Raw genomic sequence first — 57,671 nt, 5'->3', positions numbered from 1 at the left:
GTTGGTATGGCGCCGGCATCGGCAATCATGTCGATACCGCACCCAACTGTCCGGTCGAGCTGCATTTCGGCGGCGAGGACGCCTCTATCCCTCACACTGAAATCCAGAAGATCCGCGACGCCCGTCCCGAGATCGAAGAATATGTCTATGACGACGCCGGCCACGGTTTCGGCTGCCCCGAGCGTCCAAGCTTCAACCGTGATGCCCGCGATCTCGCCTGGTCCCGCAGCGTCGATTTTCTGAAAACCAACCTCGCCTGACTCGCCCCCTGATCACGGTGACACAGACTGTCGCAAAACCGTGAAAGAGGTCTATAATGATGACAAACCCGGCGAATACCGCACCGGATCAGACAGGAGTTTCAAAATGAGCACCAATCCGCTCAAAGACGACCCCAAACACGACGCCGCGATCCGTCACGAAGCGCGCCTTCTGTGGGCAGCTGACGGCAAGCCGGCCTGCGGCCCCGAAGGCTATCTCGAAAAGGCTGCGGACCTGATTTCCATCAAGGGCGTACCACAAGGCACTCCGGTCAAGGATCTGCCGCCGGTGGAACTGGACGGCGTGGAAATTGATGATGCGCGTGCAGGCATCGATCTGAACGCAGACCCGAACCACAATCACGACTGATCGTGCTTTCAACCGCGCCTGCATGAAGCAGGCGCGGCACTCACAGAACTTTAGCCCTGCTTCAGAACACGTCCCGCTACGGCGTCAAGCTTGGCCACCAGCTTCGGATCGCGTGCAGCCGGAGCCGTGATGATCGCATGATCCAGCGCGCGCTCGGCACTTGCATCGACCGGACGCTTCTTGCCCAGCATTGGAATGACGGCCTTCACAAGACGACGCGCATTCTCCGCATTGCCCGTCATGACCTTCACAACAGCCTCAACCGTCACGCTGTCATGCTCGCTATGCCAGCAGTCGAAATCCGTGACCATCGCAACGGTCGCGTAGTTCATCTCGGCTTCGCGTGCGAGCTTGGCTTCCGGCATGTTCGTCATACCAACTACCGAACAGCCCCAGGAACGGTACAGTTCGCTCTCGGCACGTGTGGAGAACTGCGGACCTTCCATCACCAGATATGTCCCGCCCCGCGTGAACGGAATGCCAAGCGAGACCGCCTCACCCTGCACCACGTCCAGTATGCGCGCCGAAACCGGCTCCGCCATGCCAACATGCGCCACACAGCCCGTGTCGAAGAAGCTCTTCTCACGTGCAAAGCTGCGATCAATGAACTGGTCCACCAGCACGAAATGCCCCGGCGGCAGCTCTTCCTTGAGCGATCCCACTGCCGAAAGTGACAGAATATCCGTCACACCCGCACGCTTGAGCGCATCGATATTGGCGCGAAAGTTCAGACGCGACGGTGGAATGGGATGCCCCCGCCCATGACGGGGTAGAAACACACACTGCACGCCCTCGAACGTCCCGAACAGCAATTCGTCGGACGGCTCACCCCAAGGCGTTTCAACCTTGCGCCATTCCTTGTTTTCGAGTCCGTCGATGTCGTACAGCCCCGAACCACCGATCACACCGATGACGGGCTGGATTTCCTGTTCCGAAGACATGTCTGTTCCTGACTGTTGTTTGATCCGCTCGCCCGTTCTGGACCACGAGAACGCACAGCGCGCAAGCCTCGCACGCCGTACATGCCCCTTTCCCGCGTTCAGCAAAATATTTTCACAAAAACCCGGCGTTTTTACGAAATGAAAACGTCTTTGCGCCATCGTCCCGCCACGGATGCTCGCCACCAATGAGCGTCAGTCATGCATCAGCCAACTGTTCGACGACGGCACGATTTGCTAGGACACTGCGCGTAACGAAGTTTTGTCCTGTATAGACGGGGGAAGAAAAAATGGACCAGATCAGCCCCGGTTTCGCCGAAACCGTTCGTCCAGACGTGCCTCACGACGCCCTCAAGCAGGACGCCAAAGCCTGGTTCGAAACCCTCCGTGACCGCATCTGCGCGTCCTACGAAAAACTCGAAGACGAAGCCGCGGAGGGTGGTTCGCAGGTCCTGCGTGACCGTACCGCCCCCGGCCGTTTCGAACGCACGGCCTGGAGCCGCCCGGAAGGCGGTGCCGGTGTGATGTCCGTCATGCGCGGCCGCGTGTTCGAAAAAGTCGGCGTCAATGTCTCGACCGTCTGGGGCGAGTTCTCCCCTGAATTCCGCAAAAACATTCAGGGCGCCGAAGAAGACCCGCGTTTCTTCGCCACCGGCGTCTCTCTCGTCGCGCATCCGTGCAACCCGCATGTCAGCGCCGCGCATTTCAACACGCGCATGATCATCACGACAAAGGGCTGGTTCGGAGGCGGCGGCGACATTACGCCCATGTTCCCTGACAGCGCAGAAGCCCGGTCGGACGCGGACTATTTCCACAAATCGTTCGAAGATGCCTGCAACCGCCACGATCCTGAGCATTATCCCCGCTTCAAGGAATGGTGCGACCGCTACTTCCATCTCTCCCACCGCAACGAGCCACGCGGCCTGGGCGGCATTTTCTACGACCAGTTCTCTACAGGAAACGCAGATCTGGACTTCGCCTTTACGAAGGATGTCGGCATGGCCTTCCATGACGCCTACCCCGCCGTTGTGCGTCGCCGGATGTTCACCCCCTGGACCGAAGCCGATCGTGACGCCCAACTCATCCGTCGCGGCCGTTATGTGGAGTTCAATCTTCTTCACGACCGCGGCACGTTGTTCGGTCTCAAGACAGGCGGCAACACCGAAGCCATCCTCATGAGCATGCCGCCGGAAGTCCGCTGGCCGTGAGACTGACCCGACGTGCAGCCCTGAAGGGGCTAGCGGCCCTTGGCGGAACCGCTCCCTTCCTGAACACCCCGGCCCGTGCCGGGAGCCTGACGGATGTTCAACTCCTTCTGGGCGGTACGCTCGCCTCCATTCCAGGCCAGTTCGCGGAACTGGCAAGTGGTGCCATTTCCCATGCGCTGGATCTGGCGACACCTCTCGCACTGACACCCGATATCGGACAGGACGGTGTTCGCGCCGCAAACCTGTTCGATGCCAACAGCGCCCCCGACGGCAACACAGCGCTGGCCTTTCCGGGCGCCACACTTCTGGCGTCCCTGACAGGCGATTCCCGCGTCCATTACGATTTCGGACGCTGGACTCCCGTCCTGGTGGCTTCCACCACAACTGTCGTCATTGCCCGGACCGAATTACATAAAACCCTGCGCAGTCGTCTGACGGGTTTTTTCCACGATCATCCCGTCCGCCTTGCCGTCTCCCGCATTGGCGGCCCCGAACTGAATGCCCTGATGGGCCTCTCACTTCTCGGCCTGCGCCCCATTCCCGTTCCCGGTTATGTGGATTCATCCAATGCCCTGACCGCCCTGCACGAAGGCACCGTCGATGCAGTGCAGATTTCTCCCTATACGCTCGACCGACCGCTTGATGATGTCCTCGCCAACCTACCGGAAGACACGAGTGCAATTTACTACACCGGCGATCTGACGGACACGCATTCGACGACCATCCCCATTTTCATGGAAGCCTATCAGCAGGCGCGGCACCGCGCTCCTGAAGGCCCGTTCTATCATGCCTGGCAGGCTGTTTCCGCTGCGGCAGACACCGCCATGGCCATCGCACTCCCCATGCTGACGCCGCCTGAAATCGTCACACAGTGGAACCGCGCCTGCACGGCTGCCACTGCGGATGCCGGTGTCAGGCGCTGGGCCGAAACACATCATTTCAAACTGGTCACGGGTGAGAACGCTGCTCCGTTCCTCTCACGAGCCGTTCCCGATCTGGGGGCCACACTGGCACTGCGTCGCTGGCTCGCCGTCAATACGCCGCGCTGGCGCGAAGGGCAGGAAACCCGCCACATCTGACAAATTCAGCGCCGACGTGTTTTCAGCAGAATACGGACTGATCCGTGATTGGCCGCATGAGGATGCACGACAGCCAGAACCATTGAGCGCAGATCCCCCCGCTGGAGCCACATCGGAAGCTCGCGACGAATGAGCCCGCTGGTCTGCCCGCTTCCAAGCCCCGTCACAACCTCCACACAGCGCCAGTTCCGCACCCGCGCGCGCTGCATGAAATCATACAGCCGCTCAAACGCCTCCTGCACGACATAACCATGCAGATCGAGCCGCGCATCCACCTTCATCTGCCCGCGTGACAGACGTTTCCAGCTAGTATCATCCAGCCCCGGCGCCCGGACACCCACTGAAAGCTCCGCAGGACGCGGTTTCGGCTGCTCAGACTGCACAGGCAGGAAAGAGCGTCCCGTCACGACGGGTATGGAGCGCGCTACCTCTGGTATGGGGGCAGAAGGTTTGACCTTGGGCACAGGCACCATACGACGCGGGGAGCGCGGAGACCGTAACGGCTTGATATCGCGGACAACCATCCGCCACAGCGTCGCTTCCTCCTCCCTCAGATCCCGCTTCGCCACACTGCCCTCACTTCCTGTCCGGCCGCCCTTGTCCATCCGGAAATTCAGGCCCCGAGCATGTAACGGCTTCCGGTACCATTGAACAATGTTCTTTCGGGACTTTCCGCCTACGGATGCGTTTACATCTCAGGTTACATTTTCCGAAAGAACAGGACCATGAGCCATCTGACACAGGAAGAGCGCGATAACCTTCCCGACAGCGCCTTCGCCCTGCCTGAAAAGCGCGCCTACCCGATCGACACCCGCGCCCGTGCCAGCAACGCCAAGGCCCGCGCCACACAGGAATACGAACGCGGTCTGCTCACGACGGAAGAGCACGCCCGGATCGATAAGGCCGCCGACCGTCGGCTGGCGCAGGACGATTGATCGTCAAAGCCATTTTAAATTCACTTGACGTTGAGGGCCATGCCGTCAGTCTCGCTTGCATCGCCAGACCGGCCCAAGACCGACCTAGGATCTTCTATGCCCCTGCCTTTCCTGCGCAAATTCGCCCCTCTACTCGCAAGCACCGCCCTTTGTTTCAGCGGGCTCGCCAGCGCGGCCCATGCCGCCCCCTCCTCCGGCGTCCAGAAACCCGGAACCATCACAGCCTTGGCACCCTTGGCCGCAGCACTCAGCCTTCCGGACGCCGGGCGCGCTTTGCGCATCACCTATCTTTCAACGAACGGTCTTACCGGGAAGGGTCTCGTTCCCGTCACGGCGGAAATCATCCTTCCCCCCGACCCCGCACCAAAAGGCGGCTGGCCGATCGTCGCCTGGGCGCATGGTACTGTTGGCGTTGACGATAGCTGCGCGCCCTCCCTCAACCCCTATAACGATCGCAACAGCACCTATCTTTCGACATGGATGAAGCGCGGTTTCGCCGTGGTCGCAACGGACTATCAGGGCCTCGGCGGACCCGGCACGCACGCCTATCTGGACACCCGCGTCGAAGCCTATAGCGTCCTCGACAGCATCCGTGCCGCACTGGCCAACGTGCCGGACCTGCAAAACAAAATCATGATCGTCGGCCAGTCTCAGGGCGGAGGTGCTGCCGTCGCCACGGCAGCTTATGCCCCCACCTACGCCCCCGAACTGGACATCCGCGGCACCGTGGCCACCGGTGCCCCTTACGTCACGCCCGAACTTCTCGGGGAGCTGCTCAAGAATGCCGCTCAGCCCGACGCAGGCTACAGCCCGCTCGTCGATTACGTTCTCTACCTTGCCACCGGACTGGCAGGACACGGCCCGCATTTCCGCCCCGAAGAAGCCTTCACCCCCAAAGCGCTGCCTCTCTACCGCAAAGCCGCGCATGAATGCCTGACATCTCTGTCTCAGCAGACACAAGCTGCTGGCCTGACATTGCACAACATGCTCCAGCCGACCTTCCTCAAGGCCATCAGCCCGGCACTAAAGGGTATGGAATTCCCAACCCTCAAGCTGGCGCAGCCCCTTTTCACCGGGACGGGCACAGAAGACCGTGACGTCCCGCCTGCGCTTCAGCTCGGGCTGGTTAAAGCCGCCTGCGCCGCCGGATCGCTTGTTCAGGCGCATCTCTACAAGGGTCTGAATCACAGTGAGACGGTCAACGACTCTCTGGCGGACTCCGCAATCTTCACCAACGAAGTCATGACCGGTCAGCCCGTTCCGCCGCAGTGCAACCCCGTTCCGCAATAAGCCCTTACAGACACAGCCCACAAAAAAACGGCCCCGGATGATCCGGGGCCGTTGTTCATTCCTGCATTTTCCGCAGACTTCAGTTCGAAGCGGGGGCAGCTGCCGGAGCCTGTAAAGGCTGATCGGCTGGCACATCCTTCAACGGAATACCTTCGTACTTGCCCGTCAGCGTCTTGAGGAACGCCACGATATCCGTGACATCCTGATCGGCAATATCCCGATCCGGCGTCTCGTAACGCGCCATTTCCCGCACGACCTGCTCCAGCGTGGTGGCCGAACCATCATGCAGCCACGGCCCCGTCAGCTCGACATTACGCAGGTTTGGAACCTTGAACCGCGCCCGATCGCCTTCCGTATGCGTCACAGACAGACGCCCCTCATCCGCAGCCGTCAGCTTCGTGTGGCGGTTCTCGAAATACGGACCTTCCAGTCCCAGAATCTCGTAAGCGTCGCCACCAACAGCAATACCGCTATGGCAACCCGAACAACCGATTTCCTTGAAGCGCTCATAGCCGCGCTTTTCCTGCGCCGTAATCGCCTTCGCATCGCCCTTCAGATACAGATCGAAACGGCTATCCGGCGTGATCAACGTCTTTTCATATTCCGCAATCGCGCCCGTGATCGTGTCCTTGTCGATCTGATCGGAACCGAAAGCTGCCTCAAACTGCCCGGCATAGCCCGGTGTGCTCCGAACATGCTCGGCCACCGTCGCCCAGTCATGCGATCCCATTTCGATCGGGTTCATGACCGGCCCTGCTGCCTGCTCCGCCAGATCCTTCGCACGCCCGTTCCAGAACTGGGACATGCTGAACACGGAATTATAGACGCTGGGCACATTGATCGGCCCCTTCTGGCCCCCAATACCCGTCGCGGTCGTCAGGTTGTCCACGCCGCCCTTGTCCAGACCATGACAGCTTGCGCAGTTGAGCGTTCCGTCACCCGACAGGCCCTTGTCGAAGAACAGCGCCCGACCAAGCTCAGCCTTCTTCCAGTCCACGCCCACATTCTCGGGAATTGGCTGGATCGGCTCGCCACGGAACTGCGCTGCCACGCCCCGCGTCGCATAATAACGCTCGCGCTGTTCACGCACCCAGTTCAGGATGTCCACGCGCTGCTTCTCGTTCAGATGGGCATGCGGATGCATCAGCAGATAAGCCGCAGGCGGCATACGGTTCTGGGTGATGACTTCCTCGATGCGCGAAAGCTGCTCGACCGAAGGCGGCTTGCCCTGCTGCAACGCGGCCAGAACAGGCGCATATTCGAAATGACGCTGTCCCTGCACCAGATCGCGCTTCATGATCTGGTTGGCCAGCGGCAAGCTGAAATAGAACGGCAGGTTCGCATTCTGCGTATGGCAGTAATCGCAGCGCACTTCGCGCAGGGCCGCAAATGCCGCCATGGCCGTCGGGTCCTGACGCGTCGGGCTGCTGGCAGGAAGCTGCGGTGCTCCAGCATGATCGAAATGCTCGAGATATGTGACAGTCCCGCCCCAGGCGACAACGCCCAGCGCTACCAGACCGGCAATTCCCTTTGTAATCGTGCTGGAACGCACCACTTTTCTCCTCATGATCACGGTGCCGTGATAATGTCGAAAAGTGACACGCAAAGTCAAAGTGATTGAACCTGTCAGAAAAACAGGTGTCGTCGATTAATCTTCGTCCTCATGATCGATCGCAGCCCGCACCCTCTTGCGCGCCACGTTCACATAGGACGTGTCGGTATCAATTCCGATCCCCACGCACCCCATCCGCTCCGCCGCAACCAGCGTCGTCCCGGACCCCATGAACGGATCGAGCAGCACGCCGCCCGGTCGCAGTCCGTGCAGCCGGATACACGCTTCGGGAAGCGCCACCGGGAATGTCCCCGGATGACTGAACTTCTCCTTGCGGCTGCGCACCGTCTCGTAGGGAATAAACCACGTATCACCCCGGCACCGCCGGTCCGTGATGTGCTGACGGCGCACGATATTGCTCTTGTCCGTAAACGGCACACCCGCATCAAGTCTCTGAACCGGCACGGTCCCCGTCTTGGTCAGATGGAACACATGCTCATGGTTGCGGTTAACGAAGCGCGCAGAATTCAGCGGCTTAAAATGCCCGTACGTAATCTCGCCGACCGAAATCGACTTGATCCAGGTGATGTGATTCTGAAGCACGAACAGCTTGCGCAACCGTGTCATCAACTCGAACGGCAACCAGGGCTGGGACGACGACCCCGCAATATTCAGGAAAAACGATCCGTCATCTTTCATCACACGACACAGACTGGTGCAGACTTCTTCCAGCCAGTCCAGATACGCGTTTTCGGGCAGGCGGTCCTGATATGTCCGGTAGGACACACCCAGATTATAGGGCGGCGATGTCACCACCACATCCACGCTCTGCGCTGGCATCCGCTTGAGAACCGTCGTGCAGTCTCCCCGGATCAGCGTATGAACACCGAGTTTTTCCCGGCGACTGCGGATCATTGCGCGGCAGGTTCTGCAGGCGGTCGCGGCAGGAACAGCACCATCCAGCCATGCGCATGAAGGTTACCGGCGATGGACTGCGCACTCGCGCCCCAACCGGTGAACAGATCAGCCCGGCCAGCGCCCTTGATATCGGTCCCGATATCCTGCGCGAACACCAGATGATCCCATGTGACGAGCTGCCCCGCACCATAGGGCAGCTTCGTCTCAACCCAGAGCGGCATCGCAAACGGTACCAGAGACCGGTCAACCGCTACGGAACGCCCGGCCGTCAGCGGCATCCCGAACGCCCCCCTTGGTCCCTGCGCCAGATTGCCGTCGTCACGACGGAAAAAGACATAGTTCGGATTACGCTCCAGCACAGACATCATCTGGTCCGGATGCGTCTCCAGCCAGTTCCGGATGCTGTCCATGCTGACACCATCCGCAGGCAGTTCGCCCTGCTGCACAAGCACACGCCCCAGCGGCACATAGGCCTGCCCGTTGCGCCCGTCATAGCTCACACGCACCTGGCCGCCATCGGGAAGGATCAGTCGCCCCGAGCCTTGGATCTGTAAAAATGACAGATCGATCGGGTTTTTCAGCCAGGCAATTTCGAGCCCCTGCCCTTCCAGCGCACCGCCATCAATCGCGGCCCGATCGTAATAAGGCGCGAACTGTCCGTTCACCCATCGACCGCTCACCATCTGGCCATTGGTCGCCTTCGCCCGGACAAGATCATGCGGACGGCCATAGACCGGCGTCTGATACTCACCGCCGCGTGTCAGGGACGCAGGAATCTGTGGCTCGAAGTAACCGGTATAGAACGCCTCAGTGCCAGTCTCGTAAGGCTGGAACCATGTTTCCAGATATGTTCTTGCGTCCGTTGCCGTCGCCAGCGCCGTGCAGGCATTGCTCCAATCGGCAGCATGGCGCCCGTAACTGATGGCGTCGCTTCCGCCGAGAAGCGTTTCAGGCGGCAACTGCGTCAACCGATGGCACTCCTCCCGAAGCAGCGGCATCAGCGATGCAAAATCCTCCTGCCCCCATCCGGCCAGCGAATCATATCCTACGGGAGAAAGCGAAAGCGACGACGGCGCCTCCTGCGGCGTACAGCCGCACAGCACGCCGAGCGTCATCAGAGTCAGCAGTTTTTTCATCGGACAGACAGAAAACTCGAACAAAAAAATCTCGAAAAACGATCAGGCCGGGCAGGACGCCGCAAGGCGCCATTGTACATCGGATTGTCCAGCCACACGCTCGAACAGCCACAGATCATGGAATTCGGTAACGGCTTCGGTCCCGAGCACTGGCTCACCCTGACAATCGGTCAGGATATTCACCTGTCGCGACACGATCCGCACCTCGATTCGGCCTGTGCGCTGCCCGTCGTCCGCAGACACCAGCATCGCGTCCAGAATGGAGAGGCTCTCAACGCCGCGAAGATCGCTCCGCTGCGTTTCACCAGCCTGCGTCCGCACGTCGATCGCAGCCGAAAAGCTCTCCAGAGCAGCAGGCGTCAGCAGTTTTTCCAGCGCAGCACGATCTCCGACAGCGAAAGCCGGAACAACCTGCCGGAATGTGTCCTCGGCATCTTTCAGGAAGCCTGAAGGCGAAAACCCGGGGAAAGTCGTTCCAATTTCAGCCAGAACGCCACCGACACGGGTCACGGGTGCGGGAATTTCATACTCCACATCCGGCACGGTAACAGCGAACGCACCATTATCGCCCTTGCCCGAAGCCTGTCCCGGCAGCGGCGGTGGCGTACCGGGGCGTGCGGCATCAGGAGCAGAGCCCTTCTGCGGTCCGAAGCCGAACCGGCCACCGCCCGGACGTTCCTGGCGCACACCCTGCATCCCGACGCGACGGCCGAGCACACGGTACAACCTCACACCCAGCACTACGGCGAGCACGAACAGGACCACGAGGTCCCAGGGGAAAGAATGGCCCGCATGTGCCATGAGGCCCGCGGGAAGGTGAATGTCGTCAGAAGACATGAAGCTCTGTTTCTCACTGTCCGGACTTTGCAGCGCCCGGTTAAAGATCTGTTGCCCTACAGATAGGGTGCAATCTCTCTGATCTCAACCATCTGTCGGCCAGAACCGTGTCTTGGCGCGCAGCAGACATCATGCTACCGCCGAGGGATCGCAATCGTTTCAATCGATGTCCGCCATGGGGTTCGCCCCTGCGGAACCGGAGACCGCATGTCAGAGAACACTGCCGACAACACCGTGATGGGTCAGGAAAACGTGCCGGCAATGCCGCTCGCCATCAACCTGCAATACACGAAGGACCTCTCCTTCGAAGTTCCGGCTGGCGCGTCCATTTTCGCAACGCTGCGCTCTGCCCCGCAGATTTCCGTCAACATCGACGTTCAGGCCAACCGTCTGGAAGAAGACCAGGCCGTCTATGAAGTCGCTCTGGCCGTCCGCGCCGAAGCCGCTGAACCGCCCGCACAGGAAGGCGGACAGGCCGGTCGTACGGTGTTCATCGCCGAACTGACCTATGCTGCCGTCGTGACGCTGACCAACCCGCCGCAGGAACTGGTCGAGCCGATCCTGCTGGTTGAAGTGCCGCGCCTGATCTTCCCGTATGTCCGCGCCATCGTCAGCGATGTCACGCGTGACGGTGGTTTCCCGCCCGTCGTGCTTCAGCCGATCGACTTCGTGGCCCTGTGGCAGGCCAAGCGCGCCCAGCAGTTCCCGGAACCCGCCGGCGAAGCCTGATCAGATTACTGGTCCGAGCTGCTTTAGCGGATCGGGCCACGTCACCGCGCGCCATTCCTTAGGGTTCAGGCGCGCGGCTATGGCCTCTGACAAACAGAGCGCCCGTACGGCAGACAGCGCCGTTACGTCTTCGGCTCCAAGCGCTTCCTGAAACGCTTCCGCCGTTTTCCCGGAATACAGCAGAACAGCTTCGACTCGCTGCTCCCGCAGGGCCGCAGCCGCTTCATTCGGCAAGGTCACACGCTTGCAGGCCGAATAAACCTCCGCCCGCTGCACATCCAGATCCCTTGCCAGATCCAAACCGTAGCCTTCGCCGCTGGCCAGAAGCACATGCGCGCCCGTAATGCCCCGCGTCCGGCAGAATAGGGCCAAAGCCCGGGCATCTCCGTCTGCCGCTTCAACGTGGCTGAATCCGGCCTGACGCGCCCGCGTCGCCGTCTGGGCACCCACGGCAACGAGCAGCCGATCCCTCGGCCAGTCCCGCAGCGCAGGCAGCGCATTCGCGCTTGTCACCAGAGCGGCTCGGAAGTTTTCAGGAGCTACCGGCGCCAGTGGCGTGATGTCCAGCATCGGGCATGCCATCGCCTGCCAGCCCAGCGCCCTGACTTCCGCCATGGTAGCGGACAGTCCGGGCTCCGGCCGGGTCACCAGAACCACGCGGTCCGATAGAAGCGTCAGGGACGCCTCATGTCTTCAAAAATGTTGGACGGTGTATCGCGGCGCAGTTCGTCCGCGAGCTCCGTCCCCATCCGGGCGGCTTCAAGCGGTGCGCCTTCGATGTGACGCTGCAACAGGAACGTCCCGTCCTCGCTTGCAATCATGCCCGTCAGCTTCAGCACGCCCTTCTCGATCCGGGCATAGCCTCCGATCGGCGTCCGGCAGGAGCCATCAAGCTCCGCCAGAAGTGCGCGTTCGGCTGTCGAAACCGCCCGGGCCTCCGGGTCTTCGATTGCAGATAGTAGTTCACGCAGTTCCAGATCGCTCTCACGAACCGTCACGCCAACGATCCCCTGACCCGAGGCCGGCAGCATCTGATGCGGCTCGAACACCACATCTACACGGTCTTCCATGCCCAGACGACGCAGACCTGCCAGTGCCAGAAGCGTCGCATCGCACGCTCCGGCCCGCAACTTGTCCAGTCGCGTCTGCACGTTGCCGCGCAACAGGCCAAACCGCAGATCCGGACGGACATGCAGCATCTGTGCCTGACGCCGCACGGACGCACATCCGATCAACGCGCCTTCGGGCAGACAGTCATACGGACGTTCCGGATCGATCTTTACGGTCCGGTCCCGCAGGATCAGCGCATCGCGCGCGTCCTCACGCTTGAGTGTGCAGGCCAGCACGAGGCCCGGCGGCAGATTGGTTTCCAGATCCTTGAGGCTGTGCACGGCGAAATCAATCCGTCCGGCTGCCAGTGCTTCGTGGATTTCCTTGGCAAACAGACCTTTACCGCCAATTTCAGCCAGCCGCTGGACCTGATTGCGGTCGCCTTCTGTGCTGATCTGGTATTCCTGAAACGCACCCATATCGCGCAGGACCGGGCAGAACCGTGTCAGGCGCGTCAGGAAATTGCGCGTCTGGACCAGCGCCAGCGGCGACGCCCGCGACCCGACACGAAGAGGGAGCTTGCGGCCAGTCGGCGGCTCAGCGGCATGGGAACGGCGGACGGCTTCCGCTGCAACTCGCTGGAGCGCATCGGAAGGCAGGACGGGAGCATTCATGAACGGCAGCTTTAGCCCATTCACACAGGACTGTCATGATATGACAGACTCGGCCATAATAAGGGCATGTCAGCCCCCTCCATCCATTCTTCCACATCCGTAGGCCGCCTTCTCGCAATCGAGACGTCCTGCGATGATACGGCCTGCGCCATCCTCGCTTATGACGGCACCATTCTGGCCGAATGCGTGCTGTCCCAGACCGATCACGCCATTCTCGGCGGTGTGGTCCCGGAAATTGCAGCCCGCGCGCATCTGGACGCCCTGCCCGCTCTGGTGGCGGAAGTCCTGAAAAAAGCGTCTCTGACGCTCGCCGACATCGATATTTTCGCCGGCACGACCGGTCCGGGTCTGATTGGTGGCCTGATTGTTGGCAGTTCCTACGCCAAGGGACTGGCCATGGCGTTGAAGCGGCCTTTCATGGCCGTGAACCATATCGAAGCCCATATCCTCACGCCCCGGCTCCCCAGCCTTGGAGCGGCGCTTCACTTTCCCTACCTGACGATGCTTGTCTCGGGCGGCCACTGCCAGTGCGTGTCGGTCGAACAGACGGGCCACTATGTCCGCCTAGGCGGTACGATCGACGATGCCGCCGGTGAAGCCTTCGACAAGGTTGCCAAAATGCTTGGTCTTGGCTGGCCCGGCGGTCCTGCACTGGAAAAACTTGCCACCGAAGGCCGGGACGATGCCTATGCACTTCCCCGTCCGCTCAAGGGCCGCGAAGGCTGCGATTTCTCCTTTTCGGGCCTGAAAACCGCTGTCAATCGCCTGATCGACACGCAGGACCCGACCGGAACGCGCGATGCCCTGCCGCGCCAGTTCGCCGCAGACGTCGCCGCCTCCTTCCAGCGCGCGGTGGCGGATGTGATGGCCGACCGTGCCGAGCATGCCCTCGCCCTCAGCCCGAATGCCACGGCCCTCGTCGTAGCGGGTGGCGTCGCGGCCAACAAAACCCTGCGTCATGCGCTCGAACAGGTCGCCTCCAGTCACGGCATCCCTTTCTTCGCCCCGCCCCTGCGGCTGTGTACGGACAATGCAGTGATGGTCGCATGGGCTGCGCTTGAGCGTCTTCATGCAGGCGAGACGCCTAACGATATCGACACCGCCGCCCGCCCCCGCTGGCCGCTCTCTGAACGCACTCCCGCCATCCCGGAACAATTCTCTTGAACTACCGTCACATCTACCACGCCGGAAACTTCGCCGACTGCATGAAGCATGCTCTGCTTTTGGCGCTCATCAGGGCGCTCAAGCGCAAACCCGCGGGCTTCCTTGTCCTCGATACCCATGCAGGATGCGGCCGGTATGATCTCACGTCCGAAGAAGCTGAAAAAACCGGCGAATGGCGTGCAGGCATCGGCCAGCTTCTGAACAGTCCGGCCGCAGCACCACTTGCGGAATATCTCGACGCCGTCCGCCCCAATGTGCAGGACCGACACCGCTACCCCGGCTCCCCCGCTTTCGCCCGCGCCGAACTGCGCCCGCAAGATCAGCTTATCGCCTGCGAACTGCACCCTGAAGACGTGCGACCCCTTCGACGCCTTTTTCATGCCGACCCGCAGGCCGCCGTTCATCATCGTGACGGTTACGAGGCCCTGCGTGCGCTCCTGCCACCCAAGGACTTCAAGCGCGGTCTCGTTCTTATTGACCCGCCGTTTGAAAAACCAGACGATTTCGCGCGCTGTGCAGAGGCAGTTGCCCTGATCCGCAATCGTTTCCGCGCCGGGATCGTCGCCGTCTGGTACCCGATCAAGCACCGCACACCCGTGCGGGCCTTCTATACGGCGCTTCAGGATGCAGGCATCCGGGATATGCTCGCCTGCGAGTTTCTGCTGCGTCCGCCGGTCGATCCGTCACGTCTGAACGGTTGTGGTCTGCTGGTCGTTAACGCGCCGTTCGGCTTCGAGGACGAAGCGCGCAATATTCTCGAATCTCTTGCTGTCGGCCTGCGTTCTCCTGACGCGGAAGATATCCAGATCACTATCGAACGGCTTGCAGAGGAATAATCATGAGCAGACGTCTGCATATCGCCGTTATTGGCGCCGGAGCCTGGGGAACCGCGCTGGCCTGCGCCATGGCGGCCACTGGCGCGGACGTCACGCTCTGGATGCGAAACCCGGTCCCGCCGGGAACCCGCACCCTGCCGCGTCTGCCTGAAATCCCCCTGCCCGACACCGTCACCATCACAGGCGATTTCCCACACACAGCCGATGTCGTGTTGCTCGTGACCCCGGTGCAGACCGCCCGCGATGTCTCAACGCGGCTTCAGAGTGTGCTCGACCCGGCCGTTCCGGTCGTGACCTGCTGCAAGGGGCTGGAACAGGCCACCGCCCTCCTGCCGCTCGATGTGCTGGCCCAGACCATGCCGAACCGCCCGACAGGCGTTCTTTCCGGTCCGAACTTTGCCATCGAAATCGCCAAGGGACTCCCCGCCGCCGCAACGCTGGCCTGCGCTGACCTTGCTCTTGCACAGACCCTCACGGCGCTTCTCAACACATCCAGTTTTCGTCTTTACGCCAGCGATGACGCCACCGGTGTTCAGCTTGCAGGAGCCGCCAAGAACGTCATTGCCATCGGCGCAGGCATCACGATCGGCGCTGGATTGGGCGAAAACGCCCGCGCGGCTCTGATCACCCGTGCCGTCGCCGAAATCGGCCGCCTTGCCGAAGCCATTGGAGGCCGCGCCAGCACGCTTGCGGGGCTTGCGGGCATGGGGGATCTTATTCTGACCTGCACCGGTCGCGGTTCACGCAATTACAGTGTTGGGCTCGAACTCGGTGAAGGTCGCCCGCTCGCGGATATTCTCGCTTCGCGCACGACAGTTGCGGAAGGCGTTCTGACCGCCCCCGCCATGCTCGCCCTCGCCCGCAAACATAACGTGCGGGTACCGATCATTGAAACCGTCACCCGCCTCCTTAACGAAGGCGTTTCGATCGAGGAAGCGCGCCATCTTCTGCTGGACCGCCCCCCGACCCGGGAATAACGCCGCGCCTCAGTGAAGAACGGCGCAGGCCACTCGATCGCCCGAACCGCCAATCGGCTGGGTCTGGTAATCATCCGGCTTGGCATGCACCACCACAGATGCACCGTCGGCATCCATCAGCGCAGGCAGGGATTTGCCGCCCTTCAGCGAAACCAGCGTGGAATAAAGCTCCACCGTCGCGGTCCCGTCCGGTGCGACATACAGATTCGGCAGATCTCCGGCGTCATTCGCATCCGCTTTCAGCAGACCATGCACCACCGGCGTTGTCGCATGAACATGCGCGCCCGCGCTGGTGAATTTCGGGGCCGCGCAATTGCCCTTTTCATGAAAATGAATGCCGTGCCAGCCCGGCGTCAGCCCCTGCACCTGAAGGCGCAGCAGAACGCCCTTTGGCGCATCCGTCACGGTCACGATCCCATGAGACGCGCCATCCGTTCCTTTCAGTTCTCCCGAAACGCTGTCTGCCGCACAGGCCAGAGAAGGGATGGCTATGGCGGAGGCCAGAAGAAGGGTCAGTAATCCGGAACGACGCATGGGAACTCACAGTCTTTGTAAAGTCAGATGATAACTATTCTCATCTTAGCTTAGGTCAGGCAAATCTTCCGATCAGAGATTCGTGATCCGCCGAAAATCAGACAAAGAGCCCCGCAATAACCGCGCTCATCGCATTGGACAGCGTTCCCGCCACAACAGCCCGCACCGCAAGCGACGCCACATCCGTGCGACGCCGTGGCTCCGCACTTCCGAACGCGCCAATCAGAATGCCGATCGTCGAAATATTCGCAAATCCACAGAGGGCAAAGGACAGGATCGTGATTGTCCGCTGAGACAGCGCATGGGCATGGATCAGCGGAGACAGGTTCACATAGGCCACGAACTCATTGAATGCGATCTTCTGCCCCAACAGCCCCCCCGCCACGACACACTCGCTCCACGGCACGCCAAGCAGCCAGGCAAAAGGCGCAAATACCATGCCCAGAATCCACGACAGCGACAGCCCGACCGCACCGAGAAGCCCATTTGCCAGCGCAATCAGCCCTACGAAGGCAATCAGGACAGACCCCACCGCCACCGCGATCTTTGCACCATTCATCGCGCCATCGGCGATGGCCTCGAACATGCTGTGGTGCCCATGATCCGCGCCTGCAATCTGCGCGTCAGACCGGCGCGGCCCCGGAAACAGAATGCGTGAAAACAGCAACCCGCCCGGAATGGCCATGAAAGACGCCGCCAGCAGGTTCTCCATCGGCACACCCAGGGACGCATATCCCGCCAGCACAGACCCCGCGATGGACGATGTTCCGCTGCACAGAACCGTCGCCAGTTCCCCCTCCGACATTTCTGCAAGACAGGTCTGAAGCGCGATCGGAATTTCGCTCTGTCCCAGAAAGATCGTCAGCACCGCTGCAAACGATTCCAGTCCTGTTGTTCCCAAGATCCGCGAGAGCGCTCCGCCAATCAGCTTCGAGAGGAACTGCAGCACGCCCCAGTGCTGCAAAAGTCCCAGAAGTGCGGCGACATAGACGATCTCCGGCAGCACCTTCAGCGCAAAGACGAAGCCGCCATTGCCGAACAATCCATCCATTTTCGGCCCCACGAGACCACCAAACAGAAACGCACTGCCCACATCCCCGAAAGACAGAATCTTCGTCACAGCATCGGACACGACATGCAGTCCATGCGCGCCTGCCGGAACCCACAGCACCACTGCCGCAATCAGCACCTGCAACAGCAACGCCCGCCCCACCAGCGCCCAGTCGATGGCCCGGCGGTTGGTGGACAGGAGCGCCCCCAGAAACAGAAGCCCGGCCATGCCGAAAAGGACGCGCAGGATCACTCAGGCAAACTCCTTATGAAAAACAGGTAGAACTGAACCTGAAACGACCCGAACCTGTCCATCATGTCACGTTCTGTCCACCCCTCCTCTCTCGCCTGCGAGCGTCCGAGCCGCTAGAATGCCGCCCGACTGATAGGGAAACGCCCCATGACCTGTGCCTATGATTTCAGCCTCCCCGGCCTGTCCGGCGATACGATCGACCTTTCGGCCTATCGCGGACGACCATTGCTGATTGTCAACACAGCCTCCAAATGCGGCTTTACCCCGCAATATGAAGACCTCCAGCATGTCTGGTCCCGCTATGGCCGCGACACGTCCGACGGCCTGATGGTCATCGGCGTTCCGTCCAACGATTTCGGCGAGCAGGAACCCGGCTCTGGGGAAGACATCAAGACCTTCTGTTACCGCAATTACGGCGTCTCTTTTCCCATGACCGCCAAGCAGCATGTCCGTGGCCCAGAAATCACGCCTGTTTTTCAGTGGCTTGATAAGCAGGGCGGTTTCCTCGCCCGACCGCGCTGGAATTTCTACAAATACCTGATCGATCGCGACGGCAATCTCGCCAACTGGTTCACACCACTGGTCAAACCCGCCTCCAACCGGGTCGAAGAAGCCATCCGCAAGGTCATCCTGAGCAACTGACGGCCCGTCCTCACACAGGAAAGATACGGGCTGCCGTCTTTTTTCCTTGAATATCCGTATCGAAATCCGTCACAGTTCAAGTCAGAAATGTGACAGGAGATTCGTTATGAAGGATTCAGTACTCCGTCCAATCCTGCCCCTTCTGGTGGTTGCAGCCCTCGGCGCCCTGACCCCGGCCGTGGCGCATCACGTCACGTCATTTCTCGGCCTGTCCGGCATTTTCTGGGCCAGCGCCATGCTGATGCTGGAAGTCACGCTGCTCTGCATCGGTCTTGCCGCCGTCCGCCCCAGCATGGGCCAGTCGCAGCGCACCACGACGACCCCGTACAACCGCGAAACGATCCTGCGCTGAGGCCAATCCGCCACGGCGTGTTTTTCCTGTCACGGAGCATATGTCGCGGCGCTGAATGATAGGCTAGGATCAGGAAATGCTTCGCAATTTCCTGACAGTCGGCAGCTGGACCATGCTTTCGCGTGTGCTCGGCCTCGTTCGTGACCAGCTTCTCGCCGCGTTCCTTGGTGCCGGCCCCGTTCAGGACGCCTACCTGATCGCACTAAGGCTGCCCAACATGTTCCGGCGTCTTTTCGGCGAGGGCGCGTTCAACGCCGCGTTCGTGCCGATGTTCACCGAGCGTTACGAAACAAAAGGCCCACAGCCCGCGCTGCGCTTCGCTGGTCAGGCGCTCTCCGGCCTGATGCTGTGGCTTGCGCTGCTGACCGTTCTTGCCGAAATCTTCATGCCGCTGGTCGTGAGTTTCATCGGTTCGGGCCTCACCGGCACCCGTTTTGAAATCGCGGTGCATCTGTCGCGAATCACTTTCCCCTACATGCTGCTGATCTGCGGCGCTGCCCTTGTTTCGGGCATTCTCAATGGTCTGGGGAAATTCACCGCCGCCGCCGCTGCGTATGTCACCTTTAACATCATCGGCATTGCGGCAATTCTTCTTGGCGCTCTGGTCTGGCACAATACCGCCGTCGTGAGCGCCTGGGGCGTGACGCTCTCCGGCATCGTGCAGTTTGGCGCCCTCTACTGGGCCGCCCACCGCGCAGGCATGGGACCACATCTGACATGGCCCAGCCTGTCAGCAGACATGCGGGCGCTCCTGCGCCGCATGGGGCCGGGCCTTGTCGGCTCCGGCGTCACGCAGATCAACCTGACCGTGGACATGATCATCGCAACCCATCTGCCTGTGGGAACGCCTTCGATCCTGTATTTCGCGGACCGCATCAACCAGCTTCCCCTCGGCGTTCTGGGCTCGGCGGCCGGGACGGCCCTCCTGCCGCTCCTGACCCGCCATATCGCCAATAACGACCGCGCTGCCGTCCATTCCAGCGTCAACCGCGCCATCGACTACACACTGCTCCTGACGCTGCCCGCCATGATCGGCATGATCGTCCTCGCCTTCCCCATCATGGCCGCTCTTTTCAGCTACGGCCATTTTACCGTCGCGGACGCTCTCCTTTCCGGTCAGTGCCTTCAGGCCTACGCGCTCGGTCTGCCCGCCTTCGTTCTCATCAAGGTTCTCTCTCCAGCCTTTTTCGCGGAAGGCGACACCGTCACACCTGTTCGTATCGGGTTCTTCACCCTGGGCCTGAACCTCGTCCTCAACCTGCTGCTGTATCGCCCGCTGGGCCATATCGGGCCGCCACTAGCCAGCACGGTTGCCGCTTTCGTCAACTGCACCCTCCTCGCCATCATTCTGCACCGGCGTGGCCTATTCATCGCAGACCCGCTCCTCAAAGGGCGCGCGCTCCGCATTACGGGGGCCGCCGTCATGATGGCGCTCTGGGTCGCGGCTTCAGAAAAACTCGCAGCACCCGACCTGCCTTCCTGGCACGGCGTGTGGCGATTCAGCATGCTCATGGCCCTGATCGTCTTTGGTATGCTGGTCTATGTCATGACGCTCGATGCCTTGAAGGTGGTGCGCCTGCGCGACGTCGCCGTGGCTTTCCAGTCACGCCTGAACCGCAGACGCACCCGCTGACCCTGCCCTGCCGGTTCACACACCGGCAGGAAGGCGGTATGGCCAAAGCACTGTTTTCCCCTTCCCCGACCTGACAACCCGGAGACCGGACCCATCGGCACCTTCATGCCCCTGCCTACCGCCGAAAACGCCAGCCCTGCGATGGCCCAGTGGTTCGATCTCAAACACTGCGAACCCGATGCCCTGCTGTTTTTCCGCATGGGCGATTTTTACGAGCTGTTCTTCGCCGATGCACAAGCCGCGGCCATGGCGCTCGACATCGCACTGACAGCCCGCGGCACGCATCAGGGCGAGCCGATCCCCATGTGTGGCGTTCCGGTCGCGGCAGCTCCGGCCTATCTCTCGCGGCTGATCCGTCGCGGCTTTCGCGTCGCCGTCGCTGAACAGACGCAGTCCCCGCCGAAAAAAGGCGAGAAGCCCCAGAAAGGTCCTCTCTCACGCGCCATTGTCCGCGTCGTCACCCCCGGGACCCTGACCGAAGACGAACTGCTCGAAGCCGGGCGCGCCAACCTCCTGCTCGCCCTCGCCCGTAGTCCTGAAAAACGTGCAAAAACGATCGGCGGGGCCTGGATCGATATTTCCACTGGCGCTTTCGAAACTGCCTCCGTTACTGATGCCGCTTTGCCGGAACTTCTGGCGCGGCTGGACCCCGCCGAAATCCTGGCTGAACCCGACCTAATTCCGCCCGACTATGCGAACCGACTGGCCCCCGTCGCTGTTCCGCCCACGCTCGACAGCGCCCGCACCCTCGTCGCCCGCGCCTATGGCGTGGCGCAGATCGACGCCCTCGGAGACTTCCCGCCCGAACAAGCCGTCGCCTGCGCCATTGCCCTGAACTACGTCCAGCGCAGTCAGGCCGGAGCGCTCCCACGCCTCTCCCGCCCCATTCCGCAGGGCACGGACGGCGTTCTCGGTATCGACCCCGCCACCCGCGCCAGCCTCGACATTCTCCGCACCCGTGACGGCGAGACGAAACACAGCCTTCTCGGTGCCGTCACCCGCACCGCTACAGCCGCAGGCTCGCGCCTTCTGGCCCAATGGCTTGCTTCTCCGCTGACGGATGCTACCTCCATCACGGATCGCCAGAACGGCTGGCTTTGGCTTCAGTCCATTCCCGGCCTTTCCAGTGCGCTGGGCGACATTCTGCGCCGCACACCTGACCCTGCCCGCGCGCTCGGTCGCATCTCCGCTGGGCGGGGGCAGCCACGCGATCTCGCCGCCATCCGTGACACGTTGGTCGCTGCCAACGACATAACAGCCCTGTTCCAGCCCGTTTGCGACGCTTCCACACCCACGCTGATCCGCACGCTCACCGCTGGTCTGTATGGCCGCGCCGATACCTTGCTGGAGCAGCTTCAGGCTGCTGTCGCCGAAACACTTCCCGCCCGCATCGAAGACGGCGGCTTCATCGCACCCGGCTACAATGCGGAACTGGACCGTTATCGTGGCCTGCGTGACGAAAGCCGACGCATCATTGCCGCCATGCAGGGCGAATTGTCTGAAAAATTCGGCGTCACGACGCTGAAAATCAAACATCACGCCCAGCTCGGCTACGTCATCGAAGTCCCGTCCGCGGCTGGCACGAAACTGCGCGACAACCCAGAGCTCTCGTTCCGCCAAGGGACTGCCAGCCTCGCCCGCTTTTCTACCGAAGAACTCGCCGGTCTGGATCGTGCGATTCTCGAAGCCGCCGACAGAGCCTCTGCGCTGGAACGCCGCATCTTCGCCGAACTGTGTGCTCGCATTCTGCAAACTCCGGCCCTTGATGAAATAGCGGAATTCCTGGCCCTCGCCGACGTGTTGCGCTCCTGTGGTCTGCTCGCGGAAGGGGGATCATGGTGTCGCCCCGTGGTCACGGATGGCACGGAGTTCAGTCTCGTTGCCTGCCGACACCCAGTTGTCGAAGCTGCACTGGCCGAGTCGGGAAGTGCGGATGCCCGCTTCATCCCTAATGACTGCGCCCTGCCGTCCGAACACCGCGCCATGCTGCTGACGGGCCCGAACATGGCAGGTAAGTCCACCTTCCTGCGACAGACAGCGCTGGCCGTGATCCTTGCGCAGGCTGGTCTTCCCGTTCCTGCAAAATCTGCACAGATCGGCGTTGTGGACCGACTGTTCTCCCGCGTCGGCGGTGCGGACGATCTCGCTCGGGGCCGCTCCACCTTTATGGTCGAAATGACCGAGACGGCTGCGATTCTCAATCAGGCCGGTCCAAAATCCCTCGTCGTCGTGGACGAAATCGGCCGGGGCACCGCAACCCTTGATGGTCTGTCCATCGCATGGGCCACACTCGAAGCCCTGCACACACAGCTTGGCTCGCGGACAATCTTTGCCACACATTTCCATGAACTCGGGGCACTGACCGACTTCCTGCCCCGCCTCGCGCCCTACACGATGGCCGTGAAGGAGTGGCGCGGTGAGGTGATTTTCCAGCACGAGGTCCGCCCCGGTGCCGCCCGCAAAAGCTGGGGTCTGCATGTCGCAAAACTGGCGGGAATCCCCACTTCTGTCATCAACCGTGCCAGCCGCCTGCTGACCCAGTTCGAGCGCGAACAGGCCGATTCCCGTTCCTCTCTGCCGCTGTTTGAAGCCGTTGCGGAGCCAGAGTCGGCACCGCCCGCCGCAGTTCCCGCACCCACCCCGCTTGAGGACGCAATCCGCGCTCTGAACCCCGATGATCTCTCTCCACGGGACGCGCTGGATGCGTTATACTCTTTGAAACGCCTCGCCTCAGGAAACGGCACTTGAAAGAAAACTCTTTCTGGGGCGAAACTCTCCCTCATTCCTTCGCTGACGATACGGATAAGCCCCTGTCTGACCGAACCGCACCCCTCCCGTATAGCCCGGCCTCCTCCCTGCAGAGCGCTCTCGATACGGCTGCGGAACAGGGCCAGACAAGCCGCGAGGCCGTGCTGTCCATCCTGCGGCGACATCTCGGTAACGGGAACGCTTCCGTCCGCTACCAGTTTGAAAAACGCCGGATCTCGGGAATCGATGCCGCCCGTGCGCTCGCCCATCAGGCCGATGACATGGTCTGCGCACTGGCCGACCTCGCAGCCAGAAAGCATGAGGCTCCCGAAGGCTCCCCACACGAGACCCTGTGTCTCTGTGCCACCGGCGGCTATGGCGCCGGCCTGCTTGCCCCCTTCAGCGACATCGACATCCTGTTCCTGATCCCTGGCGATCCTTCAGCAGCCATGACGGCGCGGATCGAGTTCATTCTTTATGCCCTATGGGATCTCGGCCTGCGCGTTGGCCACGCCACGCGCTCCATCGCCGAATGCGTCCGCGACGCCGACACCGACCTGACGATCCGCACGGCCCTGCTGGACCTGCGCTTCCTGCATGGCGACCGCGTACTGGCCCGCAATCTGCGCTGCGCTCTGGGCGCCGACCTTCAGAACGACCGTCTGTGCGACTTCGTCATGGGCAAGATCGGCGAGCGCGAGCAGCGTCACCGCCGCTTCGGCGACAACCCCTATATGGTCGAACCCAACATCAAAGAAGGCCGCGGAGGCCTGCGGGACCTGCAAACCCTGAACTGGATGGGCCGCGCAGCTCTCGGCTGTGCCGTCTCGACCCCCGAACATAATGGCCGCCCTGCCGAAGCCCCCCAGACGCCGTCTTTCGCGTCTTTCGGCCTGCTGACAGAGCGTGAAGCCCATCGCGCCCGGCGCTCATGGGACTTCCTGTGGACGGTCCGTCTGCATCTGCACTACATCACCGGCCGCGCGGAAGAACGCCTGACCTTCGATGTCCAGCCCGTCATCGGCGGACGCATGGGATATGCAACCCATGGCCGACAACGCGGCGTCGAACGCTTCATGCGGCATTATTTCCTGACCGCCCGCGACGTCATGCGTCTGACCAGCGTACTGCAACCCGTTGTTCTGATGCATCTTCAGGACCAGACGACCGGCGAGCCGCCCAAAACCGTTCCCGGTCCTGAAGAATTCCAGACGATCGCAGGGCGCATCTGTCCCATCGAGCCCGTCCCCTTCGCATCCCAACCCCGCGAAATGTTCCGCCTGCTCGATTGCGGCCGCCGCCATGACTTGCCGCTGCATCCCATCGCGATGCAGCAGATCATCCGCAACGAACGTCATGCCGTGACCCTGCGTGACGATCCCCAGACTGCAAAAATCTTTCTGGACCTACTCTGCGAACCCAGTGCGGACGACACCAAGGCCGTGCCGTTCTGGCTCCCGATCCTGAATGAAACCGGCCTTCTCGGCCGTCTCCTGCCGGACTGGTCCCGCGTTGTCGGGCAGATGCAGTTCGACAGCTATCATATCTATACAGTCGATGAGCACATCGTCGAAGCTGTGCGGATGATGGGCCAGATTGAAGCCGGTCGCATGGCGGACGAGATCCCGCTGGCCTATACACTGGCCAGCGACATCCGCTCCCGCCGTGCACTCTACGTCGCGGTTCTGCTGCACGATATTGGCAAGGGACGCGGCGGCGATCATTCTGAGATCGGTGCCGACCTTGCCCTCACCATCTGTCCGCAGCTTGGGCTGGACCCCGAAGAAACCGACACCGTTTCCTGGTTGGTCCTGCACCATCTTCTGCTCTCCCAGACCGCATTCACCCGAGACATCGACGACCCCCGCACGATCCTCGATCTCGCCGACACCATCCAGTCCCCCGAACGTCTGCGCCTGCTGCTTCTGCTGACCATTGCCGACATGCGCGCTGTCAGCCCGAAGGTTTGGAACGCCTGGAAAGCCACCCTCCTGCGCGAGCTTTTCTCCCGCGTCGCCGAGGTGCTGGAAGGCGGACTGGCCGCCACCGAGCGCGACAGCCGCGTCAACCATGCCCGGGACCTCGCCCGGGATGGCCTTACCGGCACACTGCCCGAAAGCAGCATCGAGCGCTTTCTGGAACTCGGTTATCCGAGCTACTGGCTCGGTTTCGATACCGATACCCAGATGCGCCATGCCCGTATGGTCCACGATTCGGACCGATATCGCTCTCCCGTAACGGTTGAAGCCTTCCCCATCCCCGAACGCGGGGTTACCGAACTCACGGTCCTCTGCGCCGACCATCCGGGCCTGTTCTCACAGATTGCAGGCGCCCTTGCCGTCGCCGGAGCCTCCATCGTGGATGCCCGTATTCACACTCTCAGCGACGGCATGGCACTCGACACATTCTGGGTGCAGGATGGCGAAGGCTGTTCTTTCGAGGAGCCTCATCAACTCGGGCGCCTCAACCATCTCGTGGAACAGGCATTGTCGGGTCGCCTCGACATCCGCAAGGGCATCGAAGACGCCAGCCATCACAGCACCTCGCGCCGGATGCGCGCGATTCACGTCCCTCCCCGGGTCGTCATCGACAACACGGCTTCGGACCGTCACACCGTCATCGAAGTCAACGGTCGCGACCGTCCCGGACTTCTGCACGACGTTACTTCAACTCTCAGTAGCCAGTCTCTCCAGATCTCTTCAGCCCATATCACGACCTACGGTATGCGGGCCGTGGACGTCTTCTATGTGCGGGACCTGCTGGGCCTGAAAATCACCGATCCGACCCGTCTCGCTCGCCTGCGCGAAACCCTGTTGGCATCCCTTACGAGCCCTCCAGTCACCGCCCCTGCAAACTGAACGCCTCTACCACTTCCTGCAGTACAACCGACCATCCTTCAGTAATGCCTGCTCCCGCAGGCGGTCGGAACTGACGGACATCGCGGTACCAGTTCACGTCTTTCCAGCGCCAGTCCCCGCCTTCACGGTTCAGCAGCCAAAGCGGACGCCCCAGTGCTCCTGCCATATGCGCCACCAGCGTATCCACACTGATCACCAGCGCACATCGCCCCACTTCCTGCGCCAGATCTTCTGTAGTCTCGAGCGGCACGCGCTCCATCCATTCCGGCGCATCCCCGGGCTGAAGCGCTACAAACCGCATCCCCGAAATCTGTCGCAAAGCCTCCAGACATACGACCGGAACGGAGCGTCTACGGTCAAACCGGTAAGACGGATTCCCCGACCAGCAGAGTCCGATACGCCCCGCTTCAGGCTTCTCCCCAACCACAAGATAGGGCTCAACCGCAGGCGGCATCTCAAGCCCCAGAACAGCGGGCAGACTTAAAAGGCTGATCTCCGCTGCCACAGGCCCTTCCGCTGGCAGAATCCGCTCCTGATCCAATTCATGCATCAGTCCCGCCAGCACCGCCGTTCGAAACCGCAAGCGCAACGGTCGCAGCCGAGCCGCCTGCGTCAGAAACCGCATAAACTGAACCTCATCGCCCAGTCCCTGCTCCCCCACGACGGCAACAGGCGCTTCTCCAGACGAGCCATCCCATTGCGGATTGTCCGAAACCGGCCCCAGAAGCGAGCGGCGGCTTTCAAAGTCCCGCCAGCCTTCCGCAAACCGTCCCTGTCCCAATAAAACGGTCGATCGGTTGAAGCGCGCCCGTTCGGCTTCTTCGCCCGATTCACGCACCGCAATCATTTGGAACAGAGATTCCGCGTCCTCAACCCTCCCGATTTCCATCAGGATCGTGCCGAGATTATTGGCAATCCGCGCATCCGAAGGCCGCAATTCCAAGGCCCGCCACAATGTATCGGACGCAGCCGCAAGCTCGCCCCGGGCCATTTCAACAAGGCCCAGACTGTTGAGCGTCTCCGCAGTTTCAGCTCCAAGTTCGCAGGCCCTCAACAGGACGTCCCGCGCCTCATCAAACGCATTCCCGGCAAAAAGCGCCGCTCCCAGATTGGCCAGTGCTGCGCCGTCATCCGGCCTGTCGCGCACGACACGCCCGAACTCCTCGACCGCTTGCATCACCAAACCATCATCCAGGAAAAGTTCCCCGAGTCGGGTTCTCACATTACTTTCATCTGCCAGAAGGTCCGTCGCTTTTTGCAGAGCCTCCCGCGCATCCCCCCGACGCCCCAAAGCCACCAACGCCTCTGCCTGACCGATATGGGCGTTTGGATCAAAAGGCTGCAACAATACAGCCACCTGAAATGCAGCCCTTGCGGCCTCGGGATGGCCCTGATCGAGCAGAGCAAGCCCTAGAGTTGTATGCATCCGTGCTCTGCGATCGGGGGAAACAGCCGCTTTCTGCAACGCCCGCCCCAATAGTGCGATTGCCGTGGCACTCTGCCCGCGCGCGCGGGCCAGACACGCCATGCCATGCAAGGCATCCGGCTGCCCCGGTTGAGCAGCGAGAATGGCTCGAAAACCTGATTCCGCGTCCGAAAAGTTTCCTTTATTGAAACAAAGAAAAGCATCTTCGGCCGGATCGGGAGAAAACAGATTCGTCATCAACTCTTCGTGCTCTGAAATATACACAAAATCCAGAAAGATGGTGTTAACGAAGTTTTCACACTTCTTTGGCCAATACTACAAATCCGAGACAGAGGCAGGGGTTTTTTAGGCAATGCATCTTGAGCAACGAACCGGCCCTGTGCCGGGCTTGGTGTACGCGACTGTCCGGCAAGGAATGACCACACGTACGTTTCCCATTGAAGTTCGCCGCACGGCTTCCGGACATTATATTTCCCGCATGCCCGACAATCGTTGGTCAATCGAGTGTCTGACTATCGAAGCCGCTCTGCTTATGCACGCTGCAGTTCTCTTCCCGATTGAGCAGGAGCTGTCCCCCTGGCTCTCCAATCCGAAGCCTGCTCCGTCTGCAATCCGCCACGCTGCCGGACCAATCAGGAGTCCTATCGCCGACGGGCAAGGCTCGTATCAGAGACCCCTGAAAAACCCTAAGCCAAAAACCGAAGTCAGCTCCTGATCTTACTTCATCCTTGCCAAACAGCGCTGGCAAGGCAATGTCAGTCTTATGAAAACCCGTCTCCTGCACGTCGCCGCCGCAACAGGTCTGGCAGCACTGGCTTTTGTCACTTCTCCTGCCAGAGCGGATCATCCTTGGCAGGACGCTCCCGCTCAAGCCTCCATCACAGCCGACGCGGCCCTCTCCGGGCTTCAGTCCACCGCGCTGCTTGCAGGTCAGAATGGAACCTGTTTCGCCATTGATGCCAGCGGGCATCCCGTCCGGATTGATGCCACCAACATATCGTTTCCCCTGACAGGACCTGACGTCCCTACCGAACGTCTGATTGCCATCACGATTTCTGGCGACGATTTGTGGGGCCTTTCGGCAGGCGACCAACCCACCCTCATCCGTATGTCTCTGGATGGATCGGTCCGGTCTCGCCTCCCGCTGACAGGCGCCGCCATTGCGGGCAGCAATCTTGTCGCGCTTCAGGTTCATGGCACACAGGCCTATCTGGCCGACGAAGGCAAACCTGCCCTCATCGCCGCCGACCTCAAGACAGGCAAGGCAAAACGCTTCCTGTCCTATGACCTCTCTCTCACTGGACGCCATCCGCTTCTGCGTGCGGGTCAACCCCGAATGGGAGCAGACGGTCATCCCATGGCCGGTGGCAATGTGCGCTTCCTGCTTCTGGACGGAAAAGGCCAATGGCTGTTCTATCAGCCACCCACCGGCCCCATGTCCCGCATTGACACAGCCCTGTTGACTGACACGGATTTTACCCCCGTCGAGCAGCTTGACGGCATCACCGAATGGCGGACGACCCCCAGCATCGGTGGGGAAACCCTGACGCCGGACAATACGTTTTATCTGTCTGACATCACAGGCGGCAGTATCCTGAAATTCGGTACTGACCGGATCCCCCTGCGGATTCTCAAAGACCCGCGCCTGTATGACGCAGGTGCACCTGCCGTCTCTGACAACCACCAGATGGCCGTTCTGGTCACGGAAGATGGTATAACGCACATTCTTCGCATCGCCTTGCCCTGACAGGACGTGATATAAAATCCCCCATGCGCTACCGATCGACCCGCGGCGAGCTGACCGCTGACGCCCCGAATTTCTCTGACATCCTTCTCGCCGGCCTTGCGGGAGATGGTGGTCTTTATATGCCGGAGAGCTGGCCGAAGATCAGCCCACAGACCCTGCGTGAGTGGCGCGCGCTCTCCTATCCGGACCTTGCCGCAGAAGTCATCGCCCTCTTCACGGAAGGCGCAATCGACGTCGATACCCTGCGTGAGATGACTCGGGACGCCTATGCCGGTTTCGACCATGCCGCTGTCGTTCCAATGGTCGAAGTTGAGCAGGATCTCTACTCCCTCGAACTGTTCCACGGCCCAACGCTCGCCTTCAAAGACATGGCGATGCAGATGCTCGGCCGCCTGTTCGATCATGTCCTGACCCAGCGCAATCGCCATGTCACGATTGTTGGCGCGACATCTGGCGACACTGGTTCAGCCGCCATTGAAGCCTGCCGTGGCCGCGAACGCCTCTCCGTCGTCATCCTCCACCCCAAGGGCCGCACTTCTGACGTCCAGCGCCGCCAGATGACGACCGTTCAAGACGACAACATTCTCAACATTGCCGTCGAAGGCGATTTCGATACCTGTCAGGATCTGGTCAAGGCGATGTTCGCCGACCATACTTTCCGCGACGAGGTCTCGCTCTCAGCCGTCAATTCCATCAACTGGGCTCGTATTGCCGCCCAGATCCCTTATTACGTCCGCGCAGCCCTCGCCCTCGGTGCGCCAGACCGCGAAGTCTCGTTCTCGGTTCCGACCGGCAATTTCGGCAATGTCCTTGCTGCATGGGCTGCAAAGCAGATGGGCCTTCCCATCAAAAAGCTCTGCATCGGCTCGAACCGCAACGACATCCTGACACGCTTCGTTATCGACAACGACATGAGCGTCCGTACGGTCGAGCCAAGCCTGTCGCCGTCAATGGACATTCAGGTCTCATCCAATTTCGAGCGCCTGCTGTTCGAACTGCTGGATCGCAATTCCACGCGTTGCGCCGCCATCATGCGCGAGTTCCGCGAGACCGGTCGCATGGCCGTCCCGCACGACGCCTGGACACGCATGAAGGACGTCTTCGAGGGCATGACCCTCACCGATGAACAGACCAGCGAGGCCATGCGCCTGTTCTATAACGAGAGCCTCTATCTTGCGGACCCGCACACCGCGATCGGCCTCGCCGTGGGCAAGCGCTTTCAGGAACCCGGCATCCCCATGGTCGCAGCAGCCACGGCTCATCCTGCCAAGTTCCCGGATGCCGTCATCGCCGCCACCGGCATCCATCCCAAGCTGCCGCCGCATCTGTCGGACCTGTTCGAGCGCACCGAGCGTTACGACTGCATGGACAGCCAGATCGCTGGTCTTCAGAACGCCGTCCGCGCTCATATCAAACGCGCCTGATCTTCAGAAAAACACAGGCTTCCCAGCCGGGGGGCCTGCCTTCCTTCGACATTACGGAACCTCATGCCCGATACGATTGAAGTCACCAGACTCGATAACGGCCTGACCATCATCACCGAACGGATGGACCGCGTTGAAACCGTGTCTTTCGGAGCCTATGTCTCCATCGGCACACGCGACGAGACCGCCGCCAATAACGGCGTCTCCCACTTCCTCGAACACATGGCCTTCAAAGGCACTGAGCGTCGTTCCGCCGCGCAGATCGCGGAAGACATCGAGAATGTCGGCGGCTACATCAACGCCTATACGGCCCGCGAAACCACCGCGTATTACGTCAAGCTGCTCAAGGATGATCTGGCGCTGGGCGTGGATATCATCGGTGATATCCTGACCCACAGCACATTCCTCGATGCCGAAATCGAGCGCGAACGCGGCGTGATCCTTCAGGAAATCGGTCAGGCCAACGATACCCCTGACGACATTATTTTCGACCAGTTTCAGGAACGCGCTTTCCCAGAACAGCCCATGGGTCGTCCCACATTGGGTTCGGAAGAACTCGTCTCGACCATGACGCGTGAAACGCTCATGTCCTACATGCGTGAACATTACACGACCCACAACATAACCATCGCCGCGGCCGGAAATCTGCACCACCAGCAGGTCGTCGATCTGGTGCAGGAGCATTTCCGCGACCTGCCGTCTCATCAGACACCCCGTCCCCGCGGGGCGGCCTATGAGGGCGGCGAACTCCGCACAACGCGCGAACTGGATCAGGCCCATCTCGTCATGGGGTTTCCCTCGGTCAGCTATATGCACCCCGATCATTACGCGGTCATGATCCTCTCGACGCTACTCGGCGGCGGCATGTCCTCACGCCTGTTTCAGGAAATCCGGGAGCGGCGTGGACTGGTTTACAGCGTCTATTCTTTCGCCTCTCCCTTCAGTGACAGCGGCCTGTTCGGCCTTTATGCCGGTACGGGTGAGGATCAGGCTGCCGAACTTGTCCCCGTCATGATTGACGAGCTCAAGCGGCTTCAGGACGGGCTGAGCGAAGCGGAAGTATCCCGCGCACGCGCCCAGCTCAAATCCTCGCTCCTGATGTCGCTGGAAAGCACGGGCAGCCGCTGCGAACAGCTCGCCCGCCAGATTCAGGTTCATAACCGCCCGATCCCGACCTCCGAGACCGTCGCGAAAATCGACGCCGTAACAGAAGCTGACATCCTGCGCGTCGCACAGACCATTTTCTCAGGCACGCCAACCTTCACCGTGATCGGTCCTGTCAGCACCATGCCCTCTCTGGAGGACATCACAGCAAGGCTCGCCGCATGACTTCAACGCCCGTCGAAGCCCTTCTCGCCGCCGCCCGTCGCCATGGCGCGGACCACGCGGACGCCATTTTCATCCGTGACGAGTCTGAATCCGCCCTGATCCGCAAAGGCGTTCCCGAAGGCATCGAGCGCTCCGAAAGTGTCGCCCTTGGTTTGCGCGTCTTTCGCGGCAAACGGGCCGCTACGGTTTCGACGAGCGTTCTGAACGAGGCCGAATTTGACCGTCTGGCCGAACAGGCCTGCGCCATGGCCCTCGTCATCCCCGAAGACCAGTATGCCGGACTTGCCGAATCCGCCCTTCAGGGCCGTTTTGACGCCGCCGGACTGGACCTCGAATGCAGTGCCTCGCCGAGCATGGACGACCTCCTCGCCCGTGCCCGCGAGGCCGAGGACACCGCGCTGTCCTTTAAGGGGATCACCAACACCAACGGCGCCTCCGCAGGTCACGGTCGCACCTCGGTCGCACTCGGCACCTCGGCAGGGTTCTTCGGCGCTTACAGCCGCACTGCACATTCCACCAGTGCCAGCGTTCTCGCCGGTGAAGGTGGCACGATGCAGCGCGACTACGCGTATCGCAGCGCTGTTCATCTCGAAGATCTCGAAAGCCCAGCCATCATCGGTCGCGAAGCCGCCGAACGCGTGTTGGCTCGCATCAATCCCGGTCGCCCCCGCACAGGCACCTACAGCGTCATCTACGATCCGCGCGTCTCGGCATCGCTGCTCGGCCATCTAGTCGGTGCCATCAACGGCGCGGCCATTGCACGCGGGACGTCATTCCTCAAGGAAAGTCTCGGCAAGCAGATCCTCTCCGCTGGTCTGACCGTCCATGACGATCCGCGCCGCATCCGGGGGGCAGCGTCCCGACCCTTCGATGCCGAAGGCTGTGCTGCTCTGCCGCTGGATCTGATTGCAGATGGCGTCCTCCAGACATGGCTGCTTGATTCCCGCAGCGGTCGCCAGCTCGGTCTGTCCACAAACGGCCGTGCCAGCCGTGGCGTCGCATCTCCGCCTTCTCCGAGTGTGACAAATCTTCATCTCGCAGCCGGAACCCTTTCTTCCGAAGCCCTGCGTTCCGATATCAGTGAAGGGATCCTGATCACCGAGCTCATGGGTTCGTCGGTCAACATGCTGACCGGCGATTACAGCCGTGGCGCTTCGGGTTTCATGATCCGCAACGGCGAAATTGCCGAACCCGTCGCCGAACTCACGGTTGCGGGCAATCTGAAAGACATGTTTGCCCGCATGATTCCGGGCAGTGACCTGATGTTCCGGCAAAGCGTGAATGCGCCCAGCATCCGGATCGACGGCATGAACATTGCAGGACTTTGATGCGTAATTTTCGACTTCTCCCTCTCGCTTTCGCAGTCTTCTGCCTCTTTGGAACGGCAGATGCCCGTCCGGGCGGCGGCAGCTCCATTGGAAGCCGTGGCTCCCACACCTGGAGCGCCCCGCCGCGTACCTCCATCACGCCCGGCTGGGCGCGCCCGATGGATCAGTCCGCAACCCCGCGCCCCTCGCCCAATTACGGCGGCGCACCCGGCTATGCTGCTCCGGCCCGTCCAATGCCGGGCTACGGCGCTCCAGCCTACAGACCATCCTATCCCGTGCGTCATCCGTTTCTGAGCGGCTTTGCAGGCGGCTTTCTGGGCGCAGGTCTGTTTGGCCTGCTGAGTGGACACGGCATGATGGGCGGTATGACCGGCGGAACATCGTTCTTCGGCTTCCTGTTTCAGGTCCTCATTATCGGTGGCCTGATCGCCTTCGTCCTGCGTATGTTTGGAAACCGGCGTCAAAGCCAGATGGGTGGCAGTTCTGCAGGAATGCCCACGGGCGCCCCGGCTTTCGGCAATAGCGGCGGCAGCACACCCGTGACGCTCACCAATGACGACTATACGAGCTTCCAACGGCTCCTGCTCGACATTCAGGCGGCCTGGAGCGCACAGAACATGCGCGCGCTTGCCAGCATGGCTACCCCGGAAATGACGGGCTATTTCAACGCCCAGCTTTCCGAACTCGCCAGCCGTGGCGCACGGAATATCGTCTCCAACGTTCGCTTCCAGCGTGGAGACCTTTCCGAGGCCTGGCGTGAAGGTAATATGACCTACGCCACCGTCGCCATGCGCTACACCATGACGGACGTCACGACGGACTCCATGGGCAATGTCATCGACGGCAGCTCCACTGAAGCCGTAACCGTGACTGAACTCTGGACCTTTGTCCGCGCCGATGGCCGCGGCAACTGGATCCTCTCTGCCATCCAACAGGCAGGCTAAAAAGCAGCTAAACGAAAAAAGGCCCGGGGTTTTCCCCGGGCCTTTTTTATTGTCTGAACGATTCTTAAAGCCGCGTCAGCGTAATCACATAAAAAATTACGGCCAGCAGCACCACACCGCTGACAATTCCCGTAATCCGGCTCAACCGTCTCTTGCGGGCAAGATCAACATCCGTCGTCATGGTCATCCGATTAGAACCCGGTCAACAAGAAGTCCGCAGAACAGCAAAAACAAATAGGCCAGCGAGTAACGGAATGCGATGCGCGCTGGCTTGTCTTTTGTCAGGCTCACACCCTCTGCATCCTGCTTGTCCATCAGCACCCGGAACGCGCAAAGAATGAAGCCCAGATCCAGCAGACTGGTCACGATTGTATAGGTCAGCCCGACTTCATGAACGAACGTCGGCACCAGTGATACCGCCGTAAGAATGAACGTATAGATCAGGATCTGCCATCGTGTATGACGCGCACCCTTCACGACCGGCAGCATCGGAATGCCAGCCTTGTCGTAATCCTTGCAGGCATACAGCGACAGCGACCAGAAGTGTGGTGGCGTCCACAGGAACACGATCGCAAACATCGCCACAGGCAGAACTGCCATCGAATTCATGCTCGCAGCCCAGCCGATCATTGGCGGAAAGGCGCCCGCAGCACCGCCGATTACGATGTTCTGCGGCGTGCTACGCTTGAGCCACATCGTGTAGATGACGCTGTAGAAGAAAATCGAGAACGCCAGAATTCCGGCTGCCAGTGCATTCGTCGCCAGCCAGAGCACAACCACAGACAATACCGACAGGACGACGCCATAAACCAGCGCCGCCTGTTCCGGCATACGCCCGTCAGGAATAGGCCGTACCACCGTCCGCTTCATGATCGCGTCGATGTCGCGGTCATACCACATGTTGATGGCCCCTGCGGCCCCTGCCCCGATGCAGATGCACAGGATGGTAATCAATCCGATGGGAATGGACGGCCAGTGCGGCGCCACGGCCATGCCCGCAGCACCGGTAAACACCACCAGCGAAATCACCCGCGGCTTGAGCAGCGCCAGCCATTCACGCAGGGACGGATCATTATCCTTCCCCGGAACGGAAAAAACCCCCGAAGGGGCCAGAGGTGTTGTCGTATCACTCATGCCGAGACCCGGGCACGCCCGGTCTCCCTCAACAGGAACAGTCCCACCAGCCCAAAGACCAGCAGACTGACACCCATCAGAATCTCACCATAGATCATCACGACCGGCACGATCGAACAGAACGCTCCCACCAGCATGAGACCCGCATGGACCCGACTCAGCAAAGAAGGAATACGACCGGGGAGAAGCCTCTCAACCCAGGCATAGAACCCGCCACACAGCGCCATGATCCCACCAAATGCCACGGCCGTATGGTCGCCTGAATGGCCCGGCAGAGCATCAGACAGCCATCCCGCCGCAAACAGAAGAATGCTGCCAATCGCCCACAGCGCAGTTCCATCCAGATCGCGCTTCTGCTGCCACACATCCCGGCACAGTGCCCCGATCAGCACCACCGACGGCACAATCTGCGTCACCAACATAAGACTGGCCCCTACCTCGGATGCCAAAGAGCCATACAGTCCGTCCATCCAGAACAGCGGGCCACCAATCCCCATCACGCCAAACACATAAGGCGCAACCGTCCAGGATGCCCCGCCACGGGCAGAACGTGACAGAAGGGCCGACGCGACCAGCCCGAGTGCTGGGGTCAGCATCAGTGCCATTTCAGGCAGATGGAGCGTTGCGATGAGGGCGTCGGTGGTCAGTCCGTCCATCATGCCGCGCGTCACGACAGCCGCCAGAACCGGCGCCACCAGAACGACACTGCATGCCGTTGCGAGCAGCGACCATGCCAAAGGTGCCATGTCCCTGAAACGGCAGGTCCGTCCTTCAAGACAGGTGGTAATCACGTCAGTCGCTACGGCCAGAATACCAGCAGACCAGAGGAGCATCGCGACGAACGGCAGGATGGGCAGAAGGACAACACCTGCCGAAAGAAAACCGAACCCCGCCAGCGTCAGTCCGCGAAGTACCGTCCGGTCAGTCCCGAGCGCTGCCGGCAATAGCCACTGCCCGAACCCGCCCAGCGCGGCAGGACACATGACGAAGAACGTCATGAGAATACCGTGGCAGAAGGCCTGTCCACTTGTGGGATGTGTCTGGAGAATTGGCAGGGCCAGCGACCCACCCAGCAGGCCCGCAAACAGGGCCAGCAGAATGAAGGATGTCCCGACTCGGCAGCTGGAACGGGCCGAGGCAGTATCCGGAGCAGTATCGACGGCCTGATAAGTCATGATCGCGTAGTCGGTCCCTGAACTTAGGAATACCGCAGCGAGCGTCGGAATACTCGGCGCCGACACACGTGCGGAACCAAACGCCGATCAGGCGACCAGGGCTGCTGCGTCGCTTTTACTCTCGCATTGCGGCAATGTCACGAGTGTAAACAGTCCCGCAGGCGGAACCGGCATCAGCGTCGCACGACGCAGGTCTTCCGGCGGCAAAAGCGACTCAATTGCGAAATCCGGATGCCAGCCCAGGGAGCGGGACGCCCGGGCCATGCCACGCTCTACCGACAGACGCACGCCGCCAGTCGCCAGAAAATGATTCACGAACAGGATATGCCCGCCCGGCTTCACGACGCGCTTGAGTTCAGCCAGCAGCCGGTCGGGGTGCGGGACGACCGATGCCACAAACATCGCTACCGCAATATCGAAGCTGTCATCTTCAAACGTCGTGGCTTCCGCGTCCATTTCCAGCAGATCGTCCACATTCGTCAGATGCTCCTGAAGCACCCGCATCCGCGCACGCTCCAGCATGTCTTCGGAGAGATCGATTCCCGTAATGCGTTTGCTCTGGGAATAGGCAGGCAGGGCCAGCCCTGTTCCAACACCGACTTCCAGAACCCTCTCTCCTGGCAGAGCATTGACCGCAGCCACTGCTCTTTTACGCCCGTAACCCGAAATACCGCCGAAAACAGTATCATAAACACGGGCCCAACGACGATAAGCCGTTTTGACGGCTTCCGCGTCCAGTGCCGAACGCGGGGAAAGGGTTGAGGACATTGTGATATACGACCTTCTTTGTCCGCCCGACCTTCGCAGGCCAGAGCTATCCAGAACATGTTCAATTCGCACCTTCTTGCCCTCCCCGATAGGCATCTGGCAAGACACGCAGTGTGCATGACGTTTCAAGCCCATGTTTCCGACGGGGCCAAGGAGGACAAACATGCTGGTCTATTGTATTGTGGCGCTCACTTTCGTGATTTGGGGCACCATCTATTTCCTGTATTTCCGCGTGCAGCTTAGGGACTGGTTCGGTAATCGTTTCGGTCGGGACAGCGACGCCAAAATAGAGGAAACCCTGCCCGATGAACCCCGAATGTCCCTCACCTACACGTCGAATTCAGAAGATAGTCGGCAGCGTTAGCCTTTTCTTTTCCTGATCGCAGATCACTCTGACGCCAGAACGCGCCCTTCGATTGCATCCCAGATCAGCCCCGCGCTGTTGATGCCGTCAAAACGGTCCAGCTCCTGCAGGCCCGTTGGTGACGTGACGTTGATTTCCGTCAGCCAGTTCCCGATCACGTCGATCCCGGTAAAAATCAGCCCGTGTTCGCGCAGATATGGTCCGATCGACTCACAGATTTCCCGGTCGCGGGCCGTCAGCTCAACACTCATGGCCCGACCGCCGACATGCATGTTCGAACGTGCTTCTCCCGTTGCGGGAACCCGGTTGATCGCACCGATTGGCTCGCCATCCACCAGAATGATACGCTTGTCCCCCTGACGCACGGCCGGCTCATAACGCTGGATCATGAGCGGTTCACGCGAACGTGCGAAATGCATCTCCAGCAGCGCACCCAGATTCTCATCATCCGGCTTAATCCGGAATATTCCGGCTCCACCATTGCCGAAGAGTGGCTTGACGATCAGGTCGTGATATTTTTCCCGGAACGCCAGAATTTCGCGCGTATCCCACGTTACAAGCGTCGGAGGCATCAGGTGCGGGAAATGCGTCACCAGCAGCTTTTCCGGCGCGTTCCGCACCGCCACCGGATCGTTCACCACGAGCGAGCGTCCCTCACCCACACCGTGCACATGCTCCAGCATATGCGTGGCCGTGATGTAACCCATGTCGAACGGCGGGTCCTGACGCATCAGGATCACATCCGTCTGCCCCAGATCCAGAACCTGCTCTTCACCGAACGTTGCATGATTGCCGCGCTCGCGCCGCACCTCGACCCGGCGCGCCCGCGCTTGCACACGGCCGCCGCGTCCCTGCCCTTCAACGAGGCTCAGCGTCGTCACAGGATAGACCCACAGCTCATAACCGCGCGTCTGAGCCTCAAGCATCATCGCAAACGTGGAGTCGCCGTCAATATTAACGGACTCCAGAGGATCCATCTGAACAGCAACGCGAAGAGAACGGGACATCAGGAAACTCCGGTCCGGGGAAATGGGAGTGGAATAGTCTGTGTAAACGCAGGTTGTACTTTTTCAAAGCCACGCCCCTGCCGCACGTTCAAACGTCAGGCCGCTACCGCCACGGGATAGGCGATCTTCAGGATTTCGATCTCGACCGGCCCGCCCGGCGTCTGTAACATCGCCACGTCCCCGACCCGCGTTCTCATCAGCGCCCGCGCCACCGGCGAGACCAGACTGACCTCGCCACGCGCCAGATCGGACTCGTCCACGCCGAGGATCGTCACCGTGTGTTCGACGTCATCTTCGTCCACATAGGTCACGGTCGCGCCGAAAAACACCCGGTCCCGCGTGGTCTGCCCGGCGGGATCGACGATCACCGCGTTTTCCAGACGCTTGCCCAGAAACCGCATCCGCCGGTCAATTTCCCGCAGTCGGCGCTTGCCGTACTGATAGTCCGCGTTCTCCGAACGGTCGCCATTGCTGGCCGCCCAGGACACGATCTCCACAATGCGCGGCCGTTCCTTCTGCGCGAGTTCCTTCAGTTCGGCCCGCATCACAGCCGCCCCTTTCGGCGACAGGTAATGCGACAGCGGCGTCTTCTCAGCCATCTCAGCGGCCTCCCCGACCGCGTTTTTTCTTGGCCGGATCATACCCGCCCCCACCCGGCCCCAAAGGCACGGGCGTCTTCGGAGCCTTTCTCGCACCCGGACGTCCGGCGGTCGAGTTGGCAATCGGTGGCGGCTCCAGCCCCATATCGATCGCCTCAAGCCGCTTGACCTCGTCGCGCAGTCGGGCGGCCTGTTCGAAGTCCAGATTGGCGGCGGCCTCCCGCATCCGCTTTTCCAGATCCTGAATAGTCGCGGGGAGCGATTTACCGACGAACTGTTCCGTATCCCCAGAGCCGTCCGGCGCGACCGTCACATAATCCTGCTCGAATACCGACGACAACGCATCGCCGATCTTCGACCGCACTGTCATCGGCGTAATTCCGTGCGCCTCGTTCCATTCCGTCTGCTTGGCCCGACGCCGCGCCGTCTCTTCGATCGCGTATTTCAGACTGTCCGTCATCTTGTCCGCATACAGCAACACACGGCCATCGACGTTACGCGCCGCACGCCCGATCGTCTGGATCAGCGACGTCTTGGAACGCAGGAATCCTTCCTTGTCCGCATCCAGAATAGCCACGACCGAACATTCCGGAATATCCAATCCCTCACGCAGCAGGTTAATCCCCACCAGCACGTCAAAGGCCCCCAGTCGCAGATCGCGGATGATCTCGATCCGCTCCAGCGTATCCACATCTGAGTGCAGATACCGGACCTTGATGCCCGCTTCGCCCAGATAATCCGTCAGATCTTCTGACATCCGCTTGGTCAGAGTCGTGACAAGCACACGTCCGCCCTTGCTGATCGCGTCCCGGCACTCATGCAGCAGATCATCGACCTGCCCTTCGACCGGACGCACATCCGTTACCGGGTCAATCAGCCCCGTCGGACGGATGATCTGCTCGGCAAACACACCGCCTGTCTGCTCCATCTCCCACGGTCCCGGCGTCGCAGAGACGAAAATCGACTGCGGCCTGAACGCATTCCACTCCCCGAACGCCAGCGGACGGTTGTCGATACAGGACGGAAGACGGAACCCGTAATCCGACAGCACGCTTTTCCGCGCCCTGTCTCCACGCTCCATGCCACCAATCTGCGGCACCGTGACATGGCTCTCATCCACGATCAGCAGCGCATCTTCTGGCAGATATTCGAACAGAGTCGGCGGCGGATCTCCCGGACCACGCCCGGACAGGTAGCGGGAGTAGTTCTCGATCCCCTTGCACGCTCCGGTCGTCTCAATCATTTCCAGATCGAAGGTGGTCCGCTGCGACAGACGCTCCGCCTCCAGCAGCTTTCCATCCTCGGTGAACTGCTGGAGGCGCCCGCGAAGTTCATTTTTGATCCCGATCATCGCCTGATTGAGCGTCGGACGCGGCGTCACGTAATGCGAGTTCGCATAGACGCTGATTTCCGCCAGATCCGCCGTCTTGTTTCCCGTCAGTGGATCGAACTCCACGATCTGGTCGATCTCATCGCCAAACAGCGACACGCGCCAGGCCCGGTCCTCATTCTGCACCGGAAAGATGTCGATCTGCTCGCCGCGCACACGGAACGTCCCGCGCTCGAATGCTGCGTCATTGCGACGGTACTGCAGCTCCACCAGCGCCTTGATCAGCCGCTCGCGGTCGATGGAGCCACCTACTTCAAGCCGCACCACCATCTTCGAATACGTTTCGACCGAACCGATACCATAAATGCAGGAAACGGACGCCACAATGATGACGTCATTGCGCTCCAGCAGTGCCTGCGTGGCGGCATGGCGCATTCGGTCGATCTGTTCGTTAATCTGGCTGTCCTTCTCGATATACGTATCCGACCGTGGCACGTAGGCCTCCGGCTGGTAGTAATCGTAGTACGACACGAAATACTCGACCGCATTATCCGGAAAGAACTGCTTCATCTCCCCGTAAAGCTGCGCCGCCAGGGTTTTATTGGGGGCCAGAATGAGAGTCGGCTTCTGCGTTGCCTCAATGACTTTCGCCATGCTGAACGTCTTGCCCGAGCCGGTCACACCCAGCAGGACCTGATCCCGCTCGCCGCCTTCGACACCCTTCACAAGCTCCGCAATCGCCGTCGGCTGATCGCCCGCCGGATCATAGTCCGACTTGACGACGAGTTTGCGCGTCTTGGGTTTGACGGGCTGCCTCTCGGGGAGAAACTGCGTCAGAGGCATGGATGCGGCGTTGCGAACGGAAGATGTTGGTTTTTTGGCCATCATCGCAAGATGGGAAACCGCGCGACACAGGACAAGAGGCATCTGCCCACACACCCTGCCGGACAACATTCCGCCCGCATATCTTTATGACATTTTATTGCTGAAAGGGATGGAGAGACTCGCCGCCCGAGGGTATCAACACCCCTGTCTCTTTGAAGGAAAACCGTCATGGACGTTCAGACGATCGAGCAGACCTACATCCAGCTCCAGCAGCAGGCCCAGCAAACCGCGCAGGCGCTTCAGGCTCTCGGCTCCAAGATGCAGGCTGCTGTCCAGAGCGGCGACATGCAGGCTCGGGAATGGTCCCTCGATCTGCGCGAACTCGCCCTCGCTTTTCAGGCCGAACAACAGCAGGTCACGAACCTTCTGCAACAGCTTCACGCAGCACTATCCAACGCCCAGCCCGACTACGGCGCACAAGCCGTCTATCAGGCCCCGACACAGCAGATCCCCGTGCAGCCCGTTCAGGCCCTTCCCGACAATAATTTCGTCTCTGACATCCTCAATTCCGGCTTCGCCCGCTCTGTCGAGGCTGGCGCAGGATTCAGCATCGGCAACGACCTCATCAAAGAAATCTTCTGACGCTCCTCACAACTCTGGCCCGGTATATTTCGCAAAGTCATGATCAGACCCGACTTGCCATCGGGTCAGATCTTAGAAACCGTCAAAAACGGGCAATTTTCTGATCGGTATTTTTAAAATTGGCAAACAACATTAATTAAAAGCCAATAATATAAATTATTACAAGTAAATAAAATGATTTATTATCTTTGGATCTATTTTTTATTTATCAACCCCCTTTCAATCCCTTTCCCGCAATAATTCGTTTCATATGTGGCGCATTTGCCAAGCCAGCATAGATTATGACTTATTGTTTAATAATAATGTTGCAATGTTTCAATTCCATGACATAGCGTGAATTCCAGAATTTTATGAACAGAAACTGGAACTCGCTCGTGCAGTCAGCCTTGGGACGATATCTTTTATCCGGTGTCGCATTGATCGGCCTTCTGGTCAGCCCGACGCGGGCCGCCAGCGCCACGCACAAAACGCATTCACATCATGCTAACCAAGCCAGGACCACAGCATCCGCACACCGTGCACTCCCCGCACACAAACATTCAACAGTGGCATCCGGCACTGAAGACATGACGGTTCATGCGCGGCGCAGAGGCTCCCACAGTGCGGTAGAAGTTGTCACACGAGAAACGATGGATCATTTCGTGGCTGGCACAAGCCCGATGCAGATCCTCGCCCTTACGACGCCTGGCGCAAACTTCGCCTCCGATGATGCTTTCGGACTCGATACAGTCGCCAACACTCTCTACGTCCGAGGCTTCAACCAAACACAGCTCGGCGTCTCTCTGGACGGGATCCCGATGGGCAGACAGGGCTTCCACAACTGGAACGGCCTCGGTGTCGACCAGATGGAAATTCAGGAAAACATCACCAGCCTGACCATGTCGCAGGGCGCAGGCGCACTGGACACTCCATCAGCCCAGACGCTTGGCGGTGCCATCACCTTCACCTCTGCAGATCCTTCCGACAAGGCGGGCGGCCAGATCAGCCAGCTTTTCGGCAGTTATAACGGCTTCAGAACTTTCGGCCGTGTGGATAGTGGCAAGCTGAATTCCAGCGGCACAAAATTTTATGCTGCCTACGCCCGCACCGATCAGGATCTCTGGAAGGGCTATGGCGATCAGCAGGAACAGCAGGCTAACTTTAAACTGGTCCAGCCCGTTGGTGATCGCGGCAAAATCACAGCCGTTTTCGACTATTCGAACTTCGAACAATATAACTATCTCAGCCTGACCAAGAACATGTGGCAGAAGATGGGGCGCAATACGACCTACCTGAAACCCAATTATGCCCTCGCCAAAGAATACGCTTACTACGCCCAGAATGGCGGCGTACCTCCGGGACTTGAAGGAGTTCTGTCCAACGATGAAATTGGCGATTACGCTTATGACAGCTCCCAGACACAGCGGAATTATCTTTCCGCCATTACGGGTGAGTTCCAGCTTTTCCCCAACGTTACATCCAGGACAATTGCTTACGCCCATGTTTCGAACGGAGATTACAGTGCCTCCAATCCGTTCCTGACATCCCCGACCTCACAAGTTCCGATGGCGATGGAAACCGGGCACCCCGATGTCCGACGTTTGGGTTTCGTCCAGAACTTTGACATCCATGCCGGTCATAACAACGACATTAAAACCGGTATCTGGTACGAAAACGACCGCTTTAACTATCCGATGATGATGTATGAAGACGGGGTTAATACTCCGCATTCCTCCATTGCCGACTTCAAGAACGGAACAACATGGTGGGCAGATTCTTTCAACACCAACACGTTTCAGTTCTATCTGCAGGACACCTACCGAATCATTCCGGGCATGACTGTTGAAGCAGGTTTCCGTTCGCTGCTGCAAACAACGCATGGTGGAACCAGCGTCGACAATACGAGTTCGCTTTCTTCATGGGGTGTTTATTACAGCCACCCTGCGTCCGGTAATCTGACGGCAGCGAACGCCTTCCTCCCGCATTTCAACTTCGACTACCACTTCCTCAATCAGCACGAAGTTTATTTCGATATTGCTGAAAACATGCGCGCTTATGATTACTCCGCACAGAGTTCCAGCGGATCGGCCTGGTCAGGTCTCGGAAGCGCATCCAACCCTGCGCAGACCGTTTTCGACGAAAACAAGAAGTCGCTGCGCCCGGAGCGGACCTGGAATTACGTCGTTGGCTACCGCTTCAACTCCCATTTCTTTTCTGGAAGCGCGGATTTCTACCATACAGATTACTATAACCGCCTCGCCGCCATCACCAGTGGCTCAACGGGAAACACCTACAGTTCATTCATGAATGTGGGACATGAAACCATGAACGGCGCAGACGTCGCGGGGACGTTCCGTCCGCTTCCAGGACTGGCCATCACCAACAGCTTCAGCTGGAATGATGCGACCTATGAAGATACGCATCTTCCCTATAATGGCGGTTATGTCAGCATCAAGGGCAAGCAGCAGGTCTATTATCCAAAATTCATGTACAAGGCTGACGTGAGCTATACTTGGCATCGTGCAACATTTAACTTCAACACCACATACACAAGCGCACGCCAGATGACCTATACCAATGATGAGCAGATTCCTGCCTACTGGACGTCAAACCTCAATGTTGCTTACGATTTCGGCAAGGTCGGCTTTGCCCAGAGCCTGAAGACGTCCTTTGGGGTCACCAACCTCTACAATCAGAACTATATCGGTGGCGTCTATGGCGCAGCTTCGGTTGCTGGCGATGACAACGCAAATCTGTTTGCCGCAGCACCGCGCGAATTCTTCGGAACGATTGCAGCCCAGTTCTGAACCGGTACTCGCAACCCAGAAACAAAAAGGGCGCTTCCTTTGCAGGAAGCGCCTTTTTTGCGACTGAACCCTTCAGAGTGACGACAGCGCCGGCGGCACCTTCGCCTTCTCCAGAGCCTCTTTCTGACGCGCCGCCAGAATAGTCACATCGAATCCCTCGATCAGTTCCTCGAACATATTGTGCCAGTTCAGTCGTGCTTCCAGACGCAGGAATGCACTGCCAAGCCCGATCGCAGAGCGGTCCATCAGCACGAATTCACGCGGCAGCTTCACACCGCCGGTGCGCTTGAGTCCGTCATAGACCTTCTCCAGAACCTGACGTGCTTCCGCGGGATCGTTACTTTCCTGCATGGAGCACACGCGGTCCGTCATCAGCGGACGATAGAAGAACCGTGCCCATTCATTCAGAATACCCGCCGTCTCACGCGAGATCCCGACGAAGCCCCACTTGCTGTAGGCATGGAAGGCGAGTTCCTCGTTGTTCTCCCGCAGTGCCTTGAAGAGATCGATGATCCCTTCCACAAATCGCGGCGAGAAAATCCGGACGGCCCCGAAATCCAGCAGGTTCAGACCATAATCGTCACGCACGGTGAAATTGCCCATATGCGGGTCACCGTGAATGACACCGTAGTGATAGACTGGGGTGTACCAGGCCTTGAACAGCGCCGTGGCCATCGCATTGCGATCTTCCAGTGGCAGGTTTTCGCCCAGAACGGCCCGCATACTCCGGCCACTCACCCAATCCATCGTCAGCAACCGCCCGGTGGACATCTCTTCGACTGGCGCCGGAACCGTGACCTCGGGCGTCTCCGAGAGCATGTCCCGATATAGCCGCAGATGGCTTGCTTCCCGCCGGTAATCCAGTTCCTCGCGCAGTCGATCCGCGAGTTCGGTATAAACTTCGTCCTGCCGGATCGTGGTCTCAAACTGCTTGTAAATGCCGAGTGCGGCCCGGAACTGCCGCAGATCCGAATCTACGGCCGCCTGCATGTCCGGATACTGCAACTTGCAGGCGACTTCCCGCTCATCGATCAGACGCGCCCGATGCACCTGTCCGAGCGAAGCTGCCGCGACGGCTTCATGGCTGAAGGAGCGGAAATGCTTTTCCCAACCCGCTCCAAGCTCCGCCTGCATGCGACGGCGCACGAAGCTCCAGCCCATCGGCGGCGCATTGGACTGCAAATGTGCCAGTTCTTCAGCGTATTCGTCTGGCAGCGCGCCGGGAATGGTGGAGAGAAGCTGGGCCGCCTTCATCAGCGGCCCTTTGAGGTTTCCCAACGCCGACTTCAGGCCCTCTGCATGAACGCCCTTGTCCGTCTTGAAGCCCAGACGGTTGCCCGCCATCCGCGCCGCAATACCGCCGACCGCGCCGGAAGTCCGCGCCATGCGACGCAGTTCTCCCATAAGGCCGGTGTTGTCGAGATCCCTCGCCATGATGCTCCTCAGTCCTCCTGCTCGAGCTGATCAATCAGCCCCGAGATCACATCCAGTCCTTTACGCCAGAAACCCGGATCTGTCGCATCAAGTCCGAACGGCGCAAGCAGTTCCTTGTGCCGCAGCGTCCCCCCTGCTTCGAGCATGGTGCGGTATTTCGCAGCAAAACCCTCAGGTTTTTCCTGATAAACGCCATAAAGCGCATTCACCAAGCAGTCTCCGAAAGCATACGCATAAACATAGAACGGGGAATGCACGAAATGCGGAATGTAAGACCAGTACAGGTCATAATCCGGTGTGAAGTGGAACACGGGACCCAGACTCCGCACCTGAACCTCCCGCCAGATTTCCCCCAGACGCTCCGGTGAAAGCTCGCCCTTCGCCCGCTCGTCATGAACCTTCACTTCGAACTGGTAGAATGCGATCTGTCGGACAACCGTGTTCAGCATGTCCTCGACCTTCGCCGCCAGCATGTGACGACGGCGCTTCGGATCGCTTTCTGCATCCAGCAGAGACTGGAACGTCAGCATTTCGCCAAATACTGATGCCGTCTCGGCCAGCGTCAGGGGCGTATCGGCGTTCAGATAACCCTGCTTTTTCCCGGCCAGCGTTTGATGCACGCCATGCCCCAGTTCATGCGCCAGCGTCATCACATCGCGCGGCTGCCCGCGATAGTTCATCAGAATATACGGATGCACGGACGGCACGCAGGAATGGGAGAACGCACCTGAAGACTTCCCCGCAACAGGGGCTGCATCGATCCAGGGATTGGTCAGGAAGTTCTGGACAATCTCGCCCAGAGCCGGATCGAACCCGGCATAGGCCGTCCGCACGATCTCCTTGCCCTGCTCCCAGTCAATCTGGCGCGTCTCCACACCCGGCAGCGGGGCATTGCGGTCCCAGTGTTCCAGCGTCTCCAGCCCGAGCCACTTCGCCTTGAGCGCATAATACCGGTGCGCCAGACGCGGATAAGCCTCGTCCACCGCGCCCACCAGCGCATCGACAACCTCGTCCTCGACCATGTTCGCTAAGTTCCGCGAACTCGTCGGGCGCGGATAGCCGCGCAGCTTGTCCCCGATCGCCTTGTCCTTGGCGAGCGTGTTGGTAATCATCGTCAGCAGACGCGAGTTCTCGCCCAGAACCGCACTGATCTGCTGCGCCGCAGCCTCGCGCTTCGCACGATCCGCGTTCGTCAGCAGATTAAACGCATCGCCCAGCGGCTTCTCCTCACCGTCGATCGTGACACTCAGCGTCGCCATCGTTTCATCGAACAGCCGGTTCCAGGCATTCCGCCCCGTCACCGACTTGTCCATCAGCACCTGCTCGACCTCATCGGAAAGCTGATAGGGCCGGTACATCCGCAGATCCCGCAGATACGCACCCCACTTACGCATTTCCGGTGCTTCGCAGATCCGTGCCAGATTCTCGTCCGCAATCCGGTTCAGTTCCAGCGTGAAGAACATCAGATCGGAGGCCACCTCCGTCATCCGCTCCTGCACACCCTGCGCAAACCGTCCCCAGACCGGATCGGTCGTATGCGCGGCAAAACCGAGGCTGGAGAACGACCCGATCTTCCCGAGTCCTTCTTCGATTTCTTCATACTTCGCAAAGGCCGCCGCGAGTTCTGCACCGCTCAGACTGTCCAGACGCCCCTTATACGTCTCGCAGAAACGACGCGCCTCCCCCGCCCAGCGATCGAAATCCGCCGCCAGAGCCGGATCTTCTGGCGAAACATAGAGATCGGACAGGTCCCAGCGGGGCGGTATCTGCTCCCCGGAGGACGAATTGGGCGTGCCGTCAACGGCAGAAAAGAGCATGGTCATATCCCTGACCTTAGAGCCACAATCCTCGCCGTCAAACGGGATGTTGATGACAAATCCGTAGTGTAAAACCGCTCTCAGACTGCGATGCAGCCCCAAACCGGATTTTTCGCCACATCATGCAAGAATACCCCTCCTACGCATCTGAACGGCTCGCATCCTTTGAAAATCTGCGTCAGCGAATCGCAGGTCCAGATCTGGTGCGATCGATCGCCATTCTCGACGTTCTGATCTGCCATGACGGAATCATGTTCTCATCCTGGTGGCACCGGGATCTCCCGTTTCATCTGGCGGTGCTCGGCTTCTACGGCGTGATGCTATTTTTCGTGCTCAGCGGCTTCCTGATTGGCACCATCATGCTGGATCTGCTGGAACGCGGAACCTCAGTAAAAGGCTGGAGCATTTTCGTCATCCGCCGATGGATGCGAACCCTTCCGGCCTATTATGCGTGGCTGTTCGCACTGCTGATTCCGCTCGCCTATTTCGGCCCCTACGGCGTGACATGGGACGAAGCCAGGCGCATGCTGCCCTGGTTCCTGACCCTGACGCAAAATCTAGGTTGGCCCATGGTTTCGAACTGGTACGACGCCACATGGTCGCTCTGCGTAGAAGAGTGGTTCTATATCGCCTTCCCGGTGCTGCTGCTCACACTTCTCGCCTGCCGCCTGAAACCGGTGCTGGCCTTCGGAACCACTCTGGCGGCTTTCTTTATCGTTCCGCTCTGCTGGCGCCTGTCTCTCCCCACGGACGTCAACTGGAACGAAGTCACCAGCAAAATTGTTCCCTGCCGCTTCGACTCCATCGCATGGGGCATTGCCGCTGCCTGGCTGTACCGATGCAAGCCCGCAGTTACCCGCTACAGCACCTCTCTCGCAGCATTGGGCACTGTCATCGTGCTCACAGTCTGGTGGCGTAACACCGGAGACAACGCGCTCTGGCCGTCGCGCTTTGGCGCCATGGGATCATTTGATGTCGTGGGCTTCGGCTACGCGCTCTGCATGCCCGCAATGATGCGCCTGCAAACGCTGCCTCCCCTGATCGGCCCGGCGGTCCGCAGCCTCAGTACCCACAGCTACGGGCTTTATCTGTGCCATCTTCCACTGGTGATGATGGCGACTGACCTTCAGACCCGCTACGGCCTCGGTCGCCGCCACGCCGTGATCCTTACGATCCTCACCACAATCGGAGGCGCGATCCTGTCATGGCGTCTCGTGGAACGCCCCTGCCTGAGACTCCGTCCCAAGCAGGGGTAAAACGCTTCTTCAGGCCGAAAGCTGCGACAGATCTTCCTGAACATAGCCGATGATCCGCGCATAATCGCGCGGCACGATATGCCAGAACCGCTCCAGCGTCCGCTCCCAGCAATGCAGCAGATCCTCGGCATAGGTGCTGCCCGTCTCCGCAACATGCCGTTCCACAAGCGCGCGCAGTTCCTGATCCCAACGGCTGCCTGCCTGCACGCGGCTCCACATGACAGTATCCGGATTGATCTGCGCCTCGAACCGTCCCTTCACGTCCAGCACATAAGCCATACCCCCCGTGAAACCGGCGCCGAAATTGTCGCCTGTCTCTCCAAGGATCACGACCGTGCCGCCGGTCATGTATTCGCAGGCATTCGAGCCACAGCCCTCAACCACTGCCGTCGCCCCCGAGTTTCGGACCGCAAAACGCTCACCCGCCTGTCCGGCTGCAAACAGCGTGCCTGACGTCGCCCCGTACAGCACCGTGTTTCCGATGATCGCGCTCTGCTCGGACGCCCACTGCGCCGCCGGTGACTTGCGGACAACGATCGTCGCGCCCGAAAGCCCCTTGCCGACATAGTCGTTGGCATCGCCCTCGACCTCGATCTTGAGGCCCTGCACACCGAACGCACCCAGAGACTGCCCGGCAGACCCGCGAAGCGACAGTGTAAGCTGGCCTTCCGGAAGCTCTTTCATACCGAATTTGCGCGTAATCAGCCCCGAAACCCGCGTGCCGATTGCACGATGGGTGTTCTGCACCGTGTAGTGCAGATGCAGCTTCTCCCGACGCTCGAACAGCGCCGTCGCATCCGGGATGATCTGCCCGTCCAGCGTCTCGGGCACTTCGTTGCGTCCCTCACGGGTGCAGAAACGCGCATGCTCGCCCGGATCCGCCTGAACCAGTAGCGAGTTCAGATCCAGATCGTCCAGATAATCCGCACCACGCGACACCTGACGCAGCATGTCCGTCCGCCCGATCACCTCTTCAAGCGACCGCACACCCAGATCCGCAAGAATATGCCGGATGTCTTCCGCAATCAGCGTGAACAGGTTGATGACCTTCTCAGGCGATCCCCCGAACTTCTCCCGCAGCTTTTCATCCTGCACACACACACCCACCGGGCAGGTGTTGGAGTGGCACTGGCGCACCATGATACAGCCCATCGCCACCAGTGCCGCCGTGCCGATACCGAATTCTTCGGCACCCAGCATCGCCGCCATGACAACGTCGCGTCCTGTCTTGATGCCGCCATCCGTCCGCAGCACCAGACGATGACGCAGCCGGTTCAGCATCAGCACCTGATGTGCCTCCGACAGCCCCATTTCCCACGGCAGACCCGCATAATGGATCGAAGACTGCGGGCTCGCACCCGTCCCGCCCGAATGGCCGGAAATCAGGATCGCATCTGCCTTGGCTTTCGCCACACCGGCCGCAATCGTACCAATGCCCGTCCGTGCCACCAGCTTGACCGTGACGGTCGCCGTCGGGTTGATCTGCTTGAGATCGTAAATGAGCTGCGCCAGATCCTCGATCGAATAGATGTCGTGATGTGGCGGCGGCGAAATCAGCGTGACCCCCGGCGTCGCATGACGCAGACGCCCGATCAGTTCCGTGACCTTAAAGCCCGGAAGCTGGCCGCCCTCGCCGGGCTTTGCGCCCTGCGCCATCTTGATCTCGATCTCGCGGCAGTCGTTCAGATACTGCGCGGTCACGCCAAAACGTCCGGACGCCACCTGCTTGATGGCCGAAGACGCATTGTCTCCGTTCGGACGCGGCTTTGAGCGTTCGGCATCCTCGCCACCCTCACCGGAATCGGACTTCGCGCCGATCCGGTTCATGGCAATCGCCAGCGTCTCATGCGCCTCGGGGCTGAGCGCACCCAGCGAAATTCCCGGTGCCACCAGACGGCGACGGATCTGCGTGATGCTCTCGACCTCATCCACCGGAACCGGGGCATGAAGCGGCTTGAAATCCAGCAGATCACGCAGCGCCACCGGCGGCATTTGACGCACCGCATCCGCATAACGTCGGTATAGCGTGAAGCTGTTCGCCGTCACTGCGCTCTGGAGCATGTGCACGAGCTGGCCAGAGAACGCATGCGTCTCACCCTGACGCCGCAGCTTGTAACGCCCACCGACAGGCAGTGCTTCGACCTTCCGGTTCCACGCGGCCGCATGTGCGCCAAGGATGTTGCGTGCGATTCCCGGCAGACCGATCCCCGAAATCCGCGAGGGCATACCCGGGAAGAACTCGGCCACCAGCGCACGGGACAGTCCAATCGCCTCGAAATTATACCCGCCGCGATAGGCCGAAATGATCGAAATGCCCGACTTGGACATGATCTTGAGCAGACCCTTATCCACGGCCTTGCGATAGCGCTCCATTGCCTCACGCAGCGACATCTTGCCGAACAGCTCGCGCCGCAGCCGGTCCGCCACGCAATACTGCGCCAGAGCCGGGTTCACTGTCGTGGCACCAACGCCGATCGTCACAGCAATCGCATGAACGTCGATCGCCCCGGACGTCCGCACGTTCAGCGACGTGAACGTCCGCAGCGAGTTGCGCACCAGATGAATATGCACGGCTGCGGTGGCAAGGATCATCGGAATCGCAACACGCGTCGCGTCCGTGTTGTCATCCGTCAGGAACAGATGCGTGCACCCGCCACGAACATGATCCTCCGCCTGCGCCCGAATGGACGCAATCGCCGCCCGCAGCCCTTCCTCGCCCTCTTCGGCCGGGAAGGTGCAGTCGATGACGCCCGCGTTCTCGCCGCAGACCTTCCGCAGCTCATCGAACTCACCAATCGTCAGAACAGGGCTCGGCAGCTGCAACAGGTCGCACTGCTCCGGCGCCTGATCGAGAATATTCCCCAGATTACCCAGCCGCGTGATCAGGCTCATCACCCGCGTCTCACGCAGGGAATCGATCGGCGGATTCGTAACCTGACTGAACCCCTGACGGAAATAATGCGCCAGCCCGCGATAGATCTGCGACAGAACCTGAAGCGGCGTATCGTCTCCCATGGAGCCCAGAGCCTCAGCCGCCGTCTCCACCATCGGGTGCAGGATCGTCTCCAGCTCCTCATGCGTCAGACTGACCGCCACCTGATGCCGCCGCAGCACATCCGGGTCCAGCGCCTCGGGCTCAACCACATCGCGCACGATCGGCTCGATATCACGGATGCGCTTCACCCAGCCCTGAAAGTCCTGACGCGAAGCCAGCATCTCCAGCAGTTCTTCGGACTGGTAAAGCCGCCCCTCTTTCAGATCCAGCGCCAGCGTCTGCCCCGGACCAAGCCGCCCACGGCTTTTGACGCGCGCATCCGGCACCCGAACCATTCCGGTCTCGGACCCGACGATCAGCAGACCATCTTGCGTGATGCTGTAACGCAGCGGCCGTAGCCCGGCACGATCCAGCCCGGCCACGACCCAGCGCCCATCCGTCGCACACAAAGCCGCCGGGCCATCCCACGGCTCGATCACGGCATTGCAGTACCGGAACAGCGCGCGCGCCGCGTCGGACATCGCCGAGTTCGCACCGCCAGAGGCCGGCACCAGCATCGTCTTCGCCATCGGCGCATCCCGCCCGGCGAAGGTCAGCAGTTCGAACACATTGTCCAGAACCGCCGTATCCGAACCCGCAGCCTGCACAACAGGCTTCAAATCCGCCATGTATGGGTCCAGATCCGGATGGGCGAGCCGCGTTTCATGCGAGCGCATCCAGTTTGTATTGCCCGAAATCGTGTTGATCTCGCCGTTATGCGCCACCTTGCGGAACGGCTGGGCGAGCTTCCAGGTCGGGAATGTGTTGGTCGAATACCGCTGATGGTAGATCGCAAACCGCGAGACGAACCGCTCATCCAGCAGATCCGGATAAAAATCCGTCAGGTTCTCCGCAAGGAACATGCCCTTGTAGATCACCGAGCGGCAGGACATCGAACACACATACAGATCAACCTGCTGCGCCGTCGCCTGCTTCTCGATCCGCCGACGCAGCACATACAGGTCGCGCTCGAACTCGTCCTCGGACCGGCCGAGCCGGTTGCGGATCATGATCTGTTCGATCTCCGGCCGCGTCTGGTTGGCCTTTTCGCCAATGCACGCCGTATCGATCGGCACCTGACGCCAGCCATAGATCCCGTAACCGAAATTCAGGATTTCCGTCTCGATGATCTGACGGCCCCGCTCCTGCGAGCCCAGATCGGTCTTGGGCAGGAACACCATGCCGACCGCAATGCGCCCATCGATTGTATCGTCGCTGGAACCGTTATGGATCGCCTCGGCAAAGAAATCCTGCGGGATTTCCACATGAATGCCTGCGCCATCGCCAGTCTTGCCATCTGCGTCGACCGCGCCGCGATGCCAGATATTGCCCAGCGCCTCGATGCTCGCCAGCACCACGCTGCGCGACGGCTTGCCATCCAGCGATGCAACCAGACCCACACCGCAGGAATCGCGCTCCTGCGACGGGTCATACAGCCCCTTCAGGCGTTCGACGTTCTCAGCATACTCGCGGATGAAATCGTTATTGTGTGTCATTCCGCGGCCTCCAGAGAACCGGTCACTGTTTCAGTCAGATGATGATGGATCGCATCGGCTGCGTCCCGGCCATCCTTGATCGCCCAGACAACAAGGCTTGCGCCGCGCACGATATCGCCCCCGGCAAACACACCCGGCAGGCTCGTCTCAAAGCCCCCCGGCGGCACCGTCAGCGTGCCCCAGCGCGTCACGGCCAGATCGGGAGCGGCAAACTGTTCCGGCAGATCCTCGGGATCGAAGCCCAGAGCCTTGATGACCAGATCGCCCTTGATCACGTCATGCTGCCCCGTGCCCTCGATGGACCGACGGCCCGACGCATCCGGAGACCCAAGCCGCATCTTCAACACGCGCACGCCCGACACGCTGCCGTCTCCAAGGAACGCTTCCGGCGAGCCCAGCCATTCGAACTGCGCGCCTTCTTCCTCGGCGTTATAAACTTCCTGCCGTGACCCCGGCATGTTCGCCCGGTCCCGACGGTAAACGCAGGTCACACGCTCGGCACCCTGACGGATCGACGTACGCACGCAGTCCATGGCCGTGTCACCACCGCCAATGACCACGACCCGACGCCCCTTCGCGTGAAGCGCTGCATCCTCGCCCGGATCTTCATCGTAACCGCGACGGTTGGACGCCGTCAGGAAGTCGATCGCATCGACAACACCCTCAAGCCCGGCCCCCGGCACCTTCACGTCGCGCGAGCGGTACACACCTGTTGCCAGAAACACCGCATCATGCCGCGCCCGCAGATCCTCAAGAGACGTCTCACCTGCACCCGAGCCAACCGGCGTGGAGAGATGGAACACAATCCCCTGCTCTTCCAGCAGCGCGTGACGGCGCGCCATTACGTGCTTTTCCAGCTTGAAGCTCGGAATGCCGTAGGTCATGAGTCCGCCCACACGGTCCTGACGTTCATAGACATGAACCTCGTAACCCTGTGCCCGCAGCCGTTCCGCACAGGCCAGTCCTGCCGGGCCGGAACCAACGATCCCGACACTTCTCCCCAGTTCCCGGTCCGGAAGTGCGGGCTTCACCCAGCCCTGCTCAAACGCATTTTCGGTAATGAACCGCTCGACAGCGCCAATGGTGACGCTCTCAAAGCCTTTGTTGATGACGCAATTGCCTTCGCACAGGCGATCCTGCGGACAGATACGCCCGCAGATTTCCGGAAACGTATTCGTCGCGGACGACATTTCATACGCTTCCTCAAGCCGGTCCTCAGCCGTCAGCTTCAGCCAGTCGGGAATGTTGTTCCCTAACGGACAATGCACGGAGCAGAACGGGATGCCGCACTGGGAACACCGCGACGCCTGCTCTTCCGCCCGGCTGCGCGCGAACCCACGGTAAATCTCCCCGAAATCCTGGCGGCGTTCGGCCGCGTCGCGCTTCTCGGGAAGCACCTGGGGGTGGGTGACGAACTGCAACATCCGTTCGGCCATGCGTCGTGTCTCCTGCAAACATGCGAGTAAGAATGCAGCTATTCCGTCACTTTATCCAATAACAGTCAGCAATGCTGACCTTTCATGCGAAATGACCCATCTTCTCATCGCATGAGCTATTTTTCACACAGATTTTAAGGTCCGTATCGGACCAATCACCTCCGGAACCGCCGCCAGCTCTCACAAACGCTCCCCCTCAGATAGTCCGGAACGATACTCCGCATTGCTGCAGGTCTGATCCCGAGCGTCTGAAGATCAACCGCTCCCTGCTGCACCACATTGTCCACGCCCATCATCGCAACCTGATCACGCGTCAGCAGATGTCCCGGCAGCGATTCAAGGATATCGGCTTCCAGCCTCGCAACCCACCCCGGCACAGACACCAGAAGCCTGCGACGCCCCGACGCCTCCAAAACAAACACCATTAAGTCCTTCATGCTCAAAACATCCGGCCCGCCAGCTTCAACAGTCAGGCCTTCGTGCCCCGGCTCCACCAGTGTGACGATCGCCCGTGCCACATCTCCTACATAGACCGGCTGAAACAGCGTCTTTGGCGCAAACACCGGCAGAACAGGCAAGAGCTTCGCAATCAGCGCGAACATGTTGAAGAAACTGTCCTGCGGACCGAAAATCACCGAAGGCCGCAGCAACACTGCCTCGGGAAAGACCTCCCGCACCACATGCTCAGCCGCCCCCTTGCTGCGCCCGTAATTCCCCGGCGACGCCAGAGACGCGCCAATAGCCGACATATGCAGGTACTGCCTCACGCCCTCACGCCGCGCCACAAGCGCCGCCAGCCGTGCGCCTTCCACATTGACCCGATGCATTGCCCGCACGTCCGGCGACATGATGGACACCAGATTGATCCCCACATCTGCCCCGGCAAACACACGCTCCAGCGCAGCCGCGTCATTCACGGATGCCTTGATGAACTCCACACGCCCGTCACCCGGAAACCGCGCCAGCCCCTGATCGTCGTCCGGGTTTCGGCTCCCCACCCGGACGACATGCCCCAAAGCCACGAGCCGGCCAACGAGCTCGCGCCCGACAAAGCCTCCTCCTCCCAGAACCGCCACAACTCTTGGGCTGCGCCCCCCTCCAACGTCTGCCGCAGCTCCACCGCCGGTCCCGTCCACGGAAAAATTTCTACGCATTTGCATTTTTCTTTCAGTTTGGCTGTTGACGCCCCACACGTGCAGGGGTAAACGCCTCTTCACCGAGCCGGGATGCTTCAGGAAACTGAAAAAACTCCGGTGCTTTCTGAGCCCAGATGGCGGAATTGGTAGACGCGCAGGTTTCAGGTACCTGTGTCCGAAAGGACGTGGAAGTTCGAGTCTTCTTCTGGGCACCACAGACGATCAGGCGATAAATCGCCTCGATCCTCTGGTGATTAAAAAAATTTGGTGACGACAAATGAGTTCGCAGACCGCCATCCATCTTCATGACGGCGATCTGCCGGATGACTTTGATCTTGGTCCTGTCGTTGCCATCGATACCGAGACCATGGGTCTCAATCCCCATCGTGATCGCCTCTGCCTCGTCCAGCTTTCCGCCGGTGATGGCGAAGCCCATCTCGTGCAGATCAAACCGGTTTCCATGGGCGGCCGCGGCTATGATTGCCCTAATCTTAAAGCGCTTCTGACAGACGATTCTGTCACCAAGCTGATGCATTTCGCACGCTTTGACGTCGCAGTCCTGCAGAACGCCTTCAATATTACGATCCCCTCTGTCATCTGCACCAAAATCGCCGCCCGGCTGGTCTATACGTTCACGGACCGTCATGGCTTGGCCTATCTGTGTCGGGACCTTCTTGGGGTTGAAATTTCCAAACACCAGCAGAGCTCGGACTGGGGTGCGGAAACCCTCACCCCCGATCAGCTTCGCTATGCCGCATCGGACGTGCTGTATCTTCACGCATTGTGGGATAAGCTCGAAGCCATGCTGATCCGTGAAAACCGCCGCGACCTCGCGCAATCCTGCTACGATTTCCTTCCGGCCCGCTGCCGCCTCGACCTGCTGGGCTACGACGAGTCCGACATTTTCTCGCATCGCGCCTGAAGCGCGGCCCGACTGATCATGCACCGCCCGTCGCCCGGTTTTTCCCACACCGCTCTGGAATCGGCCCTCCAAACCGTCTCCATCGAACGCAAAGGACTGGAAGCGCTCGAACAGGCCCTCTCCGGTCCGCTCGGAGTTTCGTTCAGCGAAGCCGTTGACCGCATCGCCGAAAGTCGCGCGCGTCTGATCGTTACCGGAATCGGGAAATCCGGTCATATCGCCCGCAAAATTCAGGCAACCCTCGCCTCTACCGGCACACCGTCGTTGTTTCTGCACCCCGCTGAAGCCG

General features: G+C 60.4%; 48 protein-coding genes and 1 tRNA gene (2 of these 49 running past the window's edge). 27 read left to right on the top strand and 22 right to left on the bottom strand.

Annotation, left to right across the window (positions count from 1 at the left end; genetic code table 11):
* Together HKD21_RS04680 and HKD21_RS04675 are read left to right on the top strand one after the other, a co-directional pair.
* A protein-coding gene (locus tag HKD21_RS04680) for a dienelactone hydrolase family protein (RefSeq protein ID WP_228120935.1) crosses the window boundary here: on the top strand, positions 1-260 show its end. 451 nt of this gene lie to the left of the window's left edge; only the last 260 of its 711 coding nucleotides appear in the window; the start codon falls outside the window, past its left edge; its stop codon occupies positions 258-260.
* A gap of 106 nt (positions 261-366) precedes the next feature.
* Complete coding sequence (locus HKD21_RS04675) at positions 367-630, top strand: hypothetical protein (RefSeq protein ID WP_228120931.1); 264 nt, start codon at positions 367-369, stop codon at positions 628-630.
* Positions 631-680: 50 nt separating this feature from the next.
* Here HKD21_RS04675 and HKD21_RS04670 read toward each other — a convergent pair whose 3' ends face one another.
* On the bottom strand, positions 681-1,571 hold the full coding sequence (locus HKD21_RS04670) for an S-methyl-5'-thioadenosine phosphorylase (RefSeq protein WP_194254421.1): 891 nt from the start codon (positions 1,569-1,571) through the stop codon (positions 681-683).
* A gap of 287 nt (positions 1,572-1,858) precedes the next feature.
* Between HKD21_RS04670 and hemF the strand changes: the two genes are divergently transcribed.
* Both hemF and HKD21_RS04660 read left to right on the top strand, forming a co-directional pair.
* Entirely contained in the window at positions 1,859-2,776 is a 918-nt protein-coding gene (gene hemF, locus HKD21_RS04665) for an oxygen-dependent coproporphyrinogen oxidase (protein ID WP_194254420.1), read from the top strand.
* Positions 2,773-3,855 carry a type 2 periplasmic-binding domain-containing protein gene (locus tag HKD21_RS04660; protein WP_194254419.1) on the top strand — a complete coding sequence of 361 codons (1,083 nt, stop codon included), beginning with the start codon at positions 2,773-2,775 and terminating at the stop codon, positions 3,853-3,855. Before hemF ends, HKD21_RS04660 begins: the two co-directional genes overlap by 4 nt.
* 5 nt (positions 3,856-3,860) lie before the next feature.
* On the opposite strand, the gene HKD21_RS04655 is transcribed toward HKD21_RS04660, so the two are convergent.
* Complete coding sequence (locus HKD21_RS04655) at positions 3,861-4,424, bottom strand: Smr/MutS family protein (protein WP_322782903.1); 564 nt, start codon at positions 4,422-4,424, stop codon at positions 3,861-3,863.
* A 156-nt stretch (positions 4,425-4,580) separates the two neighbouring features.
* Here HKD21_RS04655 and HKD21_RS04650 point away from each other — a divergent pair, with 156 nt between their 5' ends.
* Both HKD21_RS04650 and HKD21_RS04645 read left to right on the top strand, forming a co-directional pair.
* Positions 4,581-4,790, top strand: a complete 210-nt coding sequence (locus HKD21_RS04650) for a hypothetical protein (protein ID WP_194254418.1) — start codon at positions 4,581-4,583, stop codon at positions 4,788-4,790.
* A gap of 96 nt (positions 4,791-4,886) precedes the next feature.
* On the top strand, positions 4,887-6,080 hold the full coding sequence (locus HKD21_RS04645; protein ID WP_194254417.1) for a lipase family protein: 1,194 nt from the start codon (positions 4,887-4,889) through the stop codon (positions 6,078-6,080).
* Between the two features lie 79 nt (positions 6,081-6,159).
* On the opposite strand, the gene HKD21_RS04640 is transcribed toward HKD21_RS04645, so the two are convergent.
* The 4 genes from HKD21_RS04640 to HKD21_RS04625 all read right to left on the bottom strand — a co-directional run bounded on the left by HKD21_RS04640 (position 6,160) and on the right by HKD21_RS04625 (position 10,523).
* Positions 6,160-7,647: a cytochrome-c peroxidase gene (locus HKD21_RS04640; protein ID WP_228120929.1), complete on the bottom strand. Its 1,488-nt coding sequence runs from the start codon at positions 7,645-7,647 to the stop codon at positions 6,160-6,162.
* A gap of 81 nt (positions 7,648-7,728) precedes the next feature.
* Positions 7,729-8,547, bottom strand: a complete 819-nt coding sequence (locus tag HKD21_RS04635) for a DNA-methyltransferase (RefSeq protein WP_194254415.1) — start codon at positions 8,545-8,547, stop codon at positions 7,729-7,731.
* Positions 8,544-9,686 carry a murein transglycosylase A gene (mltA, locus tag HKD21_RS04630; RefSeq protein ID WP_194254414.1) on the bottom strand — a complete coding sequence of 381 codons (1,143 nt, stop codon included), beginning with the start codon at positions 9,684-9,686 and terminating at the stop codon, positions 8,544-8,546. Before mltA ends, HKD21_RS04635 begins: the two co-directional genes overlap by 4 nt.
* A gap of 42 nt (positions 9,687-9,728) precedes the next feature.
* A complete protein-coding gene (locus tag HKD21_RS04625; RefSeq protein ID WP_194254413.1) occupies positions 9,729-10,523 on the bottom strand; it encodes a Tim44/TimA family putative adaptor protein in 795 nt (264 codons plus the stop codon).
* Positions 10,524-10,730: 207 nt separating this feature from the next.
* On the opposite strand from HKD21_RS04625, the gene secB reads away from it, so the two are divergent.
* Positions 10,731-11,252 (top strand): protein-export chaperone SecB, encoded by a 522-nt coding sequence (gene secB, locus HKD21_RS04620; RefSeq protein ID WP_062033330.1) that lies wholly within the window; start codon positions 10,731-10,733, stop codon positions 11,250-11,252.
* Here secB and HKD21_RS04615 read toward each other — a convergent pair whose 3' ends face one another.
* Both HKD21_RS04615 and hemC read right to left on the bottom strand, forming a co-directional pair.
* The gene (locus HKD21_RS04615; protein WP_322782902.1) at positions 11,253-11,900 is read right to left on the bottom strand and encodes a uroporphyrinogen-III synthase; all 648 of its coding nucleotides are present in this window, start codon (positions 11,898-11,900) and stop codon (positions 11,253-11,255) included.
* Between the two features lie 26 nt (positions 11,901-11,926).
* Positions 11,927-12,976 (bottom strand): hydroxymethylbilane synthase, encoded by a 1,050-nt coding sequence (gene hemC / locus HKD21_RS04610; protein WP_194254489.1) that lies wholly within the window; start codon positions 12,974-12,976, stop codon positions 11,927-11,929.
* Positions 12,977-13,042: 66 nt separating this feature from the next.
* Between hemC and tsaD the strand changes: the two genes are divergently transcribed.
* The 3 genes from tsaD to HKD21_RS04595 are packed head-to-tail and all read left to right on the top strand — an operon-like array spanning position 13,043 to position 15,953.
* Positions 13,043-14,140 (top strand): tRNA (adenosine(37)-N6)-threonylcarbamoyltransferase complex transferase subunit TsaD, encoded by a 1,098-nt coding sequence (tsaD, locus tag HKD21_RS04605; protein ID WP_194254412.1) that lies wholly within the window; start codon positions 13,043-13,045, stop codon positions 14,138-14,140.
* Positions 14,137-14,976, top strand: coding sequence for a 23S rRNA (adenine(2030)-N(6))-methyltransferase RlmJ (locus tag HKD21_RS04600; RefSeq protein WP_194254411.1), 840 nt, complete (start codon positions 14,137-14,139; stop codon positions 14,974-14,976). The genes tsaD and HKD21_RS04600 overlap by 4 nt, the downstream gene beginning before the upstream one ends.
* A gap of 2 nt (positions 14,977-14,978) precedes the next feature.
* Positions 14,979-15,953: an NAD(P)H-dependent glycerol-3-phosphate dehydrogenase gene (locus tag HKD21_RS04595; protein ID WP_194254410.1), complete on the top strand. Its 975-nt coding sequence runs from the start codon at positions 14,979-14,981 to the stop codon at positions 15,951-15,953.
* A 9-nt stretch (positions 15,954-15,962) separates the two neighbouring features.
* Here the strand turns inward: HKD21_RS04595 and sodC are convergent, their stop codons facing one another.
* Together sodC and HKD21_RS04585 are read right to left on the bottom strand one after the other, a co-directional pair.
* Complete coding sequence (gene sodC, locus HKD21_RS04590; RefSeq protein WP_194254409.1) at positions 15,963-16,487, bottom strand: superoxide dismutase[Cu-Zn]; 525 nt, start codon at positions 16,485-16,487, stop codon at positions 15,963-15,965.
* A 97-nt stretch (positions 16,488-16,584) separates the two neighbouring features.
* Positions 16,585-17,790 (bottom strand): NupC/NupG family nucleoside CNT transporter, encoded by a 1,206-nt coding sequence (locus HKD21_RS04585; protein ID WP_194254408.1) that lies wholly within the window; start codon positions 17,788-17,790, stop codon positions 16,585-16,587.
* A gap of 147 nt (positions 17,791-17,937) precedes the next feature.
* Here HKD21_RS04585 and HKD21_RS04580 point away from each other — a divergent pair, with 147 nt between their 5' ends.
* The 5 genes from HKD21_RS04580 (at position 17,938) to HKD21_RS04560 (ending at position 26,023) form a co-directional block, all read left to right on the top strand.
* Complete coding sequence (locus tag HKD21_RS04580; protein ID WP_194254407.1) at positions 17,938-18,432, top strand: glutathione peroxidase; 495 nt, start codon at positions 17,938-17,940, stop codon at positions 18,430-18,432.
* A gap of 106 nt (positions 18,433-18,538) precedes the next feature.
* Entirely contained in the window at positions 18,539-18,784 is a 246-nt protein-coding gene (locus HKD21_RS04575) for a hypothetical protein (RefSeq protein WP_194254406.1), read from the top strand.
* A 76-nt stretch (positions 18,785-18,860) separates the two neighbouring features.
* Complete coding sequence (gene murJ, locus HKD21_RS04570) at positions 18,861-20,417, top strand: murein biosynthesis integral membrane protein MurJ (RefSeq protein ID WP_194254405.1); 1,557 nt, start codon at positions 18,861-18,863, stop codon at positions 20,415-20,417.
* Between the two features lie 105 nt (positions 20,418-20,522).
* Positions 20,523-23,165, top strand: a complete 2,643-nt coding sequence (gene mutS / locus HKD21_RS04565; RefSeq protein ID WP_194254404.1) for a DNA mismatch repair protein MutS — start codon at positions 20,523-20,525, stop codon at positions 23,163-23,165.
* A complete protein-coding gene (locus HKD21_RS04560; protein WP_194254403.1) occupies positions 23,162-26,023 on the top strand; it encodes a [protein-PII] uridylyltransferase in 2,862 nt (953 codons plus the stop codon). Before mutS ends, HKD21_RS04560 begins: the two co-directional genes overlap by 4 nt.
* Here HKD21_RS04560 and HKD21_RS04555 read toward each other — a convergent pair.
* Positions 26,004-27,686 (bottom strand): tetratricopeptide repeat protein, encoded by a 1,683-nt coding sequence (locus HKD21_RS04555; RefSeq protein ID WP_194254402.1) that lies wholly within the window; start codon positions 27,684-27,686, stop codon positions 26,004-26,006. The two genes, HKD21_RS04560 and HKD21_RS04555, sit on opposite strands and share 20 nt — an antisense overlap.
* A 526-nt stretch (positions 27,687-28,212) precedes the next feature.
* Here HKD21_RS04555 and HKD21_RS04550 point away from each other — a divergent pair.
* The 5 genes from HKD21_RS04550 to HKD21_RS04530 all read left to right on the top strand — a co-directional run bounded on the left by HKD21_RS04550 (position 28,213) and on the right by HKD21_RS04530 (position 34,221).
* The gene (locus tag HKD21_RS04550; RefSeq protein WP_194254401.1) at positions 28,213-29,196 is read left to right on the top strand and encodes a hypothetical protein; all 984 of its coding nucleotides are present in this window, start codon (positions 28,213-28,215) and stop codon (positions 29,194-29,196) included.
* 23 nt (positions 29,197-29,219) lie between these two features.
* Positions 29,220-30,620 (top strand): threonine synthase, encoded by a 1,401-nt coding sequence (thrC, locus tag HKD21_RS04545; RefSeq protein WP_194254400.1) that lies wholly within the window; start codon positions 29,220-29,222, stop codon positions 30,618-30,620.
* Positions 30,621-30,683: 63 nt separating this feature from the next.
* Positions 30,684-31,949, top strand: a complete 1,266-nt coding sequence (locus HKD21_RS04540; RefSeq protein ID WP_194254399.1) for a M16 family metallopeptidase — start codon at positions 30,684-30,686, stop codon at positions 31,947-31,949.
* The gene (locus HKD21_RS04535; protein WP_194254398.1) at positions 31,946-33,277 is read left to right on the top strand and encodes a TldD/PmbA family protein; all 1,332 of its coding nucleotides are present in this window, start codon (positions 31,946-31,948) and stop codon (positions 33,275-33,277) included. The genes HKD21_RS04540 and HKD21_RS04535 overlap by 4 nt, the downstream gene beginning before the upstream one ends.
* Positions 33,277-34,221, top strand: a complete 945-nt coding sequence (locus tag HKD21_RS04530; protein WP_194254397.1) for a Tim44 domain-containing protein — start codon at positions 33,277-33,279, stop codon at positions 34,219-34,221. Before HKD21_RS04535 ends, HKD21_RS04530 begins: the two co-directional genes overlap by 1 nt.
* A 183-nt stretch (positions 34,222-34,404) precedes the next feature.
* Here HKD21_RS04530 and HKD21_RS04525 read toward each other — a convergent pair whose 3' ends face one another.
* From HKD21_RS04525 to HKD21_RS04515, 3 genes are all read right to left on the bottom strand, one after another.
* Positions 34,405-35,355, bottom strand: coding sequence for a heme o synthase (locus HKD21_RS04525; protein ID WP_194254396.1), 951 nt, complete (start codon positions 35,353-35,355; stop codon positions 34,405-34,407).
* Positions 35,352-36,530: a cbb3-type cytochrome c oxidase subunit I gene (locus HKD21_RS04520; RefSeq protein WP_194254395.1), complete on the bottom strand. Its 1,179-nt coding sequence runs from the start codon at positions 36,528-36,530 to the stop codon at positions 35,352-35,354. The genes HKD21_RS04525 and HKD21_RS04520 overlap by 4 nt, the downstream gene beginning before the upstream one ends.
* 87 nt (positions 36,531-36,617) lie before the next feature.
* The gene (locus HKD21_RS04515; RefSeq protein ID WP_194254394.1) at positions 36,618-37,298 is read right to left on the bottom strand and encodes a class I SAM-dependent methyltransferase; all 681 of its coding nucleotides are present in this window, start codon (positions 37,296-37,298) and stop codon (positions 36,618-36,620) included.
* A gap of 163 nt (positions 37,299-37,461) precedes the next feature.
* Here HKD21_RS04515 and HKD21_RS04510 point away from each other — a divergent pair, with 163 nt between their 5' ends.
* The gene (locus tag HKD21_RS04510; RefSeq protein WP_194254393.1) at positions 37,462-37,662 is read left to right on the top strand and encodes a hypothetical protein; all 201 of its coding nucleotides are present in this window, start codon (positions 37,462-37,464) and stop codon (positions 37,660-37,662) included.
* A 23-nt stretch (positions 37,663-37,685) separates the two neighbouring features.
* On the opposite strand, the gene gshB is transcribed toward HKD21_RS04510, so the two are convergent.
* The 3 genes from gshB to uvrB all read right to left on the bottom strand — a co-directional run bounded on the left by gshB (position 37,686) and on the right by uvrB (position 41,483).
* Complete coding sequence (gene gshB, locus HKD21_RS04505) at positions 37,686-38,669, bottom strand: glutathione synthase (RefSeq protein WP_194254392.1); 984 nt, start codon at positions 38,667-38,669, stop codon at positions 37,686-37,688.
* A gap of 95 nt (positions 38,670-38,764) precedes the next feature.
* Positions 38,765-39,268, bottom strand: a complete 504-nt coding sequence (gene greB / locus HKD21_RS04500) for a transcription elongation factor GreB (RefSeq protein ID WP_194254488.1) — start codon at positions 39,266-39,268, stop codon at positions 38,765-38,767.
* Between the two features lies 1 nt (position 39,269).
* Positions 39,270-41,483: an excinuclease ABC subunit UvrB gene (gene uvrB, locus HKD21_RS04495; protein ID WP_288144818.1), complete on the bottom strand. Its 2,214-nt coding sequence runs from the start codon at positions 41,481-41,483 to the stop codon at positions 39,270-39,272.
* 168 nt (positions 41,484-41,651) lie between these two features.
* On the opposite strand from uvrB, the gene HKD21_RS04490 reads away from it, so the two are divergent.
* A complete protein-coding gene (locus HKD21_RS04490; RefSeq protein ID WP_194254391.1) occupies positions 41,652-42,065 on the top strand; it encodes a hypothetical protein in 414 nt (137 codons plus the stop codon).
* Between the two features lie 566 nt (positions 42,066-42,631).
* Entirely contained in the window at positions 42,632-44,851 is a 2,220-nt protein-coding gene (locus HKD21_RS04485) for a TonB-dependent receptor family protein (RefSeq protein ID WP_228120995.1), read from the top strand.
* Positions 44,852-44,923: 72 nt separating this feature from the next.
* On the opposite strand, the gene HKD21_RS04480 is transcribed toward HKD21_RS04485, so the two are convergent.
* Together HKD21_RS04480 and HKD21_RS04475 are read right to left on the bottom strand one after the other, a co-directional pair.
* Positions 44,924-46,285: an ABC1 kinase family protein gene (locus HKD21_RS04480; protein ID WP_194254390.1), complete on the bottom strand. Its 1,362-nt coding sequence runs from the start codon at positions 46,283-46,285 to the stop codon at positions 44,924-44,926.
* An 8-nt stretch (positions 46,286-46,293) separates the two neighbouring features.
* Complete coding sequence (locus HKD21_RS04475) at positions 46,294-48,102, bottom strand: M3 family oligoendopeptidase (RefSeq protein WP_194254389.1); 1,809 nt, start codon at positions 48,100-48,102, stop codon at positions 46,294-46,296.
* A gap of 122 nt (positions 48,103-48,224) precedes the next feature.
* Here HKD21_RS04475 and HKD21_RS04470 point away from each other — a divergent pair, with 122 nt between their 5' ends.
* Positions 48,225-49,358: an acyltransferase family protein gene (locus HKD21_RS04470; protein WP_194254388.1), complete on the top strand. Its 1,134-nt coding sequence runs from the start codon at positions 48,225-48,227 to the stop codon at positions 49,356-49,358.
* A 9-nt stretch (positions 49,359-49,367) separates the two neighbouring features.
* Here the strand turns inward: HKD21_RS04470 and gltB are convergent, their stop codons facing one another.
* The 3 genes from gltB to HKD21_RS04455 all read right to left on the bottom strand — a co-directional run bounded on the left by gltB (position 49,368) and on the right by HKD21_RS04455 (position 56,478).
* Positions 49,368-53,888 (bottom strand): glutamate synthase large subunit, encoded by a 4,521-nt coding sequence (gltB, locus tag HKD21_RS04465; RefSeq protein ID WP_194254387.1) that lies wholly within the window; start codon positions 53,886-53,888, stop codon positions 49,368-49,370.
* A complete protein-coding gene (locus tag HKD21_RS04460) occupies positions 53,885-55,324 on the bottom strand; it encodes an NAD(P)-dependent oxidoreductase (RefSeq protein WP_194254386.1) in 1,440 nt (479 codons plus the stop codon). Before HKD21_RS04460 ends, gltB begins: the two co-directional genes overlap by 4 nt.
* A gap of 155 nt (positions 55,325-55,479) precedes the next feature.
* On the bottom strand, positions 55,480-56,478 hold the full coding sequence (locus tag HKD21_RS04455; protein WP_194254385.1) for a complex I NDUFA9 subunit family protein: 999 nt from the start codon (positions 56,476-56,478) through the stop codon (positions 55,480-55,482).
* A gap of 110 nt (positions 56,479-56,588) precedes the next feature.
* Between HKD21_RS04455 and HKD21_RS04450 the strand changes: the two genes are divergently transcribed.
* From HKD21_RS04450 to HKD21_RS04440, 3 genes are all read left to right on the top strand, one after another.
* Positions 56,589-56,675: transfer RNA gene (locus tag HKD21_RS04450), tRNA-Leu, on the top strand.
* 62 nt (positions 56,676-56,737) lie between these two features.
* Positions 56,738-57,382 (top strand): ribonuclease D, encoded by a 645-nt coding sequence (locus tag HKD21_RS04445; protein WP_194254384.1) that lies wholly within the window; start codon positions 56,738-56,740, stop codon positions 57,380-57,382.
* An 18-nt stretch (positions 57,383-57,400) separates the two neighbouring features.
* Positions 57,401-57,671: the 5' portion of a KpsF/GutQ family sugar-phosphate isomerase gene (locus HKD21_RS04440; protein ID WP_194254383.1), read on the top strand. It continues 728 nt past the right edge of the window; the window shows 271 of its 999 coding nt (coding positions 1-271); it begins with the start codon at positions 57,401-57,403; the stop codon falls past the right edge of the window.

This window comes from Gluconobacter cerevisiae (genome assembly GCF_015244675.1).
Lineage (GTDB): Bacteria > Pseudomonadota > Alphaproteobacteria > Acetobacterales > Acetobacteraceae > Gluconobacter > Gluconobacter cerevisiae.
The sequence above is the reverse complement of the archived record's forward strand: the minus strand, read 5'-3'. Positions and strand labels throughout refer to the sequence as shown.

What these genes read in the sequence shown, in the direction of transcription:
- HKD21_RS04675 (WP_228120931.1), top strand. Translation starts at nt 367, where the DNA reads ATGAGCACCAATCCGCTCAAAGACGACCCCAAACACGACGCCGCGATC.
- HKD21_RS04670 (WP_194254421.1), bottom strand. Translation starts at nt 1,571, where the DNA reads ATGTCTTCGGAACAGGAAATCCAGCCCGTCATCGGTGTGATCGGTGGT.
- hemF (WP_194254420.1), top strand. Translation starts at nt 1,859, where the DNA reads ATGGACCAGATCAGCCCCGGTTTCGCCGAAACCGTTCGTCCAGACGTG.
- HKD21_RS04650 (WP_194254418.1), top strand. Translation starts at nt 4,581, where the DNA reads ATGAGCCATCTGACACAGGAAGAGCGCGATAACCTTCCCGACAGCGCC.
- HKD21_RS04645 (WP_194254417.1), top strand. Translation starts at nt 4,887, where the DNA reads ATGCCCCTGCCTTTCCTGCGCAAATTCGCCCCTCTACTCGCAAGCACC.
- HKD21_RS04640 (WP_228120929.1), bottom strand. Translation starts at nt 7,647, where the DNA reads ATGAGGAGAAAAGTGGTGCGTTCCAGCACGATTACAAAGGGAATTGCC.
- HKD21_RS04635 (WP_194254415.1), bottom strand. Translation starts at nt 8,547, where the DNA reads ATGATCCGCAGTCGCCGGGAAAAACTCGGTGTTCATACGCTGATCCGG.
- mltA (WP_194254414.1), bottom strand. Translation starts at nt 9,686, where the DNA reads ATGAAAAAACTGCTGACTCTGATGACGCTCGGCGTGCTGTGCGGCTGT.
- HKD21_RS04625 (WP_194254413.1), bottom strand. Translation starts at nt 10,523, where the DNA reads ATGTCTTCTGACGACATTCACCTTCCCGCGGGCCTCATGGCACATGCG.
- secB (WP_062033330.1), top strand. Translation starts at nt 10,731, where the DNA reads ATGTCAGAGAACACTGCCGACAACACCGTGATGGGTCAGGAAAACGTG.
- hemC (WP_194254489.1), bottom strand. Translation starts at nt 12,976, where the DNA reads ATGAATGCTCCCGTCCTGCCTTCCGATGCGCTCCAGCGAGTTGCAGCG.
- tsaD (WP_194254412.1), top strand. Translation starts at nt 13,043, where the DNA reads ATGTCAGCCCCCTCCATCCATTCTTCCACATCCGTAGGCCGCCTTCTC.
- HKD21_RS04595 (WP_194254410.1), top strand. Translation starts at nt 14,979, where the DNA reads ATGAGCAGACGTCTGCATATCGCCGTTATTGGCGCCGGAGCCTGGGGA.
- sodC (WP_194254409.1), bottom strand. Translation starts at nt 16,487, where the DNA reads ATGCGTCGTTCCGGATTACTGACCCTTCTTCTGGCCTCCGCCATAGCC.
- HKD21_RS04580 (WP_194254407.1), top strand. Translation starts at nt 17,938, where the DNA reads ATGACCTGTGCCTATGATTTCAGCCTCCCCGGCCTGTCCGGCGATACG.
- HKD21_RS04575 (WP_194254406.1), top strand. Translation starts at nt 18,539, where the DNA reads ATGAAGGATTCAGTACTCCGTCCAATCCTGCCCCTTCTGGTGGTTGCA.
- murJ (WP_194254405.1), top strand. Translation starts at nt 18,861, where the DNA reads ATGCTTCGCAATTTCCTGACAGTCGGCAGCTGGACCATGCTTTCGCGT.
- mutS (WP_194254404.1), top strand. Translation starts at nt 20,523, where the DNA reads ATGCCCCTGCCTACCGCCGAAAACGCCAGCCCTGCGATGGCCCAGTGG.
- HKD21_RS04555 (WP_194254402.1), bottom strand. Translation starts at nt 27,686, where the DNA reads ATGACGAATCTGTTTTCTCCCGATCCGGCCGAAGATGCTTTTCTTTGT.
- HKD21_RS04550 (WP_194254401.1), top strand. Translation starts at nt 28,213, where the DNA reads ATGAAAACCCGTCTCCTGCACGTCGCCGCCGCAACAGGTCTGGCAGCA.
- thrC (WP_194254400.1), top strand. Translation starts at nt 29,220, where the DNA reads ATGCGCTACCGATCGACCCGCGGCGAGCTGACCGCTGACGCCCCGAAT.
- HKD21_RS04540 (WP_194254399.1), top strand. Translation starts at nt 30,684, where the DNA reads ATGCCCGATACGATTGAAGTCACCAGACTCGATAACGGCCTGACCATC.
- HKD21_RS04535 (WP_194254398.1), top strand. Translation starts at nt 31,946, where the DNA reads ATGACTTCAACGCCCGTCGAAGCCCTTCTCGCCGCCGCCCGTCGCCAT.
- HKD21_RS04530 (WP_194254397.1), top strand. Translation starts at nt 33,277, where the DNA reads ATGCGTAATTTTCGACTTCTCCCTCTCGCTTTCGCAGTCTTCTGCCTC.
- HKD21_RS04525 (WP_194254396.1), bottom strand. Translation starts at nt 35,355, where the DNA reads ATGAGTGATACGACAACACCTCTGGCCCCTTCGGGGGTTTTTTCCGTT.
- HKD21_RS04520 (WP_194254395.1), bottom strand. Translation starts at nt 36,530, where the DNA reads ATGACTTATCAGGCCGTCGATACTGCTCCGGATACTGCCTCGGCCCGT.
- HKD21_RS04515 (WP_194254394.1), bottom strand. Translation starts at nt 37,298, where the DNA reads ATGTCCTCAACCCTTTCCCCGCGTTCGGCACTGGACGCGGAAGCCGTC.
- HKD21_RS04510 (WP_194254393.1), top strand. Translation starts at nt 37,462, where the DNA reads ATGCTGGTCTATTGTATTGTGGCGCTCACTTTCGTGATTTGGGGCACC.
- gshB (WP_194254392.1), bottom strand. Translation starts at nt 38,669, where the DNA reads ATGTCCCGTTCTCTTCGCGTTGCTGTTCAGATGGATCCTCTGGAGTCC.
- greB (WP_194254488.1), bottom strand. Translation starts at nt 39,268, where the DNA reads ATGGCTGAGAAGACGCCGCTGTCGCATTACCTGTCGCCGAAAGGGGCG.
- uvrB (WP_288144818.1), bottom strand. Translation starts at nt 41,483, where the DNA reads ATGGCCAAAAAACCAACATCTTCCGTTCGCAACGCCGCATCCATGCCT.
- HKD21_RS04490 (WP_194254391.1), top strand. Translation starts at nt 41,652, where the DNA reads ATGGACGTTCAGACGATCGAGCAGACCTACATCCAGCTCCAGCAGCAG.
- HKD21_RS04485 (WP_228120995.1), top strand. Translation starts at nt 42,632, where the DNA reads ATGACGGTTCATGCGCGGCGCAGAGGCTCCCACAGTGCGGTAGAAGTT.
- HKD21_RS04480 (WP_194254390.1), bottom strand. Translation starts at nt 46,285, where the DNA reads ATGGCGAGGGATCTCGACAACACCGGCCTTATGGGAGAACTGCGTCGC.
- HKD21_RS04475 (WP_194254389.1), bottom strand. Translation starts at nt 48,102, where the DNA reads ATGCTCTTTTCTGCCGTTGACGGCACGCCCAATTCGTCCTCCGGGGAG.
- HKD21_RS04470 (WP_194254388.1), top strand. Translation starts at nt 48,225, where the DNA reads ATGCAAGAATACCCCTCCTACGCATCTGAACGGCTCGCATCCTTTGAA.
- gltB (WP_194254387.1), bottom strand. Translation starts at nt 53,888, where the DNA reads ATGACACACAATAACGATTTCATCCGCGAGTATGCTGAGAACGTCGAA.
- HKD21_RS04460 (WP_194254386.1), bottom strand. Translation starts at nt 55,324, where the DNA reads ATGGCCGAACGGATGTTGCAGTTCGTCACCCACCCCCAGGTGCTTCCC.
- HKD21_RS04455 (WP_194254385.1), bottom strand. Translation starts at nt 56,478, where the DNA reads ATGCGTAGAAATTTTTCCGTGGACGGGACCGGCGGTGGAGCTGCGGCA.
- HKD21_RS04445 (WP_194254384.1), top strand. Translation starts at nt 56,738, where the DNA reads ATGAGTTCGCAGACCGCCATCCATCTTCATGACGGCGATCTGCCGGAT.